The sequence below is a fragment of the Geobacillus zalihae NBRC 101842 genome (genome assembly GCF_001544135.1).
GTDB lineage: Bacteria > Bacillota > Bacilli > Bacillales > Anoxybacillaceae > Geobacillus > Geobacillus zalihae.
The window spans coordinates 1-45709 of the sequence record NZ_BCPV01000032.1; the positions used below are offsets into that span (position 1 = coordinate 1).

Consider the following 45709-nt stretch of genomic DNA (forward strand, 5'->3'; position numbering starts at 1 on the left):
CAATCGATTGAGCTCCGCTATGATGAACGAGGCGTCTATGTGTACAAAGATGGCAAACAGGTGGCAGAAGCCATTCGGGTGCGTTTGGAGGATAACGCCTATGTGAAGCGCCACCGGTCGCCGTTTGCGGCGGTTTCGGCGAAGGAGGGCGAACAGGATGTATAAAACGTTTTATTCCCTCTCGCGGGAGCCGTTTGCGAAAGAAACCGACCCGTCCGAGGCGTATCAAGGGGCGGCGTTTCAAGAAGCGCTGCAGGCGCTGGAGTACGTGAAACGAACCCGGGGGATCGGGCTGTTGATCGGAGAGCCGGGGGCGGGCAAGACGTTCGCCCTTCGGGCGCTGAAAGAGTCATTGAATCCATCATTGTATCATGTCGTCTACTTTCCGTTATCCACCGGAGGCGTGATGGATGTTTACCGTGGACTGGCCTTGGGATTAGGAGAGGAACCGAAGTACCGCAAGGTAGACCTCTTCCGCCAAATCCAGCAGGCGATCGAGCGTTTGTATCATGAACGACGGATTACCCCGGTGTTCATTTTGGACGAGATGCATTTCGCAAAGGATGCCTTTTTACAAGACATCGCCATCTTGTTCAACTTTGAGATGGATTCAACCAACCCATTTGTCTTGATTTTGGCCGGGTTGCCTCATTTACAGGGGAAGCTGCGGCTCAATCAGCACCGTCCTCTCGACCAGCGAATCATCATGCGATATCGGATGGGGCCGCTGGAGAAGGAAGAGGTGGCGGGCTACATCGAGCATCGGATGAAACAGGCCGGAGCGAAGCATCCAATCTTCACCCCATCGGCGTTAGAGGCGATTGCCCTGCAGTCACGGGGATGGCCTCGGGTGATCAACACGTTGGCCACGACGTGCCTGTTATACGGGCATCAGCTGAAAAAGGACGCCATTGACGAAGAAGTGGTGCGCATGGCCGCAGAGGAAATGGGGTATTAGCACGAAAGGGGCCGAATCGGCCTCTTTTGTGCTTTCTCTTTTCCATCGGTCCATCAGGCGCGTTGGAAATCTTCATCTGAAAGAGCGTGCAAACGTTCCGAAAGAATGTGCAAAATCCGGAACAATCCGCAAAAATTTTGCACATTATTTCCGAATCCGCCTGAAATAATTTGAAAAAGGGATTCTGAAATAATGTGTTAATTTACAACAGTGTATCAAATGTGTTTCTTTTATTGTCTATTTGTAGGGAGATAAAATACTGTTAATATGTTACTTTTTTACTATTAATTCATAAAGCCGTTTTGAACCAATATATACTACATGAATAGATAAATACATGAGGAACAAAAATAAGGAAACATAAAGGCGACCTTTATCTGTCATTACAATTTCATTAGACATAAGAGAATAAATCAAAACATAAAAATAGAAAAAGGCAAGCATCAGAAGTGCTTCAGAAAGAAAACCAAGAATTCTTTTCGAGCGGTTCAAGATTATAGAAAAAATCGTATCTACCACCCCTGTTATGACTAAAGTAGTTATAAAAAATTTTAGGATAATTTTGATAGAAGAAAAGGTTCCAAATGAATTAATACGGACATCGGTTGTCAACGAAATAAGATGCATTACTGAATAAAAAAGTAGGAAAGGCAACGAGATAATGGCTAAGCACATGAAGGATACAATTGTTATTGCAAAGATGTGATCTGAAACAGAATATTTATTTCTACCTTTTTCTTTTTTTATCATATACAAAATTCCCCTTTTTTATAAATTTATGTATTGGATAATATATCTTTACCCGTGGTGCTAGATAAACTCAAACAAGCATAAAAATAGCCCTTGCATGAGGATCTCCTGTAGAATGAAAGTGCGATCCAACATTCGAAAGGAGAATCCCCATGCAAGAGCACTTTCATTTTACTACAGATCGGGCCAAGATTCAAAAGCAATATGCCGCCATTTTCTTTTTTGTCTCCGCTCAACTGTCATTGATTCAGACGCATCTTCAACGCCGCAACCGCCATTTGGTAAAGCAAGAAGATGACGTGATCATAGCGATTCACATTTTGGGGAAGCTGCTTGGCTTTTCTTCCGAACGGGCATGGCATCGCTTTGTCACCGGAAATTTGTTCACAAACGGTCAGTTTCTCGAACGTTCCCGATACAACCGTCGTTGTCGGGCGCTGCGTTGGGCGATGAAATGGATCCGCCATGAGCTGGCGAAACGCGGCCAACATCATGCCTATGCCGTAGTCGACAGCTTGCCATTAGAGTTGTGCCATGCTGCGAGAATGCATCGTGTCAAACGGTTTCAAGGGATCGCCGACATCGGGTATTGCGCTTCCAAAAAGCAATGGTACTACGGGTTGAAACTGCACCTTCAAGTGACCGATCAAGGTTTGCCAATGGGATATGTGGTGACGGAAGCATCCTGCCACGATCGAATCGCAGCCGAAAGCGTGATGACCCAAATTCCTCATCCACCCGTGGTGCTAGTTGAGCGCTGATGCTCAACCAGCACCATAGGAATAAAAATGGACTCTAAACAGAATAAGGGGGAGGCTTCCATTGCTTCAGTATATCCATTCGCCTTTAGGAAATTGTTGAAAATCCATCCGCTTTCTTTCGCCTCCTCGCTTAGGGGCGCGACAAAAAGCTCGTTTTATCAAAAACTGAAGAGCTGGCTTTTGGTTCGTGTTTACGATTCCATTACCAATCGTTTCGATGATCAAAGAGAGGATTGAGGTCATGAAAAAGAAACCATTTCATTTCCTTTGGATCGGACAATCTTTCGCGAATTTCGGAGATGTGTTCTACATTGTTTCCGTTGTCTCTTGCCTATATCATTTGACATCGAAAGCCATGGCTGCCGCCTTAGTCCCTTTTTTCGTTACATTGTCGTTATTTATTAGTGGAATCGTCGCACCGATATTTTTCGAAAAATATAAACTAAAAACGTTATTGTCCTACGGACAACTGTGTAAAACATTTCTGCTGCTTTTTCTCTCGCTGTTTTTGCAATGGGGTGCGGAACATCACATTGCGATCGTTTACGTTTTTGTATCATTGATCGCTTTTTTAGACGGGATCAATAATCCGATTAAAAACTCCCTCGTTCCTTTTATCGTTTCCAAGGAGGAAATCTTGAAAGCCAACAGTTTTTTAAACACGTTAGACCAATTCATCAAACTTAGCGCATGGCCGATCGGGAGTTTGATTGTCAGTGCGGGATCGCCGTTCCTTTTAATCCATATCACCTTATTGTTCTATATCGTTTCAAGCATTCTCATGTTTCTGTTGCCTATACAAGAACATACAAAGAAGAATACGGTCCAAGACAAAGGCCTAAAGAACTTTCTCCTTTCGATCCGTCTAGGATGGGAATACACGTGGAGAAATGTGCACGCAAAATCGATTAGCTTCATGTCATTTTTTGAAGGAATCGGAAATGGCGTCTGGATTTCGGCCATCCTTTATATGTATGTGAAAGAACAATTACATGTAGGAGAGGAATGGTGGGGATATATTAACTCTGTTTTCTTTGGCGGCATGGTGATAGGGGGATTGTTAAGCGTTACGTTTAGTCAATCGGTTGAAAAAAACCAGCAATTTTTTGTATTGTTTGGCCCGTTTTGTATCGCTATTGTCACACTGTTATTTGGCACAACGACGCACGGTGCGCTGGCGCTTCTGTATTCCGCCCTGTACGGGATCATCGAACAATGGAAGCTGATCTGTCTTCAGACGATTCTTCAAAAAAATGCCCGGATGGACGCGCTGCCTCATGTTTTTGCCGTGCAGGGAGTCATTAGTTCCGTAACATTCGGAATTTCCACATTGTTAATGAGCTTTATCGCCGATGTTTACGGGATTCGTTTTTCATTTTATTTGTCTGTTTGCTGCTTTTTGATCAGCGGCTGGATCAGTTATCGTCAGCGGAAAATCTGGAGTTATAAGGAGAACCAAAAAGGAGAAATCACGGGAACTATTTTGTGAGCTCCCTCTGTAAATGATCACTTTATTTCAGAACAAAGCAAAGGAATCAGTCTTGCTTCATCATATGGCAGAGTGCAAACCGAAGGATTGTTTGCGCCCCTGCCTTTTCAACATTAGAATCAAAACGCCAATCGGGACGATGAACGTCGCCGACAAATTCTGTCAATAGACTTTACCCTCGATGGCCGTAAGGTTCGAACGCATAAAATGATTGTCGTCGATCCCCCGGGATTTTTGCACGATTGGAGGTCGACGACAATGCGAAGGCGGGTTTACTTCTTCAGCTGTTCAATCTTTTCCGCCGGCAGCCCGGTCAGCTCGTGGATCGTGTCGACATCGTACCCTTTCGCCAACATTTTCTTCGCGATGTCGATTTTCCCTTCCTCGATCCCTTTTTGACGTCCCTGTTCAATCCCTTGCTTCATCCCTTGCTTCATCCCTTGCTTTATTCCTTGTTTCAACCCTTGTTCGATTCCTTGTTTGACTCCTTGTTGAATGCCTTTCTCGATTCCCCGCTGTTCGTATGAGATGATGAGCTCCATCACTTGTTTCGCTTCCTTCGTCTCCATTTGGCTCACCTCGTTTCGCAGTTGGATTTCCTCCGCTTCGGACAACCGCAAATACGTTTCAAAAAACCCAAACAACAGCCGCTGCTTCGCCTCATCGAGCTCGAGGCGGACTAGCATGCGCAAAAACTCCTTTTTCACTTCCACCTTCTCGCTTTCATTATACCCCATTTTGCTTAACAAGGCGGCGGCAACCGGATTGTCACGGCGGATGTACTCGCGCCACGGCAGTTTGCGCAGTTCCACCGTCAGAAAGCGGAAGTCAAGAACCGTCAAAAATGGAAATTGAATCATCAATGAGGAAGGTTCGTCGTGGCGTTCGTCGTAGCTGAAGATGGCAATCGGGAGGATGCGGCGGCGGTGTTTTTGAAACAAGCGGCTGAAGTAGAGGAACATTCGCTCGGGGAACGTCCGCTGCTTATAGCTTTGATGTTCGACGTGAACGATGACGAGCCCGTCTTCCCCTTTTACCTTTGTTTCGACCAACAAGTCGACGCGGTGCTTCTCCCCGGCTGTCACGTCGGTGAACAGCTCTTCGGAGAGGAAAGAGAGATGGTGAACGTCGATGTGCTCGTACACGTCAGGAAAGAAAAGAAGCAAAAAGTCTTCGAAAAACGTCGACAGCAGCTCCTTGAACAACCGGTCGTGATCGATTCGCTGTTTGGCCACGTTTTCCCTCCTTGCGGCATCGAATTCATCGTATGATATTCGCTCTCCGCGGCCAAACTCCTTCTCCTCCCCCCTACTTTTTTTATGGTATGATCAAACGTCGCACAGGAAGTCCTCAAGCAAAGGCTATTTTTATGCTTGTCTGAATCGGCCTGACGCCACAAGTTAACTATAGACGGAAAAAACTTGAGCCAAGAGCGCAAACCGTTCTTCCGTTTGCGCTCCTGTCCGATGAACCCGTTCAGCTCTCATTCAGCCGCTTCGTGGTGTGCAGCCTCGTTCAATTCGTCGAATACAGGCTGACGAGCTCATACGTCACCGTCGTCCGGCTGTCTTTCCACTCAAGCTTTTTCACGACCGCGATGCCGCTCGCTTCGCTTTGTACGGTCCGACGCACTTCAAGCGGCACGTCGAGCGGATACAAGCGGTATCCGTCTTTTTCCAGCACAAACACATTTCCTTGAACGCGCTGTTCCTTCCCTTTGGTCACAATGACCGTCTGCACTTCCATCGGCATGCCCATATGATTTCAACCTCCTTGGCACCCCATCGATTCGTTGGCGGCCGCGCCGCCACCCGAGCGGCGCGCGCAGCCGCCCCTCTAGTTGTATCGTATCACATTGTCAGCTGTTGTTTCATCCATTCCGTGAGCCTTTGCACCGTCTCGCGATTGGCTTGCGGCGGAAAATAGTGGGTGAACTCAGGGAAGTACCAAGCCGTGACCGGTTTGCCGAGCTGCTTCAGCCGCCGCTCAAGCCGATAGGCGTGCTCAATCGATACGTTCTCATCGCGCCCGCCGTGGATGATGAGCACCGGGGCTTGGAGCCGCTCGAGATAATAAAGCGGGGTTCGATGCCGGTAGCGCTCCGGGCATTTGTTCGGCGTCCCGCCGATGACGCGCTTCATCATTCGCCGCAAGTCAGGCCGCTCCCAATACGTAAGCTCCAGATCCGCCACCCCTCCCCAGACCGCCACCGAACAGACCCCCTCGGCCATTAGGGCGGCATGGAGCGCCATCGCCCCGCCGCGGGAGAAGCCGAACATGTGAACGCGCCCGGGATGGACGAGCGGATGGCGGCGAAGGAGATAAAACCCAGCAAGCGCGTCATAACGGTCGTCGCCGGCGAAATCTTCGTTTCCTTCTCCGCCCCCATTGCCGCGGTAAAGCGGAGCGAAGACGACAAACCCTTGCGAAGCGAATTGGACAAGGCGCGGCACTCGCACCTGCCCCACATTTTTAATCCCGCCGCGCAAATACAAGAAGCCGTCATACACCTTATTTTGTTTCGGCGCCGCTAAAAATCCTTTCACCTTCAGCCCTTGGGACATATAGGTGACAAAGAACACATCGATTCCCGGATGCGGCGACGGAAACCGGTATTGGTCGATGATGTCCCCGTCCATACGCCTGCCTCCTTCCTATGCGAAAACAGATGATGCGAACCACCCGTCATCATCCCCCAACGCCTTCTTTCATTAGGACAAGTGGGGATGTCCGACTGCCTCGCCGCTCTTGCATGCCTCCCCTTGGCCGAGCGTCATCTTGAAAAAGCCCTGGAGCGCGAGGAGCGTCCCGACCGCCGCCCGTTCTCGGCTGACCGCCCATTTTTTCTAGGCATTCACACATTTTTGCTGCGTGCATACGATAAGGTGAAACCACGGTTTACCGCATGCGAACCAAGGGGGTTAACGAACATGAAAAAATGGGCCGTATGGTTATGCTCGCTTCTCTTGCTTTTGCCGCTTTCCGCCTGCACGAATGACGGGGGCCAAAGCGAAAAGCCGCTCAAAAAAGTGCGGCTCGCCGAAGTGACGCACTCGATTTTTTACGCGCCGCAGTACGTCGCCCTGGCAAAAGGCTTCTTTCAAGAAGAGGGGCTGGATGTCGAACTGACGACGACATGGGGCGGCGACAAAACGATGACGACGCTGCTTTCCGGCGGCGCGGACATCGCCCTTGTCGGCTCGGAAACATCCATTTATGTCTATGCGCAAGGGACGGACGATCCGGTCATCAATTTCGCGCAGCTCACGCAAACCGACGGGACGTTTCTTGTTTCCCGCGAGAAAATCGACCACTTTACATGGGAGATGCTGAAAGGAAGCACGTTCCTCGGCCAACGGAAAGGCGGCATGCCGCAAATGGTCGGCGAGTTTGTGCTGAAAAAACACGGCATTGACCCGCATCAAGATTTGAAGCTGATCCAAAACGTTGATTTCGCCAATATCGCCAACGCCTTTGCGAGCGGGACGGGCGATTTCGTCCAGCTGTTTGAACCGACGGCGAGCATTTTTGAACAAGAAGGAAAAGGCTATATCGTCGCTTCATTCGGCACCGAATCCGGGCGCGTGCCGTACACGTCGTATATGGCGAAACGAAGCTACATCAAAGCGAACAAAGACGTCATTGAAAAATTTACGCGCGCGATCTACAAAGCGCAGCAATGGGTCGAATCGCACAGCGCCGCCGAGATCGCGAAAGCTATTCAGCCGTATTTCAAAGACACCGATTTGGCTTTGATCGAAAAAGTCGTCGACCGGTACAAAAGCCAAGGGACCTACGCGACCGATCCGATTTTGGATGAAGAAGAATGGAACAACTTGCAAACCATTATGGCCGAAGCCGGCGAGCTGCCGAAGCGCATCGACCTGAACACGCTTGTTGATTCGTCGTTTGCCAAAAGCGCGATGAACAAGTGACGAAAGCGGGTGAACGAAATGTTTCTTGTCATCGACCGCCTCTCGCACACGTATTTGACAAAAACGACCGCTGTCACTGCACTCGATGATGTGTCGCTGTCCGTCGAGAAAGGGGAGTTCGTCTCCTTTCTCGGCCCTAGCGGCTGCGGCAAAACGACGCTGCTTTCGATCATCGCCGGATTGATCGAACCAACGGAAGGGGCGGTGCTCATAGAAGGCGAACCGCTCTGGTCGGGCGGATCGGACGCCCAAACGGCGCGGCGCGCGGTCGGCTACATGCTTCAGCAAGACTACCTATTCCCATGGAAAACGATCGAAGAAAACATCCTTCTCGGCTTAAAAATGACTAGAACGCTAACTGCTCAAACCAAAGAACGGGCGCTCGCTCTGCTGGCGGAGATCGGCCTAGCCGGCGTCGAGTCGTATTACCCGAGCCAGCTGTCCGGCGGCATGCGCCAGCGTGCGGCGCTCGTGCGCACGTTGGCGACCGACCCGAAGCTGCTTTTGCTTGATGAACCGTTTTCCGCCCTCGATCAACAAACAAAGCTGAAACTGGAAGAACTCGTTTGGAAGACGTTAAAACAATACGAAAAAACAGCGGTGCTCGTCACCCATGACATCGAAGAAGCCATCGCCATGAGCGATCGCATTTTCTTGTTTTCACCGCGCCCTGGGCGCCTTGTGCGGACGTTTGTCATCCCGGATGAACTGCGCGGCCGCCCGCCGCTTGCCGCCCGCCAGCATCCGGCGTTTTCGCCATTGTTCCAATCCATTTGGAAGGAGATGGAGGACCTTGAAGCCGCTCCATGATCGCATCGAATCGCTGCACCGTGAATACCTCGCCGCATTGCGTAAAGAGCGGCGGGTGATCCGCCTTTGGCAGACGGCGCTGCTTGTCGCCTTTTTCGCCGTCTGGGAAGCGGCGAGCCGCTTCCATTGGGTCGATCCGCTCCTATTCAGTTCGCCGTCCGCCATCGCCAAGCTGTTTGGCGAAAAACTTGGCGATCATTCGCTGTTTGTCCACACGTGGGCGACATTGTTTGAAACGTTGCTCGGCTTTCTTATCGGTACCACCGGCGGGGCGCTCATCGGCGCGGTCCTTTGGTGGTTTCCGCGCCTGGCGAAAACGCTCGATCCGTATTTGGTCGTCTTCAACGCCATGCCAAAAGTCGCCCTCGGGCCGATTTTGATCGTCGCTCTCGGACCGGGATTTACGTCCATCATCGCCATGGGCGTCGTCATTTCCATCATCATCACGACGATTGTCGTCTATTCGGCGTTCCAAGAAGTTGACCCGAACTATTTGAAAGTGCTGCGGACGTTCGGCGCCACCCGCTACCAATGCTTTAAAGAGGCGGTGCTGCCGGCGTCGTTCCCGGCGATCATTTCGACGTTGAAAGTGAACGTCGGCCTCGCTTGGGTCGGTGTCATCACCGGAGAGTTTCTCGTCTCCAAGCAAGGGCTTGGGTATTTAATCATTTACGGCTTCCAAGTGTTCAACTTCACGCTCGTATTGATGAGCCTGCTCATTGTCGCTTTGTTGTCGACTGTTATGTACCAACTTGTTGCCATCGTCGAGAAAAAATGGGGCAGCCGTCGTTAAGAGACGTTCGTAAACGATCGACGGGCGTCTCTTTTCATTCCTGACGTCGGGCCGGCATCCGCCCATCCCCCCTTGGCTTCTTCCTTCATGGAACCGGATGACCAACAAAAGCCGTCTAAAATCATCACCGTTCTCCGCTTCTTTCCCCTCGGCTGATCAGTCCGCGCTGTTTCAACTCGGCAAGCGAAAGCGAAAGGACATCGTCTTTCATGATATAGCTGAACCGTTCATCCGTGCGGATGTCATCCGGCAGCGCCTCAAGCAGCACCGGGCCGTTCGTTTCCAAATACGACCCCCGCTCGACGAGCGCAGCGATGTCGGCAAAATAAATGTTTTTCACGATATCCGGCTCCACTTTATATTGGCCGATGTATTCGAGCCGGCCGACGATTCCCCCCGTTTCTTCCATCACTTCGCGGACCGCGGCTTCCGCCGCTGTTTCCCGTTCTTCCACCTTGCCGCCGGGAAACTCAAGGCCGCGGCGCGGATGATCCGTCAACAGCCATCGCCCGCCATAGCGGCAAATGACCCATACATGCCCGGGGGAGGGGGAAAACGGATGATCCGCAAAGGCCAGCCGAACGCGATGTCCGTAATAATCGCGAAATTCATGCATCGGACTCTCCCCTTTCCTCTCCCCATTATACAGAAAAACGCCGCTCGACTCGCGGCGTTTACTCTTCTTTTTCGTCCGGGAGAATGCCCATCGAGCGGATGTGCGCTTTCGCTTCGTCGTTGCCGAGCTCATAAATCATTTTGTAAATGTCGACCATCGTCCGGTCGTACGCATCGTTTTCCCGATCATAGTGGTATTGGATGTACGGCACATGGGTGCGCCAAAACGCCTGCCAGTCGGTGGAGTAGTTTTGGTCAAAATACTCGCGCAGGCGTGCGATTTCCTCGTCGGTCGCCTCAATTTGAAAGTCCCACGGCGATGCCGTTTTCAACTGGGAAATTTCCCCGTGCGCCATTGAGACGTAATACGTCTTTTTTTGTTCATCTGCCACCTTCATCCACTCCTTCTTTTGCTCTTTTTGCTTAGTGTGGGGCAATCGGGGAAAACTATGCTCATTTTATTTCATCTTTCAACAGCTCGATCGCCTTGCGCAGCACGGACGGGATCGGAACGCCCGCCCGGCCGGCGTTTTCCACAATCGAGATAAACTCATTGGCGATATAGAAAAAAATGATCGCATCGCGGATGACATGCATGTTCCATCCAATGGCCAAATCGACGAGATGCGATGCCGCCACCAGAATGAAAATCAACAGTTTGCGGATGATGCCGCGAAAGCCGACTTGACTTGATAGCTTGCCTTCAACCGCGCTGGCGGCGATGCCGGTGAGGTAGTCGACAATGACCAAAGCAAGCAAAATCACGACAAATGAGTCCACGCTGCCGACAAACAGCGACAAAAACGAACCGAACAGCGACACGGCAACCATCGGGATCGGCTTGTTCACGCTCCCCCCTCCTTGAACATAGGATACGCGTAACTATCGTATGCCCGGTGAGGAGAACGCGACGCGGCGCATTCCCTAAAAAATCGCCCTTTTTCGACAAAGACAGGACAAAGCAAAAGGCCGTCCCCCGGCCTGAGGACAGCCTCCTCTTCTTATCGTCCTAAGAACGATTTCAACATCCAGACGTGTTTTTCCAAGCTGCGATGAATGCCAAGCAGCATATCCCCCGTCGTTTCATCGTTCACTTCATCCGCCAGCTGCATGCCTTCTTTCAATTCGCCGATCATCGTTTCAAAGTCGCCGACAATCGAAGCGACCATTTGCTCCGCCGTTTCCGTCCCGGCTGCTTCTTTGACGGACGCCTGCTTGAGGCAGTCTTTCATCGTCGCCACAGGCTTGCCACCCAAGGCCAACAGCCGCTCGGCCAGTGCGTCAATGTGGGTCGCGGCTTCGTTGTACAGCTCTTCGAATTTTTCATGCAGCGTGAAAAACTGCGGCCCGGTGACATACCAATGATAGTTGTGCAATTTCACGTACAACACAGTCCAGTTGGCGATTTGCTTGTTGACAAGATCGATCAGTCGAGTTGTCATCCTCTCACTCCTCCTTATGGTTCTTGTACCCAGCTGGCTTGTTGGTCAACTACCCCCACTTCGCGAACGCTTGAAGTGGGGGCTTGCAACTCCCCAGAAGTGCGAGCGGACTTCGTCCTCCTTCCTTGACTTGGGGTTGCATCAGGGGCAGGTTGACAACTGCCCAACGATGCAGGTCATGCCTGCATCGTTGCCGATTCTCTCGGTGTGTCTGTTGGCAGTACTTGGCTTCCACACACAACAGACGGACCTACGCTCGATGTTTTACGGTTGCAACGTTTCCTGCAACCAACCCCATCCATCGAGCAGCCGTGATTGGAGTGCCTTTATTGAACAGTTTTCTCCACGCCTTTATTCGATCATACACAAAAGAAAGGGGGAACGCGCATTCCTCTCCCACTTACTCCCTTTGGTCGTTGAGTGGGAGTCTCCTGCGCGAAATAGAGATGAAACATGGAAAACGTGTCGATGGATAGCTTACCCGATTTCACCGGAAATATGAACGCCAGCTCTGCCAGATATGGTATAATAAAAAGAAAAAAGGCGGGCGTCATGATGTACTGGACCTTGATCGTTTGCCTCATCATCGCCGCTGTCGTTCTCGTGCTGGCGGTCGTCACGACGTCCAAAGCGTATGCCTACAAGCATACGGTCGATCCGCACCCGAATGAACACGGCGGCGAACAACAAGCCGGCCCGAAGCAGCCGCAGTAGCGGCGCGGGGCTGGCTTGTTCATCAACCAAACACCTTTTTCAACTCTTCTTTCTCTTGCGAAAGCCAAAAGCGCATCAGCTGTTTGGCCGCCTCTAGATCATGCAGCTTCGCTTGGCCGCATTGCCGCTCGGTCGCGGCTGGCACTTCCGTCGCGGCGAGCGCGTCCTTCATGGCTTCTTCCAACAAATCAATGATCTCGTCCACGGTCGGCGAGCCGCTCACGACAAGATAAAACCCGGTTTGGCAACCCATAGGCGAGATGTCGATAATATCGAAATGATCATATTTGGCCGCATGTCGGCGCAGCGTATACGCCAACAGATGTTCGAGCGTATGAATCGCGGCCGGGTCCATCGCTTCTTTGTTCGGCTGGCAAAAGCGAATGTCAAACTTATTGACGACGCCGTCACTGCCGACTTTGTGAACGCCGCAATGCCGAACGTACGGCGCTTTGACCGCGCAATGGTCCAATTCAAAGCTTTCCACCGGTGAAGGCATGTCAATCACTCCTAGCTATTTTGATCCTCTTTCTTTATCATAACCAAAACGAGGGGCGTCCCGCATCTTTTTTGCCTCTCGCTTGGCGTCTATGCCCAAAAAGCAAGGTCTGGGCGAGCGCCCCCATTCCGAGCGAACGACAGTCGTTTTGCTTGAACAAAAGAAAGGTTTGTTCTATTGTAATCATGATGATCACAGAAAGGAGAACTGGGCATGGGCCAATGGCTGATTTGGTGCATCCGCTTTTATCAACGCTTCCTTTCTCCGCTCAAGCCGCCGACATGCCGCTTTTATCCGACCTGCTCGAACTATGGCATCGAAGCGATCCGGCGCTTTGGCGCCATAAAAGGGGGATGGCTGACGGCGAAGCGCATTTTGAAATGCCATCCGTTCCATCCGGGCGGTTTTGATCCCGTTCCTGAATCATCAGAACACGCGAAAAGAAACAAAATCACTTAATGGCCTTGCCATTTGCTTTATTTTTTTGTATGATCGATCTTGTAAATCGTAATGATTACGATATAATAAATGCGGACATCTTGATTCCAGAAAGGAGTTCAACATGAGAGCAACGTCCATCATTTTGTCTTTCCTTTTGGCGACGAGCGCCTTGCTATACGGCTGTCAATCGAAGCCAGAAACAAAAGAGGGCCAAACATCGAACGATCAGCTAACGATTTATACAACCGTCTATCCGCTTGAAGACTTTACGAAAAAAATCGGCGGCGACGCCGTGAACGTCAAAAGCGTTTACCCGCCGGGAGTGGAAGCCCATACGTTCGAACCGACAACCAAAACCGTGCAGCAGATTGCCGATGCGGACGCCTTCATTTACATTGGCCACGGGATGGAACCGTTCGCCGAAAAACTGCAGGAAACATTACAAAATGAGCACGTCCGATTTCTCGTTGCTACAAACGGCATCGAATTGCTTGAATCGAACCATGAACAGGAGCATGCGCATGGCGAAGGGCACAAAGACGAACACGGAGAGGGACATGAGAAAGAACATGGCCATGAACACGGAGACAAAGATCCTCACGTATGGCTTGACCCCATCCGCTCCATTGCGATCGCCAAGAACATCCGCGATTTGCTGATTGAACTGAAACCTGAAAAAAAAGACCTGTTTATGCAAAACTTTGAAACGTTAAAGATGAAACTCGAGCGCCTTGACGGGCAATTCCGTTCAACAGTGGAGAAAGCTCCTAGAAAAGAGATACTCGTTTCCCATCAAGCCTACGGATATTGGGAAGACCGCTACGGAATCAAACAGCTGAGCGTTTCCGGGCTTTCTCCGAGCAACGAACCATCGCAAAAAGAGCTGACTCAGCTCATCCAGACAGCCAAACAGCATCACATCCGCTATGTCATTTTCGAACAAAATGTTCATCCCAAAACGGCGGAAGTGATTCAGAACGAAATCGGCGCCAAGCCGCTCCGTCTGCATAACTTGGAATCGCTGACCGATGAAGATCGAAAAGCCCACAAAGATTACTTTTCCCTTATGGCCGAGAATCTCCGCGTGCTGCAAAAAGCCCTTCATTGAAATACAACCGCCTGCCTCTTTCGATTGAGGCAGGCGGTTTCGTTTCCTTTTCCCCATCCGGATACATTCCGGGCGCTGTTTGCCTCCTACATCGTGGGCTTTCTCATTTTGTTTCCCGGCTTCGTCTATTTCTGGCGTTTGTTTATGCACGATAAGCGCTATGTACGGCCAAAATAACAAGGAAAAAGGTGTCCCCAACACGCGTGGGACACCTTCCTTTATGACGTGCGATCTTCTGTCCTGCAGAAAGAAAAGCCACCTTTTCCTCACCCATCACTCTCACTATTGCAGCGAGCGGACATAGGCCGCAATGGCCGCAATTTCTCCCGGCGTCAATGTTTGCACTTCTTTCGTCCGATGGCGCCGGATTGCTTCCTCGATCGTTTTCGCGCTGCCGTCATGCAAATACGGGGCTGTCGCCCATACGCCGCGCAGCGTCGGCGTATCCCACTGCTTGGGCGTCCGCGGGTTTGTGAACCGGGCGCGGGCGTCGCCTTTGGAGGCGCGGTCCTTCGGATTGGCCGTGCCGATATCGTGCAAGTAGGCGGTATTGGCAGTCGTCAATTTCCCGTCCGGCCCGACCGCCTTGACGCTGTCGGTGAAATACTCGCCCCCATGGCAGCTTAAGCAATTCCCTTTCCCGTTAAACAGGCGCTCCCCTTCCTTCGCTTCCGCCGTCAAGCTGCCGTCGCGGTTCCGGTACGGGCTTTTCGGCACGGGGAACGAGCGCGGGTCGTTCAAGTAGGCGAGAATGGCGTCAAACATATGCTGGACGTTCGGCGGCAGCGGCTTGGACGGGTCGATCGCCGTCATGCCGCCCATCTCGCCTTGCACGGTATGAATGTAGTCGGTAAAATCGTCGCGCGACCCATCCCACATAAACAGCCCGGTTTTCGTCGCCAAAATATTGCTCGGCACGTTGCGCGGCCCTTTCGCCGTCATGAGCGTCAAGCCGTTGATGTCGCCGTCGCTATGGCACGAAGCGCAGCTCATCCAATTGTTCCCTGTGATGTTGATGGCAAACTCGTCGCTGTTGGCGCTGTAAAAGATCGTTTTTCCTTCACGCACGAGCGGGGAGAGCGAATCTTTCGCAATGAGGCGGATCGTGCCATCTTCCTGCTTCGCTTTCGCATATGGGCTTTTTCCTCCGGTTTTGATCACGGCCAAATCATGGCTCATGGCGTTGTGGACGTAAAGCGTCTTCCCATCCGGCGAAATCGCGATCCCGCGCGGATTGTTGCCGTGGATGCGGCGCAAAATTTGCGTCGCCTTGCCGCCGCGTCGCAAGTCAAAGACGACGAGGTCCTCGCTTCCAGACATGACCGCGTACGCTTTGCCGCCGTCCGGGGAAAACGCCACATCGTACGGATTGGAGACGATGATCGTCTCGTTATGAACATCCGTGACATTGATCGCGGCAAACAGCTCTTTCCGCTCGTCCGGCAACTCAACGTCTTTCGTCACATCAATGACCGAGATGGCCGGAAAGACCGTTTCCTCAAATTGGATCGGCGTATCGATGTTCGTCAATAAGTGCGGAATATACGCTTTTTTGCCGTCCGAGGCGATGACGATTTGCTCAAGCGTGTTCGGAACGCCTTGGCTCTTTTTTCGATCGGCTTTGTCCGGCGACGGGGCGAGGGCGATTTCCTTGACCGCCCGCCGTTTCTTTGTGTCAATCACGGTGACTTTGGCCGCCAAATATTGCGTCACGTACAGCTTCCTTCCGTCCGCTGTCAGCGCCAGCGCCCGCGGCCGATCGCCCGCTTGGATGTCTTTCGTCCGCTTCCCGCTCTCGGCGTCAAACACCGAGACCGTGCCCGAGCGGTAGTTGGCGACATATACTTCCGCCCCATCCGGACTGGTGACGATGCCGAACGGCTCGATCCCCGTTTTCCAACGGTCGACGACTTTCCGCTTGTCAAGCGATACGACGTCCACTTCATCATCGTACATGCAGGAAACATACAGTGTCCGTCCATCCGGGCTGAGCGCCAGCTGGCGCGGTTCGCGGCCGACGGGAATTTCCGCTTCCTTCGTTTTCGTTTTCGCGTTGATGATTGTCACTGTATCCACATCGATGTTGGCGGTGTAGACATAGCGCCCGTCGCTGCTTACGGCGATGTTGTCGCCGTGCGCCGGGGCATGTCTGACCACTTTCGGCTGCTCATGCCATGCCTTTTCGTCCTGACAGCCGGCCAACAGCGTGGCGATCGCCGCGGCGAACCACCATTTTCGCATTTCAATATTCCCCCGTTTTTTCACGAAAATGATAACCATCCTCAATTTTACAAAGAAAAGCGGCGAATCTCAATCGTATTCGCCGCTTTCTTTCTGTTATTTGTTGGCGGATCCAACGTTGACCTTGACCGTCCGCAACACCGGCGCCACGCCGTATGGGCCGCCGGCCGCCTGCACTTGCGGGACATGGTCATGATCGGTGTTGCCCAATTTTTTCCCTTTGATGTAGACATCTCCCGTATCCCAAAACTCGCTTGCCTGCATCCCTTCCTGAAGCGTCGGGCCGTCGACGATTCGGTCGTAAAAGTCGACGTAGCGGGAGATGATCGTTTCGCGGTCAAGGGATTTCGCCGTCTCATCCGCTTGGTCGTTGTTCAAGTTTTGCAAGGCCACGCGGAACACCCCCGACAACGCGCCGGCGAGCCACGGGGTGTACTTGTCCTCTTTTTCTCCCGTATGGTACACGTGCCATTTTTGATCCCAAAAATGTTTGTTCATTGCCTCATAAACACGGCGCGCCGCATCGCGGTATGCTTCGTCTTTCGTCGCCAAAAATGCCGCCGTCAGCCCGCGGATCGCGCCAAGCTGGGCAAGAAGCGTCGGCTCGTCTTGATCCGGCCCTTGGCCGATCGTATAGCCGTTTTCGACAAGTCCGTCTTTTCGCATCAAGTTGTGCATGATAAAATCCGCTTGCCGGCGGATGAGCTCGAGCGCCCGCTTTCCTTCCGGCGTGCCGAGCCCTTTGGCGCTCTCTCCGCTCGCATAGCCGACCGGCATCCCGTCAATCGCCCGTTCGAAGATGCGGAGCGCTTCCATTGTATAGCCGGCTTGGAACGTATCGACCCGATTTCCTTGCGTTCGCCCGTCATGTTCGGTCACAAACGCGCCCGCTTTTTCATTGAAATGCATGGCATCGATGTTGCGAAACACTTGCAGCAGCACGTCGCGGTTGACGGAATACGGGTCGTCGGCCACGCGGTCGTTCGCCGTCGTCGCGTCAAGGTTTTCCTTTGGCGCGCTTGGGAACGGTTTTCCGTCAAACACGGCCAAAAACGCGGGGTTTTGGTTTTTGTTTTCCGGCCGCTGGTCGGTCATGCCGAAAAACTCCGCCGCCGGCCATAGCATGAGCCATTGGTCCTCAAGCAAGCTGCGGGGATCTTTGACGACCAACTTCGCCGCATCCGGCGCCAGCTCGCTTCCCCCTTCAGCCACTTCCACCGCGTGCGGCAAATAGACGAATCCCCCGCTTGGGTTGTAGCGGCTGCCGGCTGCCTTCGTCAACGCCTGTTGCTTCGCATCATAAAATAAATGGTCACGGATAAAAGCCAGCTTGTTCCATATTTGTTCCGTCAAAATCATCCCTTGCATCCCGTCGGCGGAGCTGACGCCAAGAGCGACTTTCCCGCTTTGATCGTCGTTTGGCGTTTTCGCCTCCACCTCTTCATCGCTGTCTTTTTGATGAAAATTCCCCAAAAAGTCGCCGGCCCAAAGCGCTTGCTTCAAAAAGACGCCGCCGTAAGCCGATGGCGTGAGCACTTTGTCCATTTTTCCGCGATCCCAACGAAGCGATTGGAAATCGACTTGATAGACGGGAACGTATGTACCGTCGTCATTTTCCGCGTACACGTCCGTGTCAACCTTTTGCGCATAATGCGGATCGCCGCCGGCGTACTCGATGAAGGTTGGGAACATGTTGCGGAAAATTTCCTCGCGCGGATAGCCGACGCTGTCCGCAAGCTCATAAAAACGGTCGGCGAGCGCCTGATCGGCTGGCTGATGCCGCTGTTCGGCCCGTTGCTTGGCGATCGGGCCGTTGATGAGATGAAGCCCGAGCCCTGACTTTTCCGTCACTTCGTACATCGCCTCTTCGGAATACTCGTATGACTCGATGCCGGCCGTATAGTCGAATTTCGTCGGTTTATCAGGCTTTCTCGCATCAAGGGTGTCCAAATCAAGCCCGAGCCCTTCAGCGAGCGGTTCGCCCGAAAGTTCAAATTCCGAGTAGGCAAACATATTGCCGGCCGTATCAAAATGATCGTCCGCCACCGGCACGTGCAGGCGCGGCGCTTCCGATGAACGGCCGTTCTCTTTCTCCCCGACGGCGGAACAGCCGGACGCCAAAAGCAGCGAGGCCGCCGCCGACGTGGCCATGACTTTCCAAGGCATGCGTTTCATGGCTTGCTCCTCCATTTTTAAAATAACGATTTTCATTCTCACTAACGTTTATTATACGCCGTCCCTTCCTCTTTGTTCAAGCCAAAATTGATTCGACAACGCTTTGCCTATAAAACGGCGCTTTTCATGCCTGTGGTCCTTCCATTCAAGCCGAAAGCCACTCAACGCGGCGTCCGCCCGTCCATAAAAAGCAGCATTCCAGTTCGTTCGGACAACGTCCGATTGTTTTGCGGCATAAGGACGACGCCGTTTCTTTGCATCGCCGAATGGCTTCCTCTTCCTCACACCACAGCAGCACACGAACCCGGTCGCGGTAAACGATGTACAACTCCCGATCCGCTTCTTCGCCCAATCCGCCGTCCGCCAGCAGCAGCGGCTTGCATGCCGCCTCTTCCATCGAACCGAAAAACTGCAGCAAATGATCCGTCACCTTGGCCAACACTAGTGTATAATGCAACGGCGTCGGAAACATCGACAAAGGAAGGAGCGAACGGTGCTGATCAATCAACCGGAGCAAGCAAAGCGGAGACCGCAGCGAAGGCGCGGTGTCGCAATACGCTTGAATGACGCGGCGAAGAAACCGGCGCAGCGCACACGGCCAGACATCCAACGTCTCGTGATGGATAGGCACCATGGCTCGCCTCCTGTTTGTTCATGCATGTTTTTCCAGCTGCTCCAACACGGCGTTGATCGAGCTCCATGACCGTTTCGCAAAATAAATAGGCTTGTCTTTGCTTTTCGCCTTCTCTTTCACTTTCTTCGCCAAATTATGGTTCACGTAATCGATCATGACCAATATGGCGTCGACATGCTCCGGAATGTCGCGTTTCACCATATTCACTTTTCGTCCATTGAGATGAATGATTTCCCGGAATCCGGAACGCTCCAATTTATCGGTAATATGGCCTAAATGATCCGCTCCAACGACAAGAAGCGATGCCATCATAAAATCCTCCTTTGTTCTCTTTTATTTTAATTGAGAATGATTTTCTGTGTCAATTAAAATAAGAAAGATTTTCATCTATTTTTAGGCCATGATGTCCTCTTCAACAGCGGCACGAGGCAAACACCATTTCTGCACGAAGCCCTTCTTTCCATTTGGGACAGCGTGAAGCAACGGGCGCAACGGAAGCTGTCGATTGCCCCTGCCTCCGTTGATCCCAAGCGGGAGTCTTCTCGGTTAGAGATGGATAAAATGCCTGCAAATGCGTCAAACTATAGATGCGGGCGATTTCATCACGACAAGGGGGATGACCATGGCGAAAGATGTTCTTTGCGAAGTGCGCAACTGTCGTTATTGGGCAGAAGGGAATCGCTGCAGCGCTGAAGCCATTTACGTGGTCAGCCATGCCGGAAACATGGCGTCTGATTCCACGGAAACAGACTGCAAAACGTTTGTTCCGGCCCATGAAGCATAATGCGAGACCAACGAGGCGCTGCCCGGCCGACCGGGCGGCGCTTGCATCGTTCGAGGGGGATGACGATGGACAAACGCGCCAGCCTCATTCAAGCGCTGCAAACGGAAATGAAGCGGGTCGCTTTAGGAACATACCCAGCTTGCATCGACTCCTTCGCCCGTTTGTGGGATTATGAGTTCGGTTCGTTTGATCAGCTCCCACCTGAGATTGAACGGCTCGTCGCCCATCGGGCCGCTGAACTCGGGTGGATGGATGACGTTTGAGGGCCGTCCATTTCGAAACCAACGCCAGATGGAGTAAAAAACATCGTTGGATGGCCATCCCTATGTTTCCATCTGCGCGATGGAAATCGGCCGTGCAAGGGATGACGTTTGACTGCCGTCCTCCAACAGGGGACAAAGCGGATGGATGAAGCTGGATCGCAGCGGTCTAAAAGCAAGGGCTTCGATTCGGCGAACGCCATGCCTCCCGGTCGGAACGCCGCAGGAATGGCAGCGGCAAAAAGGCAGGAAACTCGGCCTAGGCGAGTTCCTGCCTTTTCTGCTTCCGAACAGATGTTTCTACTCCTATCAAAATGTTTGTTCTGTTTTTGGAATGAGCCTTTTCAGTTCGCGGCGCAGCAGTTTTTGCGCGGCGTTGCGCGGCAGTTCGTCGACGAAGTAAATGCGGGCCGGCACTTTATATTTCGCCAGCCGCTCGCGGCAAAACGCGCGAAGGGCCGCTTCGTCTGGCGACGCTCCGCGTTTCAGGCGGACGAACGCATACGGCACTTGCCCCCACGTTTCATCCTCGACGCCCGTCACCCCGGCTTCTTCCACATCGGGATGCGACAGCAGCACCGCCTCCACCTCAGCGGGATAGACGTTTTCGCCGCCGGAAATGATCAAGTCAGAACGGCGGTCAAGGACGTACAAAAATCCCTCTTCATCAATATAGCCGATATCGCCGGTAAAAAACCAGCCGCCGCGGATCGCTTGCGCCGTCGCTTCCGGGCGATGCAAGTATCCTTTTGTCACATTCGGCCCTTTGACGACAATTTCTCCCGCTTCATGCGGCGCAGCCGGCTTTTCGTCTTTTAGGATGCAAAGCTCCGCCGGAAAAAGCGGTTTGCCGGCCGAACCGAGCTTCGTCAAACTGTATTCCGGCGCGAGCGTTGCGATTTGCGACGCCGTTTCCGTCATCCCGTACGTCTGGTACACCGGAATGCCTTTTTCTTTGCACGCCTCAAGCAGCGGGCGCGGCGCCGGCCCGCCCCCTAGCAGCATGCAGCGGAACGTATCGGGGTAGCGCGCTTCCCCGAGCTCCGATATCATCCGCTGAAGCATGGCAGCCACGACCGACATGATCGTCACGTCGCCGCGCATGATCCATTCGTTCGCTTCCTTCGGGTCGAATGACGTTTGCAGCCGCATCGGCATGCCGTAAATGACGCTGCGCATGGCGATCGACAGGCCGCTGATATGAAACAGCGGCACGGCGGCCAGCCAGCAGTCGCGCTCATGCAACCCTAAATTGAGCGCCGAACCGACGGCGCTCCACCAATGATTGCCGTACGTTTGCAAGACGCCTTTCGGAGTGCCGGTCGTCCCGGACGTATACATGATCGTGGCGGTTTCCTCCAAATCGCATGTTTCCTTGAAGGAAACGTCCGCTTCGGGCAACGCGGCCAACGCACCGACGGTCAGAACGCGCCCGTCGCCGTCAAGACTCCCGGCCAGCTCCTCATCGGCGATGGCAAGCCGCGCGCCGCTGTCATCCAGCTGCCAGCCAAGCTCATAGGACGTCAGGCGCACGTTTTGCAGCAGGACGCGGGCGCCGAGAAAAAACAACGCATGGATGATCTCGATCATCTCGATGCGATTTTTCATCAGCAAGGCGACAATATCTCCTTCCTTGACGCCCGCCCGCGCGAGGCGCCGCGCCCAGACGGCAGCCGCTTCATACAGCTCGGCAAACGTTTTGGTCCGCCGCCCGTCGCTCACGGCGATTCGCTCCGGGGTTAAAAACGCCCGCTGCTTCAGCCAGTTTGGCATCGTTGTCATCTAGCGTTCCTCCTTTCTTGCCGCTCTCGCCCATCGGCCATCATTCCTCGCTTTGAAAAAGCGGCAAAAAGCAGCTTGATTCTTCATCAAGCTGCTTTATTCCCATCACGGAAAGCGCGGGAATTGGCTGAAGTCCGGCTTCCGTTTTTCTTTGAACGCCCGCATGCCTTCCTTCGCCTCTTCGGTCGTGTAGAAGAGAAGCGTCGCGTCGCCGGCGAGCTGTTGGATGCCGGCCAAGCCATCGGAGTCGGCGTTGAACGCCGCTTTTAAGAAGCGAATGGCCGTCGGGCTTTTCTCCAAAATTTCCTGCGCCCATTTGACCGTTTCTTCTTCAAGCTGCTCAAGCGGCACGACTTTGTTGACCAGCCCCATTTCGAGCGCTTCTTGCGCCGTGTACTGACGGCATAAATACCAAATTTCCCGCGCCTTTTTATGGCCGACGATGCGGGCCAAATAGCCGGCGCCATAGCCGCCGTCAAAGCTTCCCACTTTCGGCCCGGTTTGGCCGAAGATGGCGTTGTCCGCGGCGATCGTCAAATCGCAGACGACATGAAGCACATGCCCGCCGCCAATGGCGTAGCCGGCGACCATCGCAATAACCGGCTTCGGAATGACGCGGATGAGCCGCTGCAAATCAAGCACATTGAGGCGCGGAATTTCATCCTCGCCGACATAGCCGCCATGGCCGCGCACTTTTTGGTCCCCGCCCGAGCAAAACGCCTTGCCGCCGGCGCCGGTCAAAATGATGACGCCGATATTCGAATCATCGCGCGCTTTTGTGAACGCATCGATCATCTCGTTCACCGTTTTCGGCCGAAACGCGTTATGTACTTCCGGACGGTTGATCGTAATTTTGGCGATGCCGTTGTACGTTTCGTAAATAATATCCTCATAGTCATACTGCTTCACCCATTCAAACGGCATTTACACTTCCCCCTTTGTCATGAATTCACTTACTATTTTAGCAAAAATGCCGGGCTGTTCCACGTGAATTGCATGTCCAGCATCCGGAACGCAGACAAGTTCGCTGTTGGGCAGCCGCTCGTGCATTTGGGCAGCGATGCGGCAAAACTTCTCATCGTTCTCCCCGCAAACAAGGAGCACAGGCATGGCAAGTTCGCCAAGCCGCTCCCAAAACGACGGCTGCACGCCGGTCCCCATCCCGCGCAAACTGTTGGCAAGCCCCGTTGCCGTATGGCGGAGCCGCTCGCGGCGAATCGCCGCCCGCACCGAATCCGGAAGCGCCTGCTGAGTGGCAAACAGCGGGATTTTTTCCCAATCATCGACAAAAGCACGGACGCCTTCCGTTTCGATCTTTCGCGCCAACGCCTCATCCGCTTCCCGCCGCGCGCGCCGCTCCTCCTCTGTCTTCAAGCCGGGCGAACTGCTTTCCAGCACTAAGCGGCGAACGCGGTGCGGATGCCAAACGGCGAACGCCAACGCGAGCCGGCCGCCCATCGAGTAGCCGAGCACGTTCACTTGTTCGACGCCCCATTCGTCAAGGAGCGCCGCCAAGTCAGCCGCCGCGTGTTCGATCCGATACCGTCGGGCGTCCTTTGGCGCCTCGGTCCGCCCATGGCCCAACAAGTCGACGGCCATCACACGGAAGTCCGGCCAAAACGGGGCGAGCGGCCGCCACGTGTCCGCGCTGCCCGTAAACCCGTGAAGCAACAGAAGCGGCTCTCCTTCTCCGTATTGTTCCGCATGGTAACAAACCCCATTCACCATCATGGTCATGCCAATCCTCTTCATTCGAGACATTTCGCGATTTCCCGGGCAACCTCGTTCCACAACAATCGATGCATTCGGACATTTTCCGCGCGCGACGTGCGCACTTCAATGACATGAAGCCCGCCTGACGACAGCGATTCCGATACATGGCGGCGGAACTCCGCCCAATTGTGCGGCACCGTATGGCGGCCGCCGTACATCTCGACGGCGTGGGCAAACGACAAATCCGTCGGCGTGCCAAACAGCGTTTCAAACGCCCCTTTATGGCGCGCCTGCGGCAAAAACGAGAAAATGCCGCCGCCGTTGTTGTTCAACAACACAATGGTAGCTGACAACGAATGCATCTTCGCCGCCAACAAGCCATTTAAATCGTGGTAAAACGACAAGTCGCCGATCACCAGCACAAGCGGGTTCGCGGCAACGCTTGCGCCCAAGGCGCTCGAGACAACTCCGTCAATGCCGTTGGCGCCGCGGTTGGCCAAAACGCGAAGCGGCTTGTCCGTCGCAAAGAGAAACGTATCCGCATCGCGAATCGGCATGCTGTTGCCGACAAACAGCGCCGCCCCGGCTGGAAGCAAATCGGCAAGCTCCGTGAACACGTTCCCTTCAAACCATTCTTCTTTCGGCAGATGGCGCTCAAGCGCCGCGCGGGCGATCGCGTTCATCTCGCGCCATATCGCCGACCACGCGCTTTTGTTTTCTTTCGGTTTCGCCCATTCAAGAAGCTGGCGGCAAAGAATCCATTCATCACTCTGAACGAAGCTGTCCGCGGACAACGTCGGATCACGCCAGCCGCCGTCGTCGACAACAATTTGACGAATCGCGCGATGGCGCTTGAGCCATAAAAAGAGCGGCTTCGACACCGGCATGGCGCCGAACCGAAGCACCACATCCGGAACAAGCTTGGAAGCGGCGGTTTCCTCCCGCAATATGGCGTCATAGCTGTCCAGCACGTACGTTTTGTCATGCGTACCGGCGCGCAACTGGGAAAGCGGATCGGCCAAAATCGGAAAATCAAGCGCCCGCGCCAACTCGGTGACCGCCTCGGCAAACCCAGGGCGATCGAGCGGCCCGCAGACGATCAACCCGCGTTCCGCCGCCGACAGCTGCTCATACAGCGCCGATACGCTCTCTTGCGGCAGCGCTGGGCGGCCGCGCCATACTTGCGGCGCTCTCGAAACGGACCGCACCCGCTCCCAAACCGCCTCATCGATATGCGGGACAAGCGGCTCGCGAAACGGCGCGTTCACATGCACAGGCCCGCACGGTGCACCGGCGGCCGTTTGGACGGCTCTTGCCGCCATCGTCCGCGCGTATCGCAGCATATCATCCGCCTCTTCCGGCAGCGCCAAGTCCACAAACCACTTGGCGTAGCGTCCGTATAAGTGCAGCTGATCAATCGCCTGCGGCGCCCCGACATCGCGCAGTTCATGCGGCCGGTCGGCCGTCAGCACCACGAGCGGCACGCGCGAATAGTATGCCTCGACAACCGCGGGCCCATAGTTGGCCGCCGCCGTTCCGGACGTGCATACGAGCGCGACCGGACGCTGCTTCGCTTTCGCCAAGCCGAGGGCGAAAAACGCGGCCGACCGCTCATCGATATTCATATATAGTCGAAGGCCAGGGTGGGCCGCCATCGCCATCGCAAGCGGCGTCGAGCGCGAACCGGGGCTGATCACCGCCTCCGCCACCCCGGCCTGCGCCAATCCGTCCACCAATGCCGCTACATAAACAGACAAGGCATCAGCCATCGTTCATCACTCCCAACGCCGATAACATCGGAGCCATTTTCACATTTGTCTCTTCATATTCGCTGTTTGGGTCGGAATCGGCGACAATGCCGCAGCCGGCAAACAGCATGGCTTCCTTCCCGGCGAGCAAGGCGGAGCGAATGGCGACCGCCCATTCCCCATTGCCTTCGCCATCCACCCAGCCGATCGGCGCTGCATACCATCCGCGGTCAAGCGGCTCAAGGGCGCGGATCACCTCCAGCGCCCGATCGCGCGGCGTTCCGCCGAGCGCGGGTGTCGGATGCATCATTTCCACTAAGCGGAGCACCGAGCGCTCGCGGCAGCCACGGCCGACAACCGGAGTGCATAAATGCTGGATGTGCGGCAGCTTGAGCAGCTGCGGCGCGGGCGGCATCTCGACCGTCTCGCAGACGGAAGAAAACAAGCGACCGATCATTTGCACAACAAACTGATGTTCTTCGTTGTTTTTTCGATCTGCCCGCAGCCAAGCGCCAAGCCGCTCGTCTTCCTCCATAGCGGCCCCGCGGCGCACCGATCCGGCGAGGCAAACCGACCGGCACATTTTCCCTTCTTTTTGGACAAGCTGCTCAGGGGAAGCCCCGATAAAACAGCGGCCGTCCTGTTCAAACGCAAAAATGTAAGCAAACGGCTGCTGCTCGCGAAGCCGCTGGAGTACGGCCGCGGCATCCAACGTTTTGGCAAACGCCAGGCGCCGAGCGCGGGCGAGCACCACCTTGTCCAACGCCCCCGCCCGAATCGAGGCGATCGCTTCGCGAACAGCCGCCAACCATCGTTCTTTCTCTTCTTCTTCGTCTGACACAAGGCGCGGAAGCCGCTTTGGAGCGGCCATAGGGTCGCTGATCCGCTCAAGCAAGCGCCCGACCCGCTCCCAGTCCCGTCCTCTTTTGTCCGTTGGGACGGTGACGGTCAACGTCGTTTTGCCGTTTCTTACGGCAAGAAGCGCGGCCGGCGCCACGAGCTTCCCGGCCGGAAAGCCGCGCCACATGTCGGTGCCCGGCCGATAGGGGTCAAACGAAAATCCGCCAAACAATAACGGCGGCGCATCGGCCGCGCCGTATGGCTCCATCTCCTTCTCCCATCGGCGCCGGCCCGCTTCCACGTCATCAAACCGGCTGTCGGCCTTCTCCGTTTCGATCGCATAAACGGAGCCGAGGCCGACCAATATCGTGCCTCCGGTTCGATCCGCCCAAAAAAACCGTTCGCGGAAGCCGCATGACGGCCCTTGCATAAAAAAAGAAACCGGATCAACGCCCTCCCACGGTTCCGTCCAGCTGACAAACGGCCGCCCTGCATTCACCGCCAATCTATGCAATTGTTGCTGCAGGTGATGTCGAAATCCAATCGCCACGTTCCTCACGCTTTCTGTCGTAAAATTCCCCCTCCATCCCCACTTCCCATTATATATAATAGGAAATCATTTATCTATCGGGAAGGGTTGACATGCTTTCAACGTTTGCCTACACTTATTTTGGACATAAACGAATGACATTTTCACAGAATCTAAGGGGAATGAATATGCAATCATTCACACATATGGACCATCGCCCGCCGGCGCGCCGCGACTGGCGCGTCTTTTGGCGGCTGACGCGCCCGCATACGTTGACGGCGGCGTTTGTGCCCGTATGCGTCGGCACGGTGCTGGCGATGGGCGAAACGTCTGTCAATTGGCTGCTGTTTGCCGCGATGATGATCGCCTCTTTGTTGATTCAAGCCGCGACGAACATGTTCAACGAATACTACGATTATCAACGCGGCCTCGATTCCGCGGAATCGGTCGGCATCGGCGGCGCCATCGTCCGCGACGGCCTCAAGCCGAAAACGGTGCTGGCGTTGGCGGTTGGCTGTCTTGGGTTGGCTATGCTCATCGGCGTCTACATTTGCGCCGAAAGCAGCTGGTGGCTCGCCGTTGTCGGAACGATTTGCATGGCGGCCGGTTATTTTTACACCGGAGGGCCGGTTCCGATCGCCTATACGCCGTTTGGCGAACTGGCGGCTGGGTTTTTTATGGGCTTTGTCATTATTTTGATTTCATTTTTCATCCAAACAGGCTATATCAGCGGCGGTGCCGTGCTCACCGCCATTCCGATCGCGATTTTGGTCGGCGCCATTTTGCTGGCGAACAATATTCGCGACTTGGACGGCGATCGTGAAAAAGGGCGAAAGACGCTCGCGATTTTGATCGGCCGCAACTGGGCCATCCGCCTGCTCGCTGCCATGTTCGCCGTTGCCTTTCTTTGGGCGGCCGCCCTCGTTCTGTTTCACATCGTTCCGCCTTGGGCGCTGCTTGCGCTGTTGAGCATCCCGAAAGCGGTTGCGGCGACGCGCGGATTTATCGGCAAAATCAAGCCGATCGAGATGATGCCGGCGATGAAGGCGACGGCGCAAACGAATACGCAGTTCGGCTTTTTGCTCGCCGCTGGCTTGCTCATTGCCCATTGGCTGTAACACGGTCAACATGACCGTGTTTTTTTTTTGATTTTCGCCCATACTACATCATATAGACGCTACTGCGAAGGAAGGGATTGCGACTGATGCTGACGAACGAACAGCTTGCCGCCCTCCGCTCAAGACTGCTCGACATGAAACGGGAGACGGAAGACCGGCTGAAGCAAAACGACCATTTCGGCATGATCCGCAGCCACGCTCACGATGCGGTCGGTGAGCTGGCGAGCTACGACAACCATCCGGCCGATGAGGCGACAGAGCTGTATGAGCGGGAAAAAGATCTCGCCCTAAAGGAGCATGCCGAGCGCGAACTTCGCGAGATTGAACAGGCGCTTGGCGCCATCGTCGACGGCACATACGGAACGTGCTGCGTATGCGGTCGTCCGATCCCATACGAACGGCTCGAGGCGCTGCCGACAACACTCTACTGCCGTGAGCACAGCCCGGATCAAACGGTGTCGCAAAAGCGGCCGCTTGAAGAGGGCGTGCTGATGCCGCCGTTTGGCAAATTCGATTTCGATGACCGCGCGGAATCGGTCGCTTACGACGCGGAAGATGCATGGCAGGAAGTAGCCCGCTACGGCACGTCCGACACCCCTTCGGACCTTGGCAAAAACGTCGATTCCTACAGCGAAGTGTATGCCGAGTCGGAAGAGAACGTCGGCTATGTCGAAGACTTGGAAAATTTCGCGGCCGTCGATTTGCATGGCCAACACGTACGTGTGTACCCGACGCGGGAGCATGAGCTGCTGGAAAACATATTGGATGACGAAGGCATCATGTCGAACATCGGCGATTTGCCGGCGTATGAAAAAGACCCGTATACATCGAAAGACAGCTACCGCCGGTACGATGAAAGACCGTCCCAGCAGCATTTTGGGGAAACGACTCCATGAAAAAGGCCATCGGCAAGATGGTCTTTTTTGTGAAACAGGCCAATGCCGTTTTCCGTAGTACAGAGCAGAACGTTATATGATCCTAATGGAGGCGAAATGATGAACGCACATGAGATCGATTACCGGCTGTACGGCGATGACATGCAGTTTGTCGAAATCGAGCTCGACCCATACGAAAGCGTGGTCGCGGAAGCGGGCGGGATGATGATGATGGATGACGGCATCGTCATGGAAACCGTATTTGGCGACGGCTCCTCGTCCGGAAAAGGGCTGCTTGGCCGCCTTGTCGGCGCGGGGAAGCGGCTGCTCACCGGCGAAAGCTTGTTCATGACCGTGTTTACCAACCAAGGAAGCGGCAAGCGCCGCGTCGCCTTCGCCGCTCCGTATCCGGGAAAAATCATCCCGGTCGATTTGAGCAAACTTGGCGGGAAGCTCATCTGCCAAAAAGACTCCTTTTTGTGTGCGGCAAAAGGCGTCTCCGTCGGCATTGAGTTTCAGCGCAAACTCGGCGCTGGCTTTTTCGGCGGCGAAGGGTTTATTATGCAAAAGTTGGAAGGTGACGGGCTTGCCTTTTTGCACGCCGGCGGAACGATCCACCGCCGCGACTTGCAGCCCGGGGAAACGCTTCGCATTGACACCGGCTGCCTTGTCGCCATGACGAAAGACGTCAACTACGATATTGAATATGTCGGCAGCATCAAAACCGCCTTCTTCGGCGGCGAAGGATTGTTTTTGGCCACCGTCACCGGTCCGGGAGCAGTGTGGGTGCAGTCGCTTCCGTTCAGCCGGCTCGCTGACCGCGTCCTCGCTGCCGCCCCGAGCGCCGGCGGACGGTCGGTCGGCGAAGGCAGCATCCTCGGCGGCATCGGCGACTGGCTCGACGGCGACGACTAAGCGAGAAAGGGCGCTCCGGCCAAACGGAACGCCCTTTTGCTTTTATGCCTTCTCCCTCGAAATTCCCTAAAAAGGACGATGATTGAGTCAACTACCCCCACTTCGCTAACGCTTGAAGTGGGGGCTTGCAACTCCCCAGAAGTGCGAGCGGACTTGGTCCTCCTTCCTTGACTTGGGGTTGCATCAGGGGCAGGTTGACAACTGCCCAACGACGCAGGTCATGCCTGTGTCGTTCCTTCAACGATGTACTCTATTCCTTTTCGTTGAAGGTTCATGGCACCAATGCGGTCATCGTTTGAGGTGTATCCGCATGTTCGGCAACAAAAGGTGTGTGTACGCTTGTTTCGATTGGCTTTTTCCGTATGCCCGCACTTTGGACATGTCAAAGAGGTGTAATGCGGAGCAACCACCATCACTTTTGACCCATGCAAACGTGCCTTATACTCTAACATTTGACGGAACTGATAGAACGCCCACGATACGGTTTCATATCGGTCATGGATCCATACACGTTCTGTTTTTTCACGAATGCCTGTTAAATCTTCTAATACAAAAAGGGTACGTTCTCCATATTGACGAACGAGTGCCTTCGTGACAGCATGGTTCACATCCGTCATCCAACGGTTTTCTCGTTGTCCGATTGTTTTCAACTTCCGACGCGCAGAAGCCGTCCCTTTTTGCTGGAGGGTTTTTCGCATTCGTTTGTACTTGGCACGCATATGCTTGATTTTTCGTCCGTTAAAAAAGATCGTTTTCCCTTGCGAATCATAAGCTGCTGCAAGAAAGTTAACCCCTACATCGACACCGACCACTTGGCGAATGTTGTGTTCATCTACGGTTGGAATTGTTTTGGTCATGGGGATGTGCAAAAAGAATTTGTTATGCTTATAGACGAGTTTGGCTGTGCCAAACGTCCATGAGCCATCAAAATATTGTTCCATGCCTTTTGGTTCGAATGGCACTTTGATTCGTCCTTCTAGTGTATTGACAGAAAATAACCCTTGAACAATGGAGTAATCTCGATTCCAAACGAGATCATATTCAGGCTTTTTAAAGCGAACCAATGTCCATTCATGACCATTGCTTTTTAGGGAACGGTATCTAGCGATCACCGTTTTAATCACAGATTGCGCCATTTGTGAACGCAAAGCGTAGTTTGATCGAAGTAGACGATAGGTCATGTCGTGTAACTTGGCTTGTGCAAGCACTTTTGTGTCAAAAATCACAACAGACACAGCGTTGCACGCTTGTCGATAGGCGGAAAGGGTGGCTTTCAATACTTCTGCTTGTTCCGCTGTTGGGTAAATTTTGATTTTGGCTGTTAACGTCATGTCCATTTGTCTCACCTCTCTTTCACTAAATATATTTTTTAGTGATACAAAAACACAAAAAAGCGATTCCTCCCCCACTTACTCCCTTTGGTCGTTGAAGTGGGGGTCTCCTCGCCAAAGACGATGAAAAAGCAACCCAAAAACGTCCTTTCCAACGTCCTTTCCTAAGTTGAGAAACGTTCCCCCGACGGCAAAAGACCCCAAATTTCGGCCGCGTATTCCGCGACGGTCCGGTCGCTGGCAAAGTAGCCGGAGTGGGCGATGTTGACGGCGCTCATCCGCCACCAGCGCGCCGGATCGCGGTAAGCGTCTTCCACCTGCTCATGCGCTTCGGCGTAGGCGGCAAAGTCGCGCAGCACAAAATATTCATCATTTTGCGTCAAAAGCGAATCGTAAATCGGTTCAAAGTAATCGCCGGCATCCGGGAAAAAGCCGTTGACAAGCTGGTCGGCGACTTGCTTGATCCGCTTGTCGTGATGGTAATACTCGTGCGCCCGGTAGCCGCCGTGCTCATAGTAGTTGAGCACTTCCTCAGCCGTCAGCCCGAACAAAAACATGTTTTCTTTCCCGACCGCTTCCGCGATTTCGACGTTCGCCCCATCAAGTGTGCCAAGCGTGATCGCCCCGTTCATCATAAACTTCATGTTGCCCGTCCCGGACGCTTCTTTGCTGGCGGTTGAGATTTGCTCGCTCACATCGGCGGCCGGGATGATCTCTTCGGCGAGCGACACACGGTAGTTTTCCAAAAAAATGACTTTCAACTGGTCATGGACCCGTTTGTCGTTGTTCACCTTCTCGGCGACCGAATGGATCAGCTTGATAATCCTCTTGGCGTAGTAATAGCCTGGCGACGCTTTCGCTCCGAAAATGAACGTGCGCGGATAAATCGAGAAGTGTGAATCCTCTTTCAGCCGATTGTATAAATGCATAATGTGCAAAACGTTTAACAACTGCCGTTTATAAGCGTGCAGCCGTTTCACTTGGACATCAAATATCGACGATTCGTCGACAACAATGCCCGTTTTTTCCGAAATGCGCTTGGCAAGCTTCAGCTTCCGCTGCTGTTTGACCGCAGCCAACGCCTGCTGAAACGCCGGATCGGAAGCATAAGACTTCAGCTCAATCAATGCTTCCGGCTCGCGGATCCAGCGCGGACCAATCGTTTCCGTAATCAACGCCGACAGCTCAGGGTTGGCTTTCAACAGCCAGCGCCGGTGCGTCACCCCGTTCGTTTTGTTGTTGAACTTGTGCGGCGCCCATTCGTAAAACAAGCGCATCTCCCGCTGTTTCAAAATCTCCGTATGCAGTTTCGCCACGCCGTTGACGCTATGGCTCGCAACGACGGCCAAGTGCGCCATTTTCACCATCCCGTGGGCGACGATGGCCATTTGTTCAATCCGCCCCCAATCGCCGGGATAACGTTCCCACAGCTCGCGGCAAAACCGTTCGTTGATTTCCTCGACGATCATATAAATGCGCGGCAACAGCGGCTGAAACAGACGAATCGGCCATTTCTCCAACGCTTCCGCCAGCGTCGTATGATTCGTGTACGCGATCGTATGGGTCGTAATGTGCCAAGCCTCTTCCCAGCTCATCCCTTCCTCATCGAGCAAAATGCGCATCAACTCCGGAATCGCGAGCACCGGGTGCGTGTCGTTGATATGAATGGCGACATATTCATGGAGGCGGCGCAAGCTCCCGTGCTGGCGGCGATGGGAGCGAGTGATGCTGCCGAGGCTGGCGGCGGCGAGAAAATACTGCTGCTTTAACCGGAGCAGTTTGCCTTCATCGTGCGTATCGTCCGGGTACAAAAACTCCGAAATGGCTTCCGTCTCCCGCTTGTATTGCATCACATCTTTATGAAGCGGGAACGTTTTCGCCGGCTCGGCGCTCCAAAGCCGGAGCGTGTTGACCGTGTTCGTCCCGAAGCCGATGACCGGCATATCGTACGGCACAGCCATCACGTTTTCGCTGTCGACATGGCGGAACACAAGGCGGCCGTTTTGTTCCGACACCTCGACCCTTCCCCAGAAGCGAACTTCGACCGCCAGCTCTTCTTTCCGGATTTCCCAAACGTTCCCGTTTCGCAGCCATTGCTCCGGCAGCTCGACTTGATAGCCGTCAACGATTTTTTGGTCAAACAGCCCGTGTTTATAGCGAATGCCGTGGCCGTGGCCCGGCAAATTCAATGTGGCGAGCGAGTCAAGAAAACAGGCGGCGAGCCGCCCCAGCCCGCCGTTGCCAAGCCCGGCGTCCGCTTCGCATTCCTCAATGTCCTCAAGGCGGATGCCGAGCTCGCGAAGCCCCTCTTCGACCATCGGGCGGACGCCGAGGTTTAACAAATTGTTGCCGAGCAGGCGACCCAACAAAAACTCAATCGACAAATAATACACTTGCTTCCACCGTTGCGCCCGGTAGCGTTCATTCGTCGTGATCCAATGGCGGCTGATATGTTCGCGTACCATATGGCCAAGGACATGATAATGATCGCGCGCCGTCGATTCGGCAAACGGTTTGCCGCACAACGCCTCGACCCGCGTCACAAACGCCCGTTGAAACGTTTCTTTATCCGCGAACAAGCGCGTCTTCCCCCTTTTTGTTCAGCTGTTCGTACGCTTTTCGATACTCCCTCGCCGACCGGCGCCAGCTGTAATCGCCGCGCATCGCCCGCTCCACGAGCCGCTCCCAGACAGATGGCTGGCGGTAGAACGACAGCGCCCGGCGGATCGTGTACAACATGTCGTGGGCGTTAAAGTTCGTAAAGCTGAACCCGTTCCCTTCTCCTGTGAATTCATTGTACGATTGCACCGTATCGTTCAGCCCGCCCGTTTCCCGAACGATCGGAATCGTCCCGTACCGAAGCGCGATCATTTGGCTCAGCCCGCACGGTTCAAACAATGACGGCATTAAAAACAAGTCCGCGCCCGCATAAATTTGATGGGCGAGCGGTTCGTGAAAGCCGATGTACACCCCGACTTTGTCCGGATAGGCCGCCGCCATTTGCGAGAAAAACTGTTCAAACCGCCAATCCCCCGTTCCAAGCACAACAAGCTGCATCTCTTCCTGCATCAGATCATGGAAGACGCACGTGACTAAATCGAGTCCTTTTTGCGCCGTCATTCGCGTCACCATCGCGACAACGGGCGCATCATCCCGCTCTGGCAGACCAAACCGCCGCTGCAGGGCGCGCTTGTTGAATTTTTTTCTTTCCCGCGTATGTACGCTATAGGTCGCCGCCCAAAACGGATCGGTTTCCGGGTTGTAAAACTCGTCGTCAATGCCATTTAAAATGCCAAGCAAATCATCCCGCCGCGCCCGCAACAGCCCGTCAAGCCGCTCGCCGTAATAAGCGGTTTGAATCTCTTCTTTGTACGTCGGGCTGACCGTCGTAATCAAATCGGAGGCGACAAGCGCCCCTTTCATAAAGCTGACGCTTCCGTAAAACTCGAGATGGTCGACGGTGAAATACCGTCCGTCCAAATTCAACAAATCCTCTAAAATCCCGCGCGGAAACAGCCCTTGAAACTGCAAGTTGTGAATCGTAAAGATCGTGCAGATATCCGCATAAAACGGATCATGACGGTATTGCTCGCGCAAGAAAAACGGAATCATGCCGGTGTGCCAGTCATGGCAATGAATGATGTCGGGCTGAAACGAAATCGCCGGAAGCGCGTCCAGCACCGCCCGGCAAAAATAAGCGAACCGCTCGCCGTCGTCATCATGGCCGTACAGCTGCGGCCGTTTGAAATAGTATTCGTTGTCGATCAAGTAATAGACGACCCCGTCATGCTCGAGCTCCTCAACGCCGCAATACTGGCGGCGCCACCCGACTGGCACGACGAACTCCGCCACTTTGTCCATTCGTTCTTTCCACTTTGAAGCGATTGTTTCATACTTGGGCAACATGACGCGGACATCGACGCCAAGCCGGCGCAGCTCTTTCGGCAGCGCGCCGGCGACGTCGGCCAATCCCCCTGATTTGGCAAACGGGGCGCATTCTGATACGGCAAACAGCACGTTCATCGGCTGACGACCTCCCCTTGCACCGTTCCTTTGCGGACGACAAACGGTTGATCAGCCGTTCCTTTCAACACCACGCCCGGTTCGACCTTGGCGTCTTTATCGATAATGACGCCATCGAGGACGCAGCCGTCGCCGATTTGGCATTTTTGCATCACGATGCTGTTCTTCACAACGGCTCCTTTGCCGATTTTCACGGAACGAAACAGGACGCTGTTTTCCACCGTTCCTTCAATGACGCAGCCGTTGGCGATCATCGAGCGCTTCACATTCCCTTCCCGGCGGTATTTCGTCGGCGGCTCGTCTTTCACTTTCGTATAAATCGGCCGCGATGGAAGAAAAAGCTGCTCCCAAGCGCTTCGGTCAAGCAGCTCCATGCTTGCCTGAAAATAGCGGGCGAGCGAATCGATGACGGCCGCATACCCGCTGTATTCATAGTCGCAAATGGACAGCGAATGGCGGTCGTCATGAATGACATCGACGATGCTCCGATAGCCGTGGTCTTTGTAGCCGGCGATCAAATCAAGCAGAAGAGACGTCTCCAACACGTACATCTCCAGCGGCTCGCCGCGATGGCAAATTCGCGTCACATCGCAGCCGCGTTCGATATGGCGCTCGAGGACGGCGTCAAAGTCGATGTTGCACACCGTGTAGCTATTGACGATGACCGCATACTTTTGCCGGCTCCGCAAAAAATAGTCGATATGCTGCTCAAAATGGGCAAACGCCCCGACCCGGCGCTCACCGGAAAACAACAAGTCCGGCGATGGGAAGAAAAACAATCCGTCCCGCTTTCGGTTTAAATCCCAATTCTTCCCTGATCCTAAATGGTCCATCAGCGACCGATATTGGTATTTCGGAAAAATCGCGACGCTTTCAATGCCGGAGTTGACCATGCTTGAAAGCACGAAATCAATGAGCCGATACCGCCCGGCAAACGGCACCGCTGCGATGGAACGCCTCTCGACAAGCGGCGCCATTGCCTCCATATACGTGGTCGCGTCGATGACGCCCAACATCATGTTGTTGTTCATTGTGCTCCATCCTTCCTTGCGGTGTCCTTATTCCGTTGCTTGATCCACTCGGTCGTTACGAGCACGACGTCATCATCAGCATCGCCCGGGCTCACAGTCGAATGCGGCGGGATGACGATCTCCGGAGTGACGATCGCTCGCTCGACATACGCTCCTTCACCAACTGTTGCCCCTGGCATAATGACGGATTCTTTCACAACCGCTCCCTTGCCGATGCGGGCGCCTTGAAACAGCACTGAGCGCCCCACCGTTCCTTCCACGACGCATCCCTCATTGATGAGAGAATCGCTCACTTCCGCCTCGGGAGCGATGTATTGCGGCGGCTGGTTCGGGTTGACCGAATAAATGCGCCACGAGCGGTCAAACAAGTCAAGTTCATTGTGTTCATCGAGCAAATCCATGTTGGCTTCCCACAAGCTTTTGATGGTGCCGACATCTTTCCAATAGCCTTTGAACGGATAGGCCACGAGCCGCTTGTTCTCCCGAAGCAGCCGCGGAATCACATCTTTGCCGAAGTCGTGCGACGAATGCGGGTCGGCGTTGTCGATTTGCAAATACTCCCTCAATAACGGCCAATTGAAAATGTAAATGCCCATCGACGCCAAATTGCTCTTTGGCTCCGCCGGTTTTTCGGCAAACTCGACAATTTGCATCTCGTCATTCGTATTCATAATGCCAAACCGGCTCGCCTCTTCCCACGGCACTTCAATAACGGAAATCGTTGCATCCGCCTGTTTGGCGATATGGTAGTCGAGCATCTGCTGGTAATCCATCTTGTAAATATGATCGCCAGACAGCACGAGAACGTAATCCGGGTCGTATTGTTCAATATAATTCATATTTTGATAAAGGGCGTTCGCTGTGCCTTCGTACCATTTGACGCCGGAAGAGGCGGAGTAAGGGGGAAGGACGGTGACGCCCCCGTTTCTTCGATCTAAATCCCATGCGCTTCCGATGCCGATGTACGAGTGCAAAAGAAGCGGCTGATATTGGGTCAACACCCCGACTGTGTCAATGCCCGAGTTCGTGCAATTGCTCAACGTAAAATCAATGATCCGGTACTTCCCCCCAAACGGCACGGCTGGTTTCGCGATGTTTGTCGTCAGCGAGCGAAGCCGGCTTCCTTGCCCGCCGGCCAATAACATCGCGATGCACGTCTTCTTCATTCTGCTTTCTCTCCCCTCGTTTTTGCACTGGCCGCAAAATGGAAATGCCAAACGGCGGAATCGTCATGCGCACATGGTACGGTTTTCCATGAAACGGCTCATGGAAAGCGGGAAGCCGCTTCCCGTTGACATGTCCCGAACCGCCAAACTCCGCTGCATCGCTGTTCAGCACTTCGCGGTACGGCGCCAAAAGCGGCACGCCGACTTTGTAATCGTCATACGCCTGATTTGTGAAATTACAAACAATGACCAGCACATCACCTTCTTTTTTCCCCCGGCGGACGAACGAGAAAATGCTTTGCTCGGCATTATGAACGTCAATCCATTCAAACCCCTGCGGGTCGTGGTCGAGCTCGTAAAACGGCTTATACCGCTTGTAGCAGGCGATCAATTGCTTGACATACTCATCCATCTTCCGGTGCAAGTCAAAATCAAACAGCACCCAGTCGAGCTCTCCCTCAAACTTCCATTCGTCAAACTGGGCGAATTCGTTGCCCATAAACAACAACTTTTTCCCGGGGTGGGCCATCATGTAGCCGTACAACAGCCGCAGCTGGGCGAACTTCTCCTCGTACGACCCCGGCATTTTGTTGAGCAGCGACTTTTTGCCATGCACAACTTCATCATGGGAAAACGGCAAAATGAAATTTTCTGAATACGCATAAAGGAGGGAAAAGGTGACTTGATTGTGTGCATGCTTCCGCTCATGCGGCGGCGTTTCCATATACTTCAGCATGTCGTTCATCCAGCCCATGTTCCACTTGTAGTTAAACCCAAGGCCGCCATCGTACGTCGGCGCCGTCACCCGCGGCCAGTCGGTCGAATCTTCAGCGATCATCAAGACGTTCGGGTCATAGGCAAACACCGCCTCATTCAACTGGCGCAAAAACTCGACCGCATACGGATTTTCATAGAGCCGGTCGTTGTTCGGCCAATAAAGCATATTGGCGACCGCATCGACGCGAAACCCGTCCACATGGTAATACTCCAGCCAAAACAACGCATTGGAGATCAGAAAGCTGCGCACTTCCGGCTTGCCCAAGTCAAAATTCGCCGTCCCCCAGACGTAATTTTCTCGGTCTTTTTCATTCGCGTATTCATACGTCGGTGCGCCGTCAAACATGTACAGCCCGTGGGCGTCCTTGCAAAAATGCCCCGGCACCCAGTCGATGATGACGCCAAGCCCCGCTTGATGGCAGCGGTCGACGAAATACATGAAATCGTGCGGCGCACCGTAGCGGCTTGTCACCGAATAATAGCCGGTCCCTTGATATCCCCACGAACGATCGAGCGGATGCTCGACAAGCGGAAGCAGCTCAATGTGCGTAAATCCGCGCTCCAGCACGTACGGAATGAGTTCGTCGGCCATCTCACGGTACGTATAAAAGCGGCCGTCCGGTTTCTTTTTCCACGAACCGAAATGAAGTTCATAAATGACCATCGGTTGGTCATAAATCCGCTTTCGCCGTTTCTTCCGCTGCCAAGATGAATCATTCCACTCGTATCCTTTCAAATCGTAGACAATCGAGGCGGTATGAGGGCGCAATTCGGAGTAAAAGGCGTACGGGTCGGCTTTCAACAGAACACGGCCATCCGGTGTGATGATCTCATATTTATAGAGATGCCCTTCCAAGTTTTCTGGAACAACGATCGTCCATACCCCTTCGTCGTTCACCTTCGTCAGGGGGGAATTCGCCCCATTCCAATCGTTGAAACTGCCGACAAGACGGACTTCCCGCGCACGGGGCGCCCACACGCAAAAGCGAGTGCCGACCGCTCCGCCGCCGCGGATGACATGAGCGCCGAACAGCTCATAACTTTGATACAAACGGCCTTCATGAAACAAATACACTTCTAAATCTGTCGGATTCGCCGCAATCAAGCTGGATCGCATCCTTTCCGAAGCAAAATGATGGCCATACACAACATTGATTCCTATTCGCCAGTAGCAGGGTTCATTCCTTGAATGCTTCGTCTATATTTTTAGACAAATTCCAACAACCGCTGTTTCTGGATGTCGAAATTTCATTTGCACACAGGCGGATTTTTATATTATAATATATATAAGTTGATAATTATTATAAATAACGGAGGTGCATTATGGCTCCAACACTGTACGATTTTCATCATCTCCCGCACGTCAAAACGCAAAATGAATCGAAAAAAGCGCTCTGGGTGACGCTTTTGTTGACCATGTTTTTCACCGCCGTCGAAATCATTGGCGGACTGATTTCCAACTCACTCGCCCTCTTGTCCGATTCGGCCCATATGGCATCCGATGTATTGGCGCTTGGCTTAAGCATGGTCGCCCTCTACATGGCGACGCGCCCGCCGAACCGTCGGTTTACGTTCGGCTTTTTGCGGTTTGAAATCATCACATCGTTTTTGAACGGGCTGACGTTGGCCGTCATTGCGCTGTGGATTTTATGGGAAGGCATTCAGCGTTTTCTCCATCCTGAACCGATCCACTTTCGCCTCATGCTCGGGATCGCAGCGATCGGCCTCGTCGTCAACTTGACGTTGACCATCGTCTTAAGCCGGAGCACGAAAGAGGAAGACAATTTGAACGTTCAGAGCGCCCTTTGGCATTTCATCGGCGACTTGATTAGCTCGATCGGCGTCATCGTTTCCGCGCTGCTCATTTACTTCACCGGCTGGACGGTGTTCGACCCGATCATCAGCTTAGTGATCGCCGCCATCATTTTCACAGGCGGGGCGAAAATTATGCGCGAATCGTATCTCATCTTAATGGAAGCCGTGCCAGATGGGTTCGACCTCGAACAAATCCGCGCCGATATTCGAAAGATCGAAGGGGTCGAAGACGTGCACGACATGCACTTATGGGCCATCTCAACCGACCATTACTCGCTGTCGGCTCATGTGTTTGTCAACGAACGCATCCAGCCGCTATGCGTCATCTTGGCGGTGAATGAAATGTTGAAGGAAAAATACGGAATCGAGCACGCCACCATCCAGGTGGAGCACGCCATGCTCCATGACCATGGCCGCTATGGCCGGGCGTTTTTGGAGAAAAAAGCTTCCCATGAATAGGAAATGCCGCCTCTGCTTTGAATGGCATGGGCGGCTTTTTCGTTTGTCCATTTTCCCTTTCAAACAAAAAGGAATCAATACGATCCGCGGCGAACATATAGAGTCATCATGCCGAAGGAAGGGATGCCTCATGGGAATCGGAACGATCTTCGCGTTTTTAGGCGTCGCCGTTTTGCTTACGTTAGCGCCAGGGCCAGACATTTTGTTCGTCATCGCCCAAAGCCTGTCCCAAGGCAAACAGGCGGGCATCGCCACCGCGCTCGGGCTGTGCACCGGCCTGCTTGTCCACATCAGCGCAGCCACGCTTGGCGTCTCGGCTGTCATTTACCAATCCGCCTTGGCGTTTGCCATCGTCAAGTACGCCGGTGCCGCGTATTTGCTGTACTTGGCATGGCAGGCGTTCCGCGAAAAAGACAGCAGTCTCGCCTTTGGGCGGCAGAAGCCAATGGCATACGCCTCGCTGTACAAAAAAGGCATTGTCATGAACGTGCTCAACCCGAAAGTGTCGCTCTTCTTTTTGGCGCTCCTGCCGCAGTTCGTTGATCCGTCAGCGGGCCGCGTGCCGCAACAGATGTTGCTTCTTGGCGCCGTCTTTCTCGCTCAAGCGCTCGCCGTCTTCACCTTGGTGAGCATCGGCGCGGAAAAACTGCGCCATTGGCTCTTGGCCAACACCACCATCACGAAGCGAATCCATTGGCTCAAAGGCGCCATCTTCGCCCTAATCGGCATTCAAATCGCCTTCAGCGAGCGTTCGTAGCGGTGCGCGGCCAGGAGCGGCCGCTCCTTTCTGCGAGCAGCCCCCAACACCTCTTTTACTCAAAAAAGCGCCGCGCCTCCTAGAAGACCGGTGAAAAACAACGGATTCGCTCGATTTGCGAGAAGTCGAAAGGGATAAAGTTATGGTGTTGCAAGGTTTTTCAATTTGAGAAACGCTGTTGGGGAGCAACATTTCCCCTTAAATCACAAGCCTTCTAGGAGAAGCAACGGCAGAAACAACAGCACATCGGGACCAAATGACAAAAGATTGGGCATTTCAACCAAAACCAACATGGCGGCCTTTCTCTCGCAGGCCGCCATCCGTTTGTATTGTTCCCGCTGCGGCTTCATGAGCCTGACGCCAAGCGGCAACAACCTCATTCCCTTGTCTCTCACGTTCTCCCTCCTTGTCACGCCGACCGCCGCACCGAAGCGCAAACCGGCGCAATAGAAAGGAAGGAAATGCTCATCGAGCGATCTCCCCGCACTCATCCGCCGAACCTACTTGACAAAGCGAGCCATCAAAATCAAATCCCAATACATCCCGTCATCGATTTTTGCAGCTTTTTTCTTCACGCCTTCTTCCACAAATCCAAACTTTTGATACAATCGAATCGCGTTCGTGTTGTCAGCGACGACTTCGAGGCAAACTTTTTCAATCAAAGGATTTTCTTTTGCCCAATCAAGGAGCGCTGCAAGCAACGCCGTGCCGATCCCCTGGCCTCGAAAGCCGTTTTTCACGCTCATGCCGAAAGACCCTTGGTGCTTGGTTCGCCGCTTATTTCCATTATGAAAATCTAAAAACCCGATCATCTCTCCGTCATGCTCGGCCAACAGCGCCAACTTTCCAGGATCGTCCGCCATTTTTTGCAGCCATTGGCGTTGTTGCTCTTCTGTGACCGTCACTTCCGCTTCCGTCGTAAGCAAGTAAAGCGCTTCCGCGGTCACGGCCTTGACAAACGCAACGATCCGCTCGGCATCCTCGGGCCATGCCGTCCGTATAACAATCGGTTGGCCGCTTGCCGTCACCAACCGCCTTGGCTGGATGTTTCCCATAGCCATCCTCCTTGCTTGATGTGCATCCGTATAGATTCGTAAGCACGAGGGCAATATCCTGCACGCAAAAGAAAAACCTCTTCTGTCTCATAGTTCGTATTACCGTCAACCATTGGGCCATTCACCAAAAGCCCCGATATATTTTTAGTGATTCGCCTGATGAATGTTGAACCATCCACTTTCGATATGCTCTACGAACACCACCCCAGCTCCCCTTCATCACCATTGTTTTGATGGCTCGTTTGTCAATAAAGTAACCACTTGACAAACAGAAAAACAAGAGTATACTGATAGTATACTTTTGATACTAGGAGTATCAGCTATGAAAGAACATATCGCCGCTGTACACAAACAAACGATTGCCCAAGCCGCTGAGCGGTTGTTTCTCGAACGCGGGTTTGACGGCACGTCAATCAGCGACATTTGCGCAGCGTCGGGATACAGCCGCCGTACGGTGTACCGCTACTTTGACACGAAGGAGGAGATTTTGTACTACATTGTCGCGAATGGTCTCAAACAGTTGCGTGATCGTCTAACCGACATCGTGCAAGCCGAGCAGCCGTTTTTGGCCAAGTACGAACACATTTGTAAAGCAATGCGCGCTTACTACGAACATTGTCCCGTTTCGGCGCGCGCCGTCCGCGAGTTTCGCCCGCCATCGCTGGACGCAGTGACACCCACCATGGAAGCTATTTTCTCTTTAGGAACGGACATCAATGACGCCCTCTCCTGCTGGATCGAGCAAGGCATCGCAGAAGGCGTTGTCCGTGAAACCGCAGACGTCATGATGACCGTGTACGTGTTCTCCGCACAGCTACACGCATTGTTTGACCTTATCGAAACAAAAGGAGCGTTTTTGCTGCCGACGCTCGGCAAGACGAAAGAACAATTTGTCGCCTACGGCCAGAAGATGATTCTCCATAGCCTCGCAAAGGAGCCATTGCCATGAAACCAAACGAACCGAGCATGACCGCATTGATGTCCTGTTTCGTCCGCGCTTATCATACGGAACACGATACGCCTGTCATATTTCGTGACGATATGGCCAGACAGCTGATCACAGACGAAGAATACAAACAAATCCAAACCTTTCTCGCCAACGGCTTGGGATTTTTTGCCCCCGAGCGGCTTGATGCGTTCTCATCGGACGAAGAGAAAGTGAAATGGATCGTCCAAACGCAGCTCGCTCCGACTCCAATCGCCCGCGCCGCCTATACCGAACGGATCGTCCAACACGAAAAGCGGCTTGGCGCGACGCAGTATGTCATGTTAGGAGCAGGGATGGATACGTTCGCCTTCCGTCATCCAAACAGCGGCCTGACGATATTCGAAGTCGACCATCCCAACACGCAGCAATTCAAGCGCGAACGCATCCACATGGCCAACGGGAAGATGCCAAACTGCTTGCAACTGGTCGCCGCTGATTTTACCAAGGATGACGTGGCTTCCCGATTGCTCGCAGCCGGCTTTCGCCCAAACGAAAAAACGGTGTTCAGCCTGCTTGGCGTCTCATATTATCTAGAAAAAGAGCACTTCTATCGTCTTTTGCACCAACTCGCTCCATTGATGACAGAGGGCAGTTCTATCGTGTTTGATGTTGCCGATGAGCAGCTGTTCACCTCCCCTGTCAAGCGGGTGCAAAACACGCTCGCCCTCGCCCGGCAAAGCGGTGAACCGATGAAAGCGGCGTATTCGATCGAGGAACTTGAGAAACAGCTGCAGCATCACCGTCTCCTCATTTTCGAACACGTATCGCCGGAACAAATCCAAGCGGAATTTTTCTCGAACCGAAACGACGATCTGACAGCGTTTGAACATGTCCATTATGTCCATGCGGTGCGCAAATAACATCCAGGAAGGCCTCTGAATTTTGTGATTTTCCATGATTATGTGATATTGAAACATGTCTATTCACCAAAAAATCGACCGAGTCCTCTTTGAAGCATCCCGCTTCAAAGAAAGGCTCGGCCGACAGGTTCCTTCTTATTGCCCTTTCGTCACCGTCGCTGTGGTCGCTTCACTATGGTTTTGCGCTTTGTCTTCTTGTGTCACAATGATCATCAGCTGGCCATTGTTGAATGCAGACAGATCGATCGTCTTCGAAAAATTCCCATTCGAGTCCGCCGACGTCCGTTCAACGAGAGATTTTTGTCCATCCGTAATGATGATTTGCACCGATGCGTTGCTTTCTGCCGTTCCTGCGATCGTATATGCCGCTTGATTTTGATTCGTAACGGCTGGCAGGGCGTTCAATGATGGAGCGGCAACAGCGGTATCCTTCCAAACCGTCGTGGTTGCCTCTGGGCTTACATTGCCCGTTGCACTCGTTTGAACGGCTGTAATGGTAATCAGTCCATCGCTTAACGGGGAAATATCAGCTTCTACACGGTATCTCCCGTTTTCTTCCACCGTACCGACTGTGCTGATTTCATTCGTTCCATCGGACAAAGTGACCTCCACTTCCGCCCCTGGCTCTCCCTTGCCCGTCACCTCATAAGCAGTTGCATCTGCGCTGGCGTTCACGTAACCTTTATTGTCAATAGACGGCTTGGCCGGAGAAGACAACGATTTGATAAGGACGACACTTACTATCCGGCTTTCATTCCCCGCTTGATCGATCGTTTTCACACGGATCGTGATCTTCCCGTCCTTCAGAGAAGAAGTATTGATCTCTACTTCATAATTCCCATCTTCATCCACAAGTCCGCTCGCTGAGACGGATTTTTTTCCATCACCAGCCTCCACCACCACTTTCTCTCCAGGCGTTCCTGTCCCCGTTACTGGATAAGCTTCATAGTTGAAAGCGTTGATATATCCTTCATTCAACAGTTCAGGAGCCTCTATGCTCACATCTTTCCGAAGCACTTTCTTCGATTGTCCGCTTTGGTTTCCTGCCGAATCCACACTAACCGCGGAGACCGTAATCTCTCCTTCCGCCAACTTTCTTGCATCGACCACCGCCCGGAATCTCCCTTTGCCGTCTGCACGCACCGTTTTGGTGATGCGCTGCTTTCCATCGCTCAACAAAACTTGCACAGCGCTATGGGGTTCTGCTGTTCCTTGGACAGCATAAGCGTTCTGCTGCTTGGCATTGATCCATCCTTTATGCAAGAAGAAATCAACGGTATTGACGAAGAATTAATTGAAAGTAACACTGAGGAATTTTACGGGCTTCAATGGGTGGGTAAAAAAGAAGCCCGTCGTCTTGCTTTTTTACCGCCACAAGGAACTCTTAAATTTATGGAAGGAGAAGGGATAAACGAAGAGAACGCAAAGCATATATTAATCGAAGGGGATAATTTAGAGGTTTTACGTTTATTGCAAAAAAGTTATTCAGGTAGAATAAAAATGATTTACATCGATCCT

General features: G+C 53.5%; 44 protein-coding genes and 3 pseudogenes. 21 read left to right on the forward strand and 26 right to left on the reverse strand.

Features of this window, described 5'->3' with window-relative positions:
• From GZ1_RS18940 to GZ1_RS10365, 4 genes and pseudogenes are all read left to right on the forward strand, one after another.
• Positions 1-165, forward strand: a pseudogene (locus GZ1_RS18940) (IS481 family transposase); the annotation flags it as partial.
• On the forward strand, positions 158-958 hold the full coding sequence (locus GZ1_RS10350; RefSeq protein ID WP_060788428.1) for an ExeA family protein: 801 nt from the start codon (positions 158-160) through the stop codon (positions 956-958). The pseudogene GZ1_RS18940 and the gene GZ1_RS10350, both read left to right, overlap by 8 nt.
• 902 nt (positions 959-1860) lie before the next feature.
• Positions 1861-2469 (forward strand): IS982 family transposase, encoded by a 609-nt coding sequence (locus tag GZ1_RS10360; RefSeq protein WP_373278101.1) that lies wholly within the window; start codon positions 1861-1863, stop codon positions 2467-2469.
• A gap of 241 nt (positions 2470-2710) precedes the next feature.
• Positions 2711-3958 carry an MFS transporter gene (locus GZ1_RS10365; protein ID WP_060788430.1) on the forward strand — a complete coding sequence of 416 codons (1248 nt, stop codon included), beginning with the start codon at positions 2711-2713 and terminating at the stop codon, positions 3956-3958.
• Between the two features lie 272 nt (positions 3959-4230).
• Here GZ1_RS10365 and GZ1_RS10370 read toward each other — a convergent pair whose 3' ends face one another.
• The 3 genes from GZ1_RS10370 to GZ1_RS10380 all read right to left on the reverse strand — a co-directional run bounded on the left by GZ1_RS10370 (position 4231) and on the right by GZ1_RS10380 (position 6597).
• Positions 4231-5193: an Rpn/YhgA-type helix-turn-helix domain-containing protein gene (locus GZ1_RS10370; protein WP_060788431.1), complete on the reverse strand. Its 963-nt coding sequence runs from the start codon at positions 5191-5193 to the stop codon at positions 4231-4233.
• A gap of 280 nt (positions 5194-5473) precedes the next feature.
• Positions 5474-5716, reverse strand: coding sequence for a DUF2584 domain-containing protein (locus tag GZ1_RS10375; RefSeq protein ID WP_060788432.1), 243 nt, complete (start codon positions 5714-5716; stop codon positions 5474-5476).
• Positions 5717-5808: 92 nt separating this feature from the next.
• A complete protein-coding gene (locus GZ1_RS10380) occupies positions 5809-6597 on the reverse strand; it encodes an alpha/beta hydrolase family protein (protein WP_060788433.1) in 789 nt (262 codons plus the stop codon).
• A gap of 291 nt (positions 6598-6888) precedes the next feature.
• On the opposite strand from GZ1_RS10380, the gene GZ1_RS10385 reads away from it, so the two are divergent.
• Genes GZ1_RS10385 through GZ1_RS10395 form a run of 3 tightly spaced genes read left to right on the forward strand, consistent with a single transcriptional unit; the run spans position 6889 to position 9496 of the window.
• The gene (locus GZ1_RS10385; RefSeq protein WP_060788434.1) at positions 6889-7893 is read left to right on the forward strand and encodes an ABC transporter substrate-binding protein; all 1005 of its coding nucleotides are present in this window, start codon (positions 6889-6891) and stop codon (positions 7891-7893) included.
• 18 nt (positions 7894-7911) lie between these two features.
• Complete coding sequence (locus GZ1_RS10390; protein ID WP_060788435.1) at positions 7912-8703, forward strand: ABC transporter ATP-binding protein; 792 nt, start codon at positions 7912-7914, stop codon at positions 8701-8703.
• Entirely contained in the window at positions 8687-9496 is an 810-nt protein-coding gene (locus tag GZ1_RS10395; protein WP_060788436.1) for an ABC transporter permease, read from the forward strand. The genes GZ1_RS10390 and GZ1_RS10395 overlap by 17 nt, the downstream gene beginning before the upstream one ends.
• A gap of 124 nt (positions 9497-9620) precedes the next feature.
• On the opposite strand, the gene ytkD is transcribed toward GZ1_RS10395, so the two are convergent.
• From ytkD to GZ1_RS10415, 4 genes are all read right to left on the reverse strand, one after another.
• Positions 9621-10112, reverse strand: coding sequence for an RNA deprotection pyrophosphohydrolase (gene ytkD / locus GZ1_RS10400; RefSeq protein ID WP_060788437.1), 492 nt, complete (start codon positions 10110-10112; stop codon positions 9621-9623).
• Between the two features lie 58 nt (positions 10113-10170).
• Positions 10171-10503, reverse strand: coding sequence for a hypothetical protein (locus tag GZ1_RS10405; protein ID WP_041470577.1), 333 nt, complete (start codon positions 10501-10503; stop codon positions 10171-10173).
• Between the two features lie 61 nt (positions 10504-10564).
• Complete coding sequence (locus tag GZ1_RS10410) at positions 10565-10960, reverse strand: phage holin family protein (RefSeq protein ID WP_011232332.1); 396 nt, start codon at positions 10958-10960, stop codon at positions 10565-10567.
• A gap of 152 nt (positions 10961-11112) precedes the next feature.
• Complete coding sequence (locus GZ1_RS10415) at positions 11113-11553, reverse strand: Dps family protein (RefSeq protein ID WP_011232333.1); 441 nt, start codon at positions 11551-11553, stop codon at positions 11113-11115.
• A 552-nt stretch (positions 11554-12105) separates the two neighbouring features.
• Between GZ1_RS10415 and ytzI the strand changes: the two genes are divergently transcribed.
• Positions 12106-12267, forward strand: coding sequence for a YtzI protein (gene ytzI, locus GZ1_RS18275; RefSeq protein WP_015375668.1), 162 nt, complete (start codon positions 12106-12108; stop codon positions 12265-12267).
• 22 nt (positions 12268-12289) lie between these two features.
• Here ytzI and GZ1_RS10420 read toward each other — a convergent pair whose 3' ends face one another.
• Entirely contained in the window at positions 12290-12766 is a 477-nt protein-coding gene (locus GZ1_RS10420) for an S-ribosylhomocysteine lyase (protein ID WP_011232335.1), read from the reverse strand.
• 213 nt (positions 12767-12979) lie between these two features.
• On the opposite strand from GZ1_RS10420, the gene yidD reads away from it, so the two are divergent.
• From yidD to GZ1_RS19930, 3 genes and pseudogenes are all read left to right on the forward strand, one after another.
• Positions 12980-13225, forward strand: coding sequence for a membrane protein insertion efficiency factor YidD (yidD, locus tag GZ1_RS10425; RefSeq protein WP_011232336.1), 246 nt, complete (start codon positions 12980-12982; stop codon positions 13223-13225).
• A 103-nt stretch (positions 13226-13328) separates the two neighbouring features.
• Positions 13329-14315 carry a metal ABC transporter substrate-binding protein gene (locus GZ1_RS10430; protein WP_015375669.1) on the forward strand — a complete coding sequence of 329 codons (987 nt, stop codon included), beginning with the start codon at positions 13329-13331 and terminating at the stop codon, positions 14313-14315.
• 48 nt (positions 14316-14363) lie between these two features.
• A pseudogene (locus tag GZ1_RS19930) lies at positions 14364-14492 on the forward strand (cytochrome d ubiquinol oxidase subunit II); the annotation flags it as partial.
• 105 nt (positions 14493-14597) lie between these two features.
• Here GZ1_RS19930 and GZ1_RS10435 read toward each other — a convergent pair.
• The 4 genes from GZ1_RS10435 to GZ1_RS10450 all read right to left on the reverse strand — a co-directional run bounded on the left by GZ1_RS10435 (position 14598) and on the right by GZ1_RS10450 (position 19674).
• A complete protein-coding gene (locus GZ1_RS10435) occupies positions 14598-16556 on the reverse strand; it encodes a beta-propeller fold lactonase family protein (RefSeq protein ID WP_060788453.1) in 1959 nt (652 codons plus the stop codon).
• A gap of 96 nt (positions 16557-16652) precedes the next feature.
• Positions 16653-18731 (reverse strand): hypothetical protein, encoded by a 2079-nt coding sequence (locus GZ1_RS10440; protein WP_060788454.1) that lies wholly within the window; start codon positions 18729-18731, stop codon positions 16653-16655.
• 145 nt (positions 18732-18876) lie between these two features.
• Positions 18877-19365, reverse strand: coding sequence for a hypothetical protein (locus GZ1_RS10445; protein WP_060788438.1), 489 nt, complete (start codon positions 19363-19365; stop codon positions 18877-18879).
• Between the two features lie 18 nt (positions 19366-19383).
• Positions 19384-19674, reverse strand: coding sequence for a DUF2325 domain-containing protein (locus GZ1_RS10450; RefSeq protein WP_013524471.1), 291 nt, complete (start codon positions 19672-19674; stop codon positions 19384-19386).
• A gap of 313 nt (positions 19675-19987) precedes the next feature.
• On the opposite strand from GZ1_RS10450, the gene GZ1_RS18280 reads away from it, so the two are divergent.
• Positions 19988-20149, forward strand: a complete 162-nt coding sequence (locus GZ1_RS18280; protein WP_015375674.1) for a DUF1540 domain-containing protein — start codon at positions 19988-19990, stop codon at positions 20147-20149.
• Between the two features lie 65 nt (positions 20150-20214).
• Positions 20215-20412, forward strand: a complete 198-nt coding sequence (locus GZ1_RS10455) for a hypothetical protein (protein WP_060788439.1) — start codon at positions 20215-20217, stop codon at positions 20410-20412.
• A 306-nt stretch (positions 20413-20718) separates the two neighbouring features.
• Here GZ1_RS10455 and GZ1_RS10460 read toward each other — a convergent pair whose 3' ends face one another.
• From GZ1_RS10460 to GZ1_RS10480, 5 genes are all read right to left on the reverse strand, one after another.
• On the reverse strand, positions 20719-22191 hold the full coding sequence (locus GZ1_RS10460; RefSeq protein WP_060788440.1) for an o-succinylbenzoate--CoA ligase: 1473 nt from the start codon (positions 22189-22191) through the stop codon (positions 20719-20721).
• A 105-nt stretch (positions 22192-22296) separates the two neighbouring features.
• Positions 22297-23115: a 1,4-dihydroxy-2-naphthoyl-CoA synthase gene (gene menB, locus GZ1_RS18950; RefSeq protein WP_011232345.1), complete on the reverse strand. Its 819-nt coding sequence runs from the start codon at positions 23113-23115 to the stop codon at positions 22297-22299.
• Positions 23116-23928, reverse strand: coding sequence for a 2-succinyl-6-hydroxy-2,4-cyclohexadiene-1-carboxylate synthase (gene menH, locus GZ1_RS18955; protein WP_060788441.1), 813 nt, complete (start codon positions 23926-23928; stop codon positions 23116-23118).
• 11 nt (positions 23929-23939) lie between these two features.
• Positions 23940-25673: a 2-succinyl-5-enolpyruvyl-6-hydroxy-3-cyclohexene-1-carboxylic-acid synthase gene (gene menD / locus GZ1_RS10475; RefSeq protein WP_015375677.1), complete on the reverse strand. Its 1734-nt coding sequence runs from the start codon at positions 25671-25673 to the stop codon at positions 23940-23942.
• Positions 25666-27042, reverse strand: coding sequence for an isochorismate synthase (locus GZ1_RS10480; protein WP_033006477.1), 1377 nt, complete (start codon positions 27040-27042; stop codon positions 25666-25668). The genes menD and GZ1_RS10480 overlap by 8 nt, the downstream gene beginning before the upstream one ends.
• A gap of 167 nt (positions 27043-27209) precedes the next feature.
• On the opposite strand from GZ1_RS10480, the gene GZ1_RS10485 reads away from it, so the two are divergent.
• The 3 genes from GZ1_RS10485 to GZ1_RS10495 all read left to right on the forward strand — a co-directional run bounded on the left by GZ1_RS10485 (position 27210) and on the right by GZ1_RS10495 (position 29929).
• Positions 27210-28139, forward strand: a complete 930-nt coding sequence (locus tag GZ1_RS10485; protein ID WP_060788442.1) for a 1,4-dihydroxy-2-naphthoate polyprenyltransferase — start codon at positions 27210-27212, stop codon at positions 28137-28139.
• Positions 28140-28225: 86 nt separating this feature from the next.
• Positions 28226-29035, forward strand: a complete 810-nt coding sequence (locus GZ1_RS10490) for a yteA family sporulation protein (protein ID WP_060788443.1) — start codon at positions 28226-28228, stop codon at positions 29033-29035.
• A 99-nt stretch (positions 29036-29134) separates the two neighbouring features.
• Entirely contained in the window at positions 29135-29929 is a 795-nt protein-coding gene (locus GZ1_RS10495) for a TIGR00266 family protein (RefSeq protein WP_015375680.1), read from the forward strand.
• Positions 29930-30147: 218 nt separating this feature from the next.
• Here the strand turns inward: GZ1_RS10495 and GZ1_RS10500 are convergent, their stop codons facing one another.
• The 6 genes from GZ1_RS10500 to glgB all read right to left on the reverse strand — a co-directional run bounded on the left by GZ1_RS10500 (position 30148) and on the right by glgB (position 39374).
• Positions 30148-31266 carry an RNA-guided endonuclease InsQ/TnpB family protein gene (locus GZ1_RS10500; protein ID WP_060788444.1) on the reverse strand — a complete coding sequence of 373 codons (1119 nt, stop codon included), beginning with the start codon at positions 31264-31266 and terminating at the stop codon, positions 30148-30150.
• Between the two features lie 158 nt (positions 31267-31424).
• Positions 31425-33839: a glycogen/starch/alpha-glucan phosphorylase gene (locus tag GZ1_RS10505; RefSeq protein ID WP_060788445.1), complete on the reverse strand. Its 2415-nt coding sequence runs from the start codon at positions 33837-33839 to the stop codon at positions 31425-31427.
• Entirely contained in the window at positions 33826-35283 is a 1458-nt protein-coding gene (glgA, locus tag GZ1_RS10510) for a glycogen synthase GlgA (RefSeq protein WP_060788446.1), read from the reverse strand. Before glgA ends, GZ1_RS10505 begins: the two co-directional genes overlap by 14 nt.
• Positions 35280-36314 (reverse strand): GlgC family sugar phosphate nucleotidyltransferase, encoded by a 1035-nt coding sequence (locus GZ1_RS10515; RefSeq protein WP_060788447.1) that lies wholly within the window; start codon positions 36312-36314, stop codon positions 35280-35282. Before GZ1_RS10515 ends, glgA begins: the two co-directional genes overlap by 4 nt.
• Entirely contained in the window at positions 36311-37480 is a 1170-nt protein-coding gene (locus GZ1_RS10520; protein WP_083509293.1) for a glucose-1-phosphate adenylyltransferase, read from the reverse strand. Before GZ1_RS10520 ends, GZ1_RS10515 begins: the two co-directional genes overlap by 4 nt.
• Positions 37362-39374, reverse strand: coding sequence for a 1,4-alpha-glucan branching enzyme (gene glgB / locus GZ1_RS10525; protein WP_255211287.1), 2013 nt, complete (start codon positions 39372-39374; stop codon positions 37362-37364). The genes GZ1_RS10520 and glgB overlap by 119 nt, the downstream gene beginning before the upstream one ends.
• Positions 39375-39580: 206 nt before the next feature.
• Between glgB and GZ1_RS10530 the strand changes: the two genes are divergently transcribed.
• Both GZ1_RS10530 and GZ1_RS10535 read left to right on the forward strand, forming a co-directional pair.
• Positions 39581-40531 carry a cation diffusion facilitator family transporter gene (locus GZ1_RS10530; protein ID WP_053413959.1) on the forward strand — a complete coding sequence of 317 codons (951 nt, stop codon included), beginning with the start codon at positions 39581-39583 and terminating at the stop codon, positions 40529-40531.
• Between the two features lie 130 nt (positions 40532-40661).
• A complete protein-coding gene (locus GZ1_RS10535; RefSeq protein ID WP_033004846.1) occupies positions 40662-41288 on the forward strand; it encodes a LysE family translocator in 627 nt (208 codons plus the stop codon).
• 203 nt (positions 41289-41491) lie between these two features.
• On the opposite strand, the gene GZ1_RS10540 is transcribed toward GZ1_RS10535, so the two are convergent.
• Positions 41492-41779 carry a hypothetical protein gene (locus GZ1_RS10540; RefSeq protein ID WP_013144383.1) on the reverse strand — a complete coding sequence of 96 codons (288 nt, stop codon included), beginning with the start codon at positions 41777-41779 and terminating at the stop codon, positions 41492-41494.
• Positions 41780-41788: 9 nt separating this feature from the next.
• On the reverse strand, positions 41789-42343 hold the full coding sequence (locus GZ1_RS10545; protein WP_060788449.1) for a GNAT family N-acetyltransferase: 555 nt from the start codon (positions 42341-42343) through the stop codon (positions 41789-41791).
• A gap of 322 nt (positions 42344-42665) precedes the next feature.
• Here GZ1_RS10545 and GZ1_RS10550 point away from each other — a divergent pair, with 322 nt between their 5' ends.
• Positions 42666-43292: a TetR/AcrR family transcriptional regulator gene (locus GZ1_RS10550; protein WP_060788450.1), complete on the forward strand. Its 627-nt coding sequence runs from the start codon at positions 42666-42668 to the stop codon at positions 43290-43292.
• Entirely contained in the window at positions 43289-44191 is a 903-nt protein-coding gene (locus tag GZ1_RS10555; protein WP_060788451.1) for a class I SAM-dependent methyltransferase, read from the forward strand. Before GZ1_RS10550 ends, GZ1_RS10555 begins: the two co-directional genes overlap by 4 nt.
• Before the next feature lie 135 nt (positions 44192-44326).
• Here GZ1_RS10555 and GZ1_RS10560 read toward each other — a convergent pair whose 3' ends face one another.
• Positions 44327-45454 carry an Ig-like domain-containing protein gene (locus GZ1_RS10560; RefSeq protein ID WP_060788452.1) on the reverse strand — a complete coding sequence of 376 codons (1128 nt, stop codon included), beginning with the start codon at positions 45452-45454 and terminating at the stop codon, positions 44327-44329.
• Between GZ1_RS10560 and GZ1_RS10565 the strand changes: the two are divergent.
• Positions 45404-45709 (forward strand): annotated as a pseudogene (locus tag GZ1_RS10565) (site-specific DNA-methyltransferase); the annotation flags it as partial. The gene GZ1_RS10560 and the pseudogene GZ1_RS10565 sit on opposite strands and share 51 nt — an antisense overlap.

Excerpts from the sequence above, each read along its gene's own strand:
- GZ1_RS10350 (WP_060788428.1), top strand. The coding sequence starts at position 158 with ATGTATAAAACGTTTTATTCCCTCTCGCGGGAGCCGTTTGCGAAAGAA.
- GZ1_RS10360 (WP_373278101.1), top strand. The coding sequence starts at position 1,861 with ATGCAAGAGCACTTTCATTTTACTACAGATCGGGCCAAGATTCAAAAG.
- GZ1_RS10365 (WP_060788430.1), top strand. The coding sequence starts at position 2,711 with ATGAAAAAGAAACCATTTCATTTCCTTTGGATCGGACAATCTTTCGCG.
- GZ1_RS10375 (WP_060788432.1), bottom strand. The coding sequence starts at position 5,716 with ATGGGCATGCCGATGGAAGTGCAGACGGTCATTGTGACCAAAGGGAAG.
- GZ1_RS10380 (WP_060788433.1), bottom strand. The coding sequence starts at position 6,597 with ATGGACGGGGACATCATCGACCAATACCGGTTTCCGTCGCCGCATCCG.
- GZ1_RS10385 (WP_060788434.1), top strand. The coding sequence starts at position 6,889 with ATGAAAAAATGGGCCGTATGGTTATGCTCGCTTCTCTTGCTTTTGCCG.
- GZ1_RS10390 (WP_060788435.1), top strand. The coding sequence starts at position 7,912 with ATGTTTCTTGTCATCGACCGCCTCTCGCACACGTATTTGACAAAAACG.
- ytkD (WP_060788437.1), bottom strand. The coding sequence starts at position 10,112 with ATGCATGAATTTCGCGATTATTACGGACATCGCGTTCGGCTGGCCTTT.
- GZ1_RS10415 (WP_011232333.1), bottom strand. The coding sequence starts at position 11,553 with ATGACAACTCGACTGATCGATCTTGTCAACAAGCAAATCGCCAACTGG.
- ytzI (WP_015375668.1), top strand. The coding sequence starts at position 12,106 with ATGATGTACTGGACCTTGATCGTTTGCCTCATCATCGCCGCTGTCGTT.
- GZ1_RS10420 (WP_011232335.1), bottom strand. The coding sequence starts at position 12,766 with ATGCCTTCACCGGTGGAAAGCTTTGAATTGGACCATTGCGCGGTCAAA.
- yidD (WP_011232336.1), top strand. The coding sequence starts at position 12,980 with ATGGGCCAATGGCTGATTTGGTGCATCCGCTTTTATCAACGCTTCCTT.
- GZ1_RS10430 (WP_015375669.1), top strand. The coding sequence starts at position 13,329 with ATGAGAGCAACGTCCATCATTTTGTCTTTCCTTTTGGCGACGAGCGCC.
- GZ1_RS10435 (WP_060788453.1), bottom strand. The coding sequence starts at position 16,556 with ATGCGAAAATGGTGGTTCGCCGCGGCGATCGCCACGCTGTTGGCCGGC.
- GZ1_RS10440 (WP_060788454.1), bottom strand. The coding sequence starts at position 18,731 with ATGAAACGCATGCCTTGGAAAGTCATGGCCACGTCGGCGGCGGCCTCG.
- GZ1_RS10445 (WP_060788438.1), bottom strand. The coding sequence starts at position 19,365 with ATGGTGCCTATCCATCACGAGACGTTGGATGTCTGGCCGTGTGCGCTG.
- GZ1_RS10450 (WP_013524471.1), bottom strand. The coding sequence starts at position 19,674 with ATGGCATCGCTTCTTGTCGTTGGAGCGGATCATTTAGGCCATATTACC.
- GZ1_RS18280 (WP_015375674.1), top strand. The coding sequence starts at position 19,988 with ATGGCGAAAGATGTTCTTTGCGAAGTGCGCAACTGTCGTTATTGGGCA.
- GZ1_RS10455 (WP_060788439.1), top strand. The coding sequence starts at position 20,215 with ATGGACAAACGCGCCAGCCTCATTCAAGCGCTGCAAACGGAAATGAAG.
- GZ1_RS10460 (WP_060788440.1), bottom strand. The coding sequence starts at position 22,191 with ATGACAACGATGCCAAACTGGCTGAAGCAGCGGGCGTTTTTAACCCCG.
- menB (WP_011232345.1), bottom strand. The coding sequence starts at position 23,115 with ATGCCGTTTGAATGGGTGAAGCAGTATGACTATGAGGATATTATTTAC.
- menH (WP_060788441.1), bottom strand. The coding sequence starts at position 23,928 with ATGACCATGATGGTGAATGGGGTTTGTTACCATGCGGAACAATACGGA.
- menD (WP_015375677.1), bottom strand. The coding sequence starts at position 25,673 with ATGGCTGATGCCTTGTCTGTTTATGTAGCGGCATTGGTGGACGGATTG.
- GZ1_RS10485 (WP_060788442.1), top strand. The coding sequence starts at position 27,210 with ATGCAATCATTCACACATATGGACCATCGCCCGCCGGCGCGCCGCGAC.
- GZ1_RS10490 (WP_060788443.1), top strand. The coding sequence starts at position 28,226 with ATGCTGACGAACGAACAGCTTGCCGCCCTCCGCTCAAGACTGCTCGAC.
- GZ1_RS10495 (WP_015375680.1), top strand. The coding sequence starts at position 29,135 with ATGAACGCACATGAGATCGATTACCGGCTGTACGGCGATGACATGCAG.
- GZ1_RS10500 (WP_060788444.1), bottom strand. The coding sequence starts at position 31,266 with ATGGACATGACGTTAACAGCCAAAATCAAAATTTACCCAACAGCGGAA.
- glgA (WP_060788446.1), bottom strand. The coding sequence starts at position 35,283 with ATGAACGTGCTGTTTGCCGTATCAGAATGCGCCCCGTTTGCCAAATCA.
- GZ1_RS10515 (WP_060788447.1), bottom strand. The coding sequence starts at position 36,314 with ATGAACAACAACATGATGTTGGGCGTCATCGACGCGACCACGTATATG.
- GZ1_RS10520 (WP_083509293.1), bottom strand. The coding sequence starts at position 37,480 with ATGAAGAAGACGTGCATCGCGATGTTATTGGCCGGCGGGCAAGGAAGC.
- glgB (WP_255211287.1), bottom strand. The coding sequence starts at position 39,374 with ATGCGATCCAGCTTGATTGCGGCGAATCCGACAGATTTAGAAGTGTAT.
- GZ1_RS10530 (WP_053413959.1), top strand. The coding sequence starts at position 39,581 with ATGGCTCCAACACTGTACGATTTTCATCATCTCCCGCACGTCAAAACG.
- GZ1_RS10535 (WP_033004846.1), top strand. The coding sequence starts at position 40,662 with ATGGGAATCGGAACGATCTTCGCGTTTTTAGGCGTCGCCGTTTTGCTT.
- GZ1_RS10540 (WP_013144383.1), bottom strand. The coding sequence starts at position 41,779 with ATGAGTGCGGGGAGATCGCTCGATGAGCATTTCCTTCCTTTCTATTGC.
- GZ1_RS10545 (WP_060788449.1), bottom strand. The coding sequence starts at position 42,343 with ATGGGAAACATCCAGCCAAGGCGGTTGGTGACGGCAAGCGGCCAACCG.
- GZ1_RS10550 (WP_060788450.1), top strand. The coding sequence starts at position 42,666 with ATGAAAGAACATATCGCCGCTGTACACAAACAAACGATTGCCCAAGCC.
- GZ1_RS10555 (WP_060788451.1), top strand. The coding sequence starts at position 43,289 with ATGAAACCAAACGAACCGAGCATGACCGCATTGATGTCCTGTTTCGTC.